Consider the following 55131-nt stretch of genomic DNA (forward strand, 5'->3'; position numbering starts at 1 on the left):
GCGCGCTGGCGGGCGATGCCTCATTTACTGAATAGGAGAGCAACATCATGCTGCATTTGAAAGCCGTGCTGGACGACACCGAACTGGCGCACGCGCGCGAAGCGCTGGCAGGCGCCGACTGGGAGGATGGCCGGGTGACGTCGGGCAGTCTGCCCGGCAGCATCAAGCGCAACGGGCAGCTGCCCCAGCAGGCACCGCTGGCGCAGCACTTGCAGCAGCTGGTGCTGCACGCCTTGCGCCGCAACCAGCTGTTCTTTTCCGCCGCCTTGCCGCGCCACATCGCGCCGCCCATGTTCAGCCGCTACGACGGCGAACGCCAGGATTACCTGGACGAGCACGTGGACGTAGCCCTGCGCTACCTGCCCGATGGCGGCCGGGTGCGCACCGACCTGTCCTGCACCTTGTTCCTCAGCCATCCCGACGAATACGAGGGCGGCGAGCTGGTGCTGGCCGACAGCTGGCGCGACGAGCACGTCAAGCTGGCGGCAGGCGACATGCTGCTGTATCCGGCCGACAAGATCCATCGCGTCAATCCCGTCACCAAAGGTTGCCGTTATGCCAGCTTCTTTTGGCTGGAAAGCATGGTGCGCGACGAAGCGCAGCGCCGCCTGCTGTTCCAGATGGACCGCGACCTGATGCTGCTGCGCAGCGGGGCGCAGGATGCCACGTCCGCTGCCGTGCTGGGCCTGACGGGCGCGTACCACAACCTGCTGCGCATGTGGGCGCAGGGCTGAGCGCATTTGCGCTACCATGCCTGCATCGTTGAAGGAGAACAGCATGAGCGAGGCTTGCCGGCATCTGCAGGACATCCATACCCGTGGCGCCAATGGCGACGGCTGCGAGGAATGCCTGAAAACGGGCGACAGCTGGGTACATTTGCGCGTCTGCATGGTGTGCGGCCATGTGGGCTGCTGCGACGACTCGAAGAACCAGCATGCGAGCCGGCACTTCCGCGCCACGGGCCACCCCATCATGCGCTCGAAGGAGCCGGGCGAAACGTGGGGCTGGTGCTATGTGGACCAGCTGTTCTACGACCCGATCTAGCCGGCCGTCCGATGGCTTGCCCCAGGCCAAGGTAAGATGACGGTATTTTTCAGAGTGTGAGGGGTCGGGGTGCGTGTGTTGCTGGTGGAAGACGATCCGATGATCGGGGAAAGCATCGTCGAAGGTTTGCGCGGCGAGTGCTATGCGGCGGACTGGGTGCGCGACGGCAAGGATGCGGAGCTGGCGCTGGGCGGTTTCGCCTACGACCTGATGCTGCTGGACCTGGGCTTGCCCGGCAAGGAGGGCATGGAGGTGCTGCGCGCCACGCGCGCGCGCGGCGGCGACCTGCCCGTGCTGATCATCACGGCGCGCGACGGCACGCGGGCCCGCGTGGAAGGCCTCGACAGCGGCGCCGACGATTACCTGGTGAAACCCTTCGACCTCGATGAGCTGCTGGCCCGCATACGCGCGCTGCTGCGGCGCCGGGTCAGCCGCTCGCGCTCCGTCATCGAGCATGGCGCGCTGACCCTGGACCTGGCCAGCCATGACGTCACGTTTGCGGGAGAACAGATCAAGCTGCCGCCGCGCGAGTTTTCCGTGCTGCGCGCCTTGCTCGACCATCCGGGCAAGGTGGTGTCGAAACGGCAATTGGGCGAAAAGCTGTACGGCTGGGACAGCGAAGTGGAAAGCAATACCGTCGACGTGTACGTGTATCAGCTGCGCAAGAAGTTCGGCGCGGACTGCATCCAGACCGTGCGCGGCGTGGGCTACAAGATGCGGCTGGCGCCATGATGACCATCCGCCGCCAGTTGCTGCTCGGCTTGCTGGCCGCCACCCTGCTGTGCGTGCTCGGGGCCGGTATCTCGCTGTTCCGTTCGCTGCTGGAAGAAACCAATGAACTGGCCGATCTGCAGCTGCGCCAGCTGGCCGTCGCCTTGCCCGACGAGTTCGAGCCGCAGACGGGCGTGGCCGCCGCGCAAGAGCCGGAAGAAGCGTTCGTGCTGCAGGCGTGGGACGAGGAGGGCCAGCCCCTGCCCGTGCTGGCGGGCCAGCCGCAGCTGCCGCGCTACGCGCTGGCCGGCTTTGCGGACGTCACGATCCAGGGCGAGGACTGGCGGCTGTACGGCGAGACGCGGCGCGGGCGCTACGTGCAGGTGGCGCAGGCGATGGACGTGCGCAACCAGCTGGCGGCGCAGATGACCATGCGCGCCGGCGCGCCCCTGCTGGTGTTCGCGCTGATCCTGGCGCTGCTGATCGTCGCCGTCGTGGGACGCGCGCTGGCGCCCCTGCGGCGCCTGGCGCAATCGGTGGCGGGCCGCTCGCCGGACGCCCTGACGCCGCTGGCGGCCGACGACATGCCGCCCGAGCTGCGTCCCGTGGCGCTGGCGCTGAATGGCTTGATGGGGCAGTTCGAGGCGGCGCTGACGGCGCAGCGCACCTTTGTCGCCGACGCCGCCCACGAGCTGCGCTCGCCGCTGACGGCGCTGAAGCTGCAGCTGCAGGTGGCGGAGCGGGCCGACAGCGAGGCGGCGCGCCGGCTCGCGCTGTCACGGCTGCATGAACGGCTGGACCGCAGCACGCACCTCGTGCGCCAGCTGCTCAGCCTGGCCCGCCACGAGACGGCGCTGACGGCGGCCCAGCTGCAAACAGTTGATCTGGGACAATTGCTGGAAGCGGCCGTGGCCGACCACAGCGCGCTGGCCGACAGCCGCGAGATCGACCTGGGCGTGCTCGAACCGGCAGCTGGGGCCGCGCCCGTGCTGGTGCAGGCCGATCCCGACGGCCTGCAGGTCTTGCTGAACAACCTGATCGACAACGCCCTGCGCTACACGCAGCAGGGCGGCAGGGTGGACCTGCAGTCGGCGCTCGAAGGCGGACGGCCCCTGCTGCGCGTGTCCGACAACGGCCCCGGCGTGCCCTTGCAGCACCACGGCCGCCTGTTCGACCGCTTCTTCCGCCCCGACGGCAACGACGCCTGGGGCTGCGGCCTGGGCCTGTCCATCGTGCGCCACATCGCCGAGCACCACCAGGCCGACATCGCGCTGGCCGCAGGGGCGGCGGGGCGGGGCCTGCAGGTGACGGTGCGCTTCCCGCAGGCGGCGTGAACGAAAAAAAAGCGGCTGCCGGCAAAGGCATCCGCTTTTCACTCACGGGCGAGGCGCTTACGCCAGCTCGGTGATGAACTGCTCGCGCGCGGGGCGCACTTTTTTCAGGTCCACCAGCCAGTCGCCTTCGTCGGCGCGGTAGCCCAGCGGCAGCATGACGACGGAGCGCAAGCCTTTTGCGCGCAGGCCCAGGATCTCATCGACCTTGGCCGGGTCAAAGCCTTCCATCGGCACGGAATCGACTTTTTCCTGCGCCGCGGCGATCAGGGCCGTGCCCACGCCGATGTAGGCCTGGCGCGCCGCGTGCTGGTAGTTGGTTTCCGCGTCGCGCTGCGGATATGTGGCCAGGATCTGCTGGCGGTAGGCTTCCCAGCCTTCGTTCTTGAAGCCGCGCACCTCGTTGACGAGGTCAAAGCGGGCGTTGATGCGTTCGGCCGTGTAATTGTCCCAGGCGGCAAACACCAGCAGATGCGAGGCATCCGTTACCTGGGCCTGGTTCCACGCATGCGGCTTGATCTGCTCGCGCAGGGCCGGATTCGTCACGACGAACACTTCGTAGGGATGCAGCCCGCTGGAGCTGGCCGTCAGGCGCACGGCTTCCAGGATGCGCTCGACTTTCTCTTGCGGCACCGTTTTCGTCGGGTCCATCTTCTTGGTGGCGTAGCGCCATTGCAGTGTTTCGAGCAGTGCGGACATGTAAATCCCTTTCATAATGAATAGTTCAGATTGGAAATGATAGCGGATTCCGCCATTTCAAGTGCAAAGGCCAAAAGAAGCCTGGCCTGTATAGCGCACCCATGCGTCATTGTCTACAGGCCAAGCATGGCAAGCTCATGCTGCGGGTAGCGCGCCCCCTGCACGGCGCCGGGCGCGATGGCGGCGCCGATGGCGGCCAGCTCGCTGCCGCTCAGGGTTATCCGCGCGGCGGCCACGTTCTCTTCCAGGTGCGCCAGGCTGCGGGCGCCGGGAATCGGCACGATGTCTGCGCCTTGCGCCAGCAGCCAGGCCAGGGCCAGCTGCGCCGCCGTGGCGCCGCGCGCGGCGGCCAGGCGCTGCAACTCGGCAACGAGATGCCCGTTGGCGGCCATGGCCTGCGGCTGGAAGCGGGGCAGGCCGTGACGGTAGTCATCGGCCGCCAGCGCGGTGCTGGAAGGCAACTGGCCCGTCAGGAAACCCCGGCCCAGCGGGCTGTAGGGCACGAAGCCGACGCCCAGTGCGCGGCAGGCGGGCAGCACTTCCGCTTCCACGTCGCGGCTCCACAGCGAGTATTCGGACTGCACGGCCGCGATCGGGTGCACGGCGTGGGCGCGGCGCAGGGTGGCGGCCGACACTTCCGACAGCCCCAGGTGGCGCACCTTGCCCGCCCGCACCAGGCCGGCCATGGCGCCCACCACGTCTTCGATGGGCACGGCGGGGTCCACCCGGTGCTGGTACAGCAGGTCGATGCAGTCGATGCCCAGCCGGGCCAGCGATGCTTCCACGGCTTGCACGATGTGCTCGGGGCGGCTGTCCACGCCCGCCATGCGCGCCACGCCCTGGCCGTGCGGCAAGATCCTGAAGCCGAACTTGGTGGCTATGCTGACCTTGCCGCGCAGCTGCTTCAGGGCGCGACCCACCAATTCCTCGTTGGCGTAGGGACCGTAGACCTCCGCCGTGTCGATCAGGGTCACGCCCAGTTCCACGGCGCGGTGCAGCACGCGCAGCGAGGCGGCTTCGTCCGCGCCGCCGTAGGCAAAGCTCATGCCCATGCAGCCCAGGCCGACGGGCGCGACGCGCAAGCCGGAGGTGCCCAATGTTCTGTATTCCATGTCGATTCCCCTCAAAAAAAAGATGCGATGAGTATGCGGGAAGGAACTGCATGCGATAAGATGGCTTATCCTGCATGCATTGCTGAATCTGGCTCATGAATTATCCAAGATGGCTGACCTGAATGAATTGACGGCCTTTGCCGCCGTCGCCCGCCTGCGCAGCTTCCGCAAGGCGGCCGTGGAGCGGGGCGTGTCCGCCTCCGCGCTCAGCCATGCGCTGCGCGCGCTGGAAGAGCGCCTGGGCGTGCGCCTGCTGAACCGCACCACGCGCAGCGTCACGCCGACGGAGGCGGGGCGGCAGCTGCTGGCGCGGCTGGAACCGGCCATGCGCGAAATCATGGATGCCTTGCTGGACCTGAGCACCCTGCAGCAGGAACCGGCCGGCAAGCTGCGCCTGAACGTGCCCCGTCCGGCCGCCCGGCTGCTGCTGGCGCCCATGCTGGCGCGTTTTGTCGCCCGCTATCCGCGCGTGCAGGTCGAACTGGTCACGGATGACGGCATGATCGATATCGTGCGCGACGGATTTGACGCGGGCATCCGCTTCGGCGAGCACGTGGCGGCCGACATGATCGCCGTGCCCGTGGGCGCGCCGCAGCCCTTCGTGGTGGTGGCGTCGCCCGCCTACCTGGCGGCCCGTGGCGTGCCGGCCACCCCGCGCGCGCTGCTCGAACACGCGTGCATCGGCCGGCGCTTCCCCAGCGGGCGCCAGTATGCGTGGGAATTCGGCCCGGCGGGCGAGGGTGTCAGCATCGCCGTCGACGGCCCGCTCGTGTTCGACGACGATGAACTGATGCTGCGCGCGGCCCGCGACGGCGCGGGGTACGCCTACGTGTACGAAGCCGATGCGCGCGCCGATATCGCGGCGGGGCGGCTGGTGTGCGTGCTGGAGCGCTGCCTGCCGCCAGCGCCCCGTTACTTTCTGTATTACCCGGGCCGGCGCCAGATGCCGCCCATGCTGCGCGCCTTTGTCGACATGGTGCGCGCCGATGCCGCCGCGCCGCCGCAGGCACCCGCCTGATCAGCCGGCGGCTGGCGGCGCGCCATGCTCCACCGGCCACTGCACCGTAAACAGGCTGCCGCCCGCCTTGCCGCGCGTGCAGGCCGCGCTGCCGCCGTGGGCGCGGGCGATGGCTTCCACCACGGCCAGTCCCAGGCCGCTGCCCGCGTTCAGGTCGACGCGCGCGCTGTCGCCGCGGCGGAAGGCCTCGAACACGTGCGGCGCCAGTTCGTCGGCAATGCCGGGGCCCGCATCCTCGACGCTGAGGAAATACTCGCCGGCCTGCACGCGCGTGCGCACGCGCAGCAGGCCCGGATGGGCGTAGCGGCGCGCGTTGTCGAGCAGGGCCAGGACGATCTGCCGGATGCGCGCCGCGTCGCAGCAGACGGGATGGTCGGACAGCTGCAGCTGCAGGGAAAAGCCGGCCGCTTCCATGTCCGGCGCCAGCAGGCGGCCCACTTCCTCGATTTCCAGGGTCAGGTCCGTCCACGCCATGCGCAGCTGCATGTAGCCGCTGTCGGCCAGGCTCAGGGTGCGCAAGTCCTCGATCAGGCGGCCCAGGTCTTCCACCTGCGACAGCAGGCTGGAAAACGGCACTTCCTCGGGCTTGAAGACGCCGTCGACGACGCCCTGCAGGGTGCCGCGCAGGATGGTCACGGGCGTGCGCAGCTCGTGCGCGATGGCCGCGTTCCACGTCTCGCTTTCCTTGGCCGCCCGCTGCAGGCGCTCGGCCATGCTGTTGAAGTCATCGACCAGCATGGCCGTCTCGCCCAGGGTGCGGTCGCCCGCGAAGGCCCGCGCGGACAGGTCGCCATGGGCCACGCGGCGCACGCTGTCCATCACGGAATTGATGGGTTTGAGGATGCGCGACGCGAGCTTGATGGCAAAAAACGCGGCCAGCAGCAGGCCGAAGATGGTAATCGAGAGTATCCACAGCCATTCCGCCGTCGTCGGCGACCAGTCGTCCGGCTCGGACAGCATGTTCGGGTCGATCTTGAAGGCGACGGCAAAGAAAATCCACGAGCCTATCCAGATGAGCAGGATGCTGCTGACCATCAGCACGGACATCGACAGCACGATCTGCCGGTTCAGGCCCGTGAAGCGCATCAGGCGTCGCTTTCCAGGCGATAGCCCACGCCGCGCAGGCTGGCCGGCATGTTCAGCACGCCCGCTTCCTCGAGCTTCTTGCGCAGCTTGCTCACGTGGCTGTCCACCGTGCGTTCCATCGAGTTGCTTTCTGGCATGCACGACTCCAGCAGTTCCAGGCGCGTGCAGACGCGGCGCGGCGTGCGCGCCAGGTGCGCCAGCAGGCGGAACTCCGTCAGGGTCAGGCTCAAGGGCACGGCGGCGCCGTTGCGCAGCACGCTGGCGACATAGGTTTCCTGGTCGATGTCGATGGGGCCGCAGCGCAGGCGCTGGCCGCCGACCGGATGGTGGCGCACGCGCGAACGGCGCAGCACGGCCGCCACGCGGGCCACCACTTCGGCCGGATTGAAGGGCTTGATGATGTAGTCGTCGGCGCCCACGCGCAGGGCCGCCAGCTTGTCCGCGTCCTGGTCGCGCGCCGTCAGCATGATGACGGGCGTCTCGCCGCGCCGCCGCACTTCCGCCAGCACGCCCCAGCCATCGACCCTGGGCATCTGCACGTCGAGCAGCAGCAGGTCCGGCGCCAGCGCCAGGTGCTGGTTCAGCGCCGCCTGGCCGTCGGGCGCGAAGGCCGTGCGGTAGCCGTCGCGCTCCAGGTAGCCGGCCAGGATGCGGGCGATCTGCGGTTCATCCTCGGCGATCAGGACGAGGGCGGCGGGCGGGGTGGTGGCAAGGAAGGAAGGCTGGCTGGAGCTGTGGAGATAGTTCATGCGAAATAGTCTAGCATTCTTCGCCATCTCCATCGAATCTCCACATTTCTTTGACGGAACATCCACGCAAGGCTTTTATGCTGCGCCTATCTGTCGACCGGACCGCCGGTTGGGATCTGCCATAGAAAAGACCATGCTTCCGAATTCCCTCTCCAAGAAAAACCTGCTGATCGCCGCGGCCCTGTGCGGCCTGGCCGCCTGTTCCAAACCCGCGCCGGAAGAAGGGGCCGCGCCGCCCGCCGCCGTCACGGTGCTCAAGCTGCAGGCGGCGCCCGTGGTGCTCAGCGACGAGCTGCCCGGCCGGGTGGCCGCCTTCCGCACGGCCGACATCCGCCCGCAGGTGGGCGGCATCGTGCTGCGGCGCCAGTTCGAGCAGGGCGCCGACGTGAAGGCGGGGCAGAAGCTGTTCCAGCTCAATCCGGCGCCATTCCAGGCGGAAGTCGATTCGGCCGCCGCCGCCCTGCAGCATGCGGTGGCCACGGCGAAGCGCGCCGGCAGCCAGGCCGACCGTTTGAAACCGCTGGTGGAGGCGGACGCCATCAGCCGCCAGGCCTATGACGACGCCGAGGCCCAGCGCGAGCAGGCCGCCGCCACCGTGGCGCAGGCGCGCGCCGCCCTGGCGCGGCGCCGCCTGGACCTGGCCTTTGCCAGCATCGAGGCGCCGATCGCCGGGCGCATCGGCTCCGAGCTGGTGACGGAAGGCGCGCTGGTGGGCCTGGCCGATGCGGCGCCCATGGCGCGCATCCAGCAGATCGACAAGGTGTATGTCGACGTGCGCCAGCCGGCGTCCGCGCTGGCGGCCCTGCAGGCGTCGGGGCCGGCCGGGGTGGACAGGCTGCCCGTCACCATCCTGGGTGCCGACGGCCGTCCGCATCCCCTCGCGGGACGCATCCTGTTTTCCGGCATCAGCGTCGACGCGGGCACGGGCGACGCCACCATTCGCGTGCTGGTCGATAACCCGCAGCGCCAGCTCCTGCCCGGCATGTTCGTGCGCGCCCGCATCGCCCGCGCCGTGCAGGCGGATGGCGTGCTGGTGCCGCAGCAGGCCGTGCTGCGCGCCGGCGATGGCCAGGCGCAGGCCTGGGTGCTCGATGGCGCGCACAAGGCGAGTCTAAAACCCATCAGCGTGGGCGACGTCGTCAACCACCAGTATGTCGTCAGCGGCGGCCTGAAGGCGGGCGACACGGTCGTCGTCGAAGGCCAGGAGCGCCTGCAGCCGGGCGCCACCGCCGCGCCGCAGCCGTGGAAGCCGGCCGTCGTGGCCACGGCGGCTGCCGCCAAGGCCCGTTGATGCACCACCTGAATTCCATGAAAGCCTAACGACATGCCTCAATTTTTCATCAACCGCCCCGTCTTCGCGTGGGTGGTGGCGGTCTTCATCGTCCTGTTCGGACTGATCGCCATACCGCAGCTGCCGATTGCGCGCTTCCCCTCGGTGGCGCCGCCCAGCGTCAGCATCAGCGCCAGCTATCCCGGCGCCACGCCGCAGACCATGAACGACTCCGTGGTGGCCCTGATCGAGCGCGAACTGTCCGGCGTCAAGCACCTGCTGTACTTCGAGTCGTCCACCGATACGTCCGGCTCGGCCTCGATCACCGTCACCTTCCAGCCCGGCACGAATCCGGAGCTGGCGCAGGTGGACGTGCAGAACCGCCTGAAGGCCATCGAGCCGCGCCTGCCGCAGGCCGTGCGGCAGAACGGCCTGACGGTGGAATCGGCGTCGTCCGGCTTCCTGATGATCGTCAGTTTGATCTCCGACAATGGCCAGCATGATGAAGTGGCGCTGGGCGACTACCTGGCGCGCAATGTGACGGAAGAGCTGCGCCGCATCCCCGGCGTGGGCAAGGTGCAGCTGTTCGGCTCCGAGCGGGCCATGCGCATCTGGGTCGATCCGGCCAGGCTGGTGTCGTACAACATCGCCATGGGCGATATCAGCGCCGCCGTGGCGCAGCAGAACGCGCAGATCGCGCCGGGACGCCTGGGCGATTCGCCCGTCGTGGAAGGCCAGCGCGTGACCATCCCGCTGACGGTGCAGGGCCAGCTGCAGACACCGGCCGAATTTGCCGCCATCGTCCTGCGGGCGAACGCGGACGGCTCGAAAGTGACGATCGGCGACGTGGCGCGCGTGTCGCTGGGCGCGCAGAGCTTCAGTTTCAGCATCCGCGAAAACGGGCAGGCCGCGTCCGGCGCCGCCATCATGCTGTCGCCCGGCGCCAATGCCGTGCAGACGGCCGCCGCCGTGCGCACGCGCATGGCCGAACTGGCGCACACCATGCCGGCCGGGATCAAGTACTCGGTGCCCTTCGATACGGCGCCGTTCGTGAAGATCTCCATCGAGAAGGTCATCGTCACCTTGCTCGAGGCCATGGTGCTGGTCTTCCTCGTCATGTACCTGTTCCTGCAAAAGATACGCTACACCCTGATTCCCGCCATCGTCGCGCCGATTGCCCTGATGGGGACGTTTACGGTGATGCTGCTGGCCGGCTATTCCGTCAACGTGCTGACCATGTTCGGCATGGTGCTGGCCATCGGCATCATCGTCGACGACGCCATCGTCGTGGTGGAAGCGGTGGAGCGCCTGATGGCGACCGAGGGCCTGTCGCCGAAGGAGGCGACCTCGAAGGCCATGCGCGAAATCACCGGTGCGGTGGTCGGCATCACCCTGGTGCTGACGGCCGTGTTCATCCCGATGGCCCTGGCCAGCGGCTCCGTGGGCGCCATCTACCGCCAGTTCACCCTGGCCATGGCCGTGTCGATCCTGTTCTCGGCGTTCCTGGCCCTGACCCTGACGCCGGCCCTGTGCGCCACCATGCTCAAACCCATCGGCCCGCACGACCACGACAAGAAGGGCTTCTTCCTGTGGTTCGACCGCTGTTTTGATCGCATGACGGCGCGCTACGAGCGGGGCGTGGCGGCGATGGTGAAACGCGCGGGCCGCTACATGGTGCTGTACGGCGCCATCGTCGCGGCGCTGGGCGTGGCCTTCATGCAGTTGCCGTCGGCCTTTTTGCCGGAAGAAGACCAGGGCTATTTCATCACCTCGATCCAGCTGCCGTCCGACGCCACCATGGAGCGCACGCTGGACGTCGTCAAGCTGTACGAGCAGCACGTGGCCACGCGGCCCGGCATCGAGGTGAACCAGTCCATCCTCGGCTTCAGCTTTTCCGGCGCGGGGCCGAACGCGGGCCTGGCCTTCACCATGCTGAAGGACTGGAAGGAGCGCCACGGCGCCACGGCGCAGGAAGAAGTGGCGCTGGCGCAGGCGGCCATGGCGCAGGCGAAGGAGGGCGTCATCATGAGCCTGATGCCGCCCGCCATCGATGAACTGGGCAACTCGTCCGGCTTTTCCCTGCGCCTGCAGGACCGCGCCAACCAGGGTGCCGGCGCCCTGCAGGCGGCGCAGAACCAGCTGCTGGGCCTGGCTGCGCGCAGCAGCAAGGTGGCGGGCGTGTATCCGGACGGCTTGCCGCCCGGCGCCAGCGTGCGCCTTGATATCGACCGCAGCAAGGCCGAGGCCCTGGGCGTGCCGTTTGCCGCCATCGCCGACATGCTGACGGCGGCCATGGGCTCGACCTATGTCAACGATTTCCCGAACGCGGGCCGCATGCAGCAGGTGATCATCCAGGCCGATGCGCCGTCGCGCATGCAGCTGAACGACGTGCTGGCCTTGCGCATCCGCAACAACGCGGGCGGCATGGTGGCCCTGGGCGAGCTGGTGCGCCCCGTGTGGAGCGAGTCGCCGCTGCAGCTGGTGCGCTACCAGGGCTATCCGGCCGCGCGCATCTCGGGCAGCGCCGCGCCGGGCGTGTCCAGCGGCGACGCCATGCTGGAAATGGAGCGCCTCGTGAAGCAATTGCCGCCCGGCTTCGCGCTGGCGTGGACGGGCCAGTCGCTGCAGGAGAAGGAATCGGCGTCGCAGGCGCCCATGCTGATGGCGCTGTCGATGCTGGTGGTCTTCCTCGTGCTGGCGGCCCTGTATGAAAGCTGGAGCATTCCCGTGTCCGTGATGCTGGTGGTGCCGCTGGGCCTGCTGGGCGCCGTGCTGGCCGTGATGCTGCGCGGCATGCCGAACGATGTGTTCTTCAAGGTGGGCATGATCACCATCATCGGCCTTTCCGCGAAGAATGCCATCCTGATCGTCGAGTATGCGCGCCAGCTGCAGGCGCAGGGGCGCGGGCTGGTGGACGCGGCGGTGGAGGCGGCCCGCCTGCGCCTGCGCCCGATCCTGATGACGTCGCTGGCCTTCGCCCTGGGCGTCGTGCCGCTGATGCTGGCCACGGGCGCCAGCGCCGAGACGCAGCATGCGATCGGCACGGGCGTGTTCGGCGGCATGATCAGCGCCACCGTGCTGGCCGTGTTTTTCGTGCCCGTGTTCTTTGTCGTGGTGCTGGGCGCCGCCGGCAAGATGGCAGATTATTTCTTTAAAGATAACAAACCCAATCGCACCGCGGGCAACGCGGTGGAAGGAGAGTCGTAATGCGCGCGATATTCATCATGCCCGTGGCTGCGCTGGCCTTGTCGGCCTGTGCCCTGGCGCCGCCGCTCGTCACGCCGGCCGCGCCGCTGCCGGACAGTTACGGCGCGATGCAGGCCGCCGCGCCGGGCAACGCGGCCGACCTGGGCTGGCGCCAGATGCTGCCCGATGCGAGCCTGCAGCGCCTCGTCGCGCTGGCGCTGGAAAACAACCGCGACCTGCGCGTGGCCTCTCTCAACGTGGAAGCCGTGCGGGCGCAGTACCAGATCCAGGATGCGGCGCGTGCTCCGGCCATCGGCGCGAATGGGGGCGGCGTGCGCCAGCGCGGCGCCGATGGCGCGCTGCAGAACCAGTTCACGGCCGGCATCGCCATGAGCGCGTTCGAGATCGACCTGTTCGGCCGCCTGCGTTCCCTGTCGGACGCGGCCTTTGCCCGCTACCTGGCCACGGAGCAGGGCCAGCGCGCCGCGCACATGGCCCTGATCGGGGCCGTGGCCGACGCCTACCTGGAGCAGCGCCTGGCCGAGGAACAGCTGGCGCTGGCGCGGCAGACCCTGCTCGACTGGCGCCAGGCGCTCGTGCTGACGCAGCGCCTGCACGGCGCGCAGCAGGGCAGCGGCCTGGATGTGGCGCAAGCGCAAGGGCAGGCGGCCACGGCGGAAGCGGACGTGCGGGCGCGCGAGCGGGCCAGCGCCGTGGCGCGCAACAGCCTGGAATTGCTGCTGGGCGCGCCGGTGCCCGCCGACTTGCCGGCCGGCCGCGCCCTCGACGGCCAGCCCGTGCTGACCCAGCTGCCGCCCGGCGTGCCGTCGGACTTGCTGGCCCGTCGCCCCGATATCCTGCAGGCGGAATATGCGCTGGTGGCGGCGAATGCGGAAATCGGCGCCGCGCGCGCCGCCTTCTTCCCCCGTCTGTCCCTGACGGCGCAGCTGGGCCTGGCCAGCCCGGAACTGGGCGACCTGTTCCGCGGCAGCGCGCGCAGCTGGTCGTTCGCGCCGCAGGTGACGCAGCCCCTGTTCCAGGGCGGCCAGCTGCGCGCGGAGCTGCGGCTGTCGCGCCTGCGCAAGGATGTGGCCGTGCTGCAATACGAGCAAGCCATCCAGGCGGCCTTCCGCGACGTGCGCGATGGCCTGGCCGGCAGCGCCACGTTTGCGCGGCAGATCGCCGCGCAGGAGCGCGTGGTGGCCGCGGCGCGGCAGCGCCAGCGCCTGTCGCAGCTGCGCTACGACGCGGGACAGGACAGCCGGCTGGAACTGCTCGACGCGCAGCGCCAGTCGTACGCGGCGCAGCAAACCCTGCTCGACGCGCGGCGCGACCAGTTCAAGTCGGCCGTGGCCCTGTACAAGGCGCTGGGGGGCGGGCTGGAAGAGTAGGCGCGGCGGGACTCAGCGCCGCCTCGCCTGCGGCGCCAGGGCCAGCGACCACGCTTCCCGCCCCGGGCGCAAGGCATAGGCGACCAGGGTGCCGTCGCCGCTGGAGTCGGCCAGCACGGCCGCCAGCCCATGGGCCGGATTGCCGGACAGGGCGCGTACGTCGAAGCTGGGCATGGACAGGCGGCTCCAACTTGGCTGGGCGCCCGTGCTCAGCATGCATAGCTGTCCCTCGCCATAGGCGAGGAAGCCATCCTCAAAATTCCCCGTCACCATGTCGATGGCGAGCGGCGGCGCCGGCAGCGCCGTCCAGGTGTCGCCGGTGCCGTCGTTTACCAGTTTCCCCGCCGCGCCGTCACCCAGCGCCAGCATGCCATGCTGCCAGTCGCCGGCGATCAGCGTGGCCTTGTCGCCGAAGGGCGGCGCGGCGCAAGGCTTCCATCCACTCCCTGCACTGCGGCCGTCGGTCATCCCGGCGAGCCGGTACAGGCTGCGCCCATCGGCGCCCAGCAGCAGGTAGCCTTCCTGGGGACCGCCGGCCAGGCCGGCGATGCCCGTGCCGGCGGGCGGCGAGGCGACGTCTTTCCAGCGCGCCTGCGGCTGGCCCAGGGAAGAGAGATAGCGGATGGCGGTGCCATGGGCCACCGTAGTATAGTGCGCGCCGCCGAGCAGGCAGGCAAACGCCGCCTCGCCGCGCACGAAGCCGGCCACCTGCGAGCACTCCAGCCAGACTGGCGTTGGCGCGACCTGGCCCAGGCTGCGCACCGCGCCGTCGTCGCTCAGCAGTACGATGCCGCGCGCGGGGCTGCCGGCGATGTGGATATGGTTGCTCATGCGGTTTTCCTCGTGGGGGTATCGGTCCGGTGCGCGCCTACCATGTCACATGCACGGGCTGCCGCATCCATGGGTGGCGCATGGTGGCAAAGCCCCATGGCACCTGATCCACCAGGACATCGAGCGTCCTGCGCTGCACGGTCAGCGTGCATTGCCCGTCGCGCCATTCCAGCCGGCCTTCGCGCTGCAGAAAGGTTTCGCGCAGGGCCGCGACCGAGGCATGGCCGATGGCGGGCCAGTTGCCGATGACGGCCTGCAGCAGTTGTTCGCAGACTGCCTGTTCGTCCTGGCCCAGTTCCACCGGCGGAGCGGGGAAGTCGGGAGGCAGGCCGCACAGCAGCTTGTTGAGCAGCAGCGCCGGCTCTGGCGCGTCACTCCAGCCATCGATGAGGTATTGCAGCAGCCGCACGGCGCGCGCGCCCTGTTCGATGCGCAACTGCGGCCTGCCATCGCCGCCAGTGGCGAGCAGATCCAGCCGCTGGAACAGCATAGGCAGGAACGGGTGGAGCAGCGCCAGGCCGGCATTGCTGACGTAAGCGGTGTCAGTGGGGTGGGCAGCGTCGTGCATGGGCTTATCCCGTAAAGGCCGAAATCGGCCGGTTGCGCGCCAGGCTCCAGCCCGTCGCCTGCCCGGTGCCGGGCTGGCCGTCGGCCTGTTGCACGCTGTGGCTCCAGAGGATTTCCGTGAAGCTCAGCTTGAATTGCTCGGTGGGCATGTCGTCGGGGTGGGTTTGCAGCTGGATTTCGCTGATCATGGCGTCGCGCAGGGCAATGGTGATGACGTTGGCCGTCTTGCCGTCCGCATGGCGGGCGATGTGCAGCCTGGTCGGCTGGTCCGCGCCCGAGCCCAGCGGCTTTGCCAGCAGGCACAGCTCGTACAGCTTGACCGACGTCGCATCGACATATTTGACGCAGGTAAATTCCGTGATGACGGGCCGGCCGGACGTGCGCGCCGCGTTGCTGACGTCGGTCGTCACCTGCTGCTTCATGCCTTGGTGTATTGACACGAGTTCGATGCACCGGCCCATGCCCCGCAGCGCGGCGGCGTCGCGCCAGGTGGCGTCGATGCCGCCGCCCTTGTCTGCGTCCGGCGCCTTGCCGAACACGAGTTCCCCGTTGCCGGGTTCCAGTAAAATCAGATCCATGGCGTACTCCTCTGCTCGATGGTCAGGTGCCGCCGCGCGACAGGCAGTCCTTGAAACGGTGTGGCCGCACCCAGCCTGCCTCGGCCGCGTGCTCGACAAAACAGATGGCCAGCTGCGCGAAGCCTGGCGAAGTGAAATACACGCGGGCCGTGGCGTCCTGCCGCTCGCGGGTGACGAACCACATGGCGTCGCCGTGCGCCAGGCCCCAGCTGCCCACGCGGTGCACGAGCAGGTCGGCGCGCTCGCGCGGCACCAGCGCCACCCGCACGTCCGCGTCACCCATGTTGGTGCTCTGATAAATGCGCGCCATTCTCCTTCCCCGCCTGTTCCCCGTGTTGTCCGTGCCTGCGACTATACACCGATTAAGTTGCTTAAATACAAGCATTGCGGGGCGGGCAAAACTTTTTTTGCGCCCCCATCCCTGGCTGGCCGCGGCAAACAGGGCCGTTCCTTTGCCTTCGTTCAATAATTCCAGTATTATGGAAATGTTTTGACTTTCACAGGCCGCGGCGCATGGTGCCCGCGCTGCCGCATTGCACGGGACCTTCGCCGCATGCTGACCGCTTTCCTGATCTTTCTCGCCACCTTAACCCTCGTCATCTGGCAGCCGCGCGGCCTGGGCATCGGCTGGAGCGCCGTCATCGGCGCCGCTGTCGCCTTGCTGGCGGGCGTGATCCACTGGGGCGACATCCCCGTCGTCTGGCACATCGTGTGGAACGCCACCGGCACCTTCATCGCCGTCATCATCATCAGCCTGCTGCTGGACGCGGCCGGCTTCTTCGAGTGGGCCGCGCTGCACGTGGCGCGCTGGGGCGGCGGCAGCGGGCGCCGGCTGTTCGTGCTGCTGGTGCTGCTGGGCGCGCTGGTGTCCGCCATCTTCGCCAACGACGGTGCCGCGCTGATCCTCACGCCCATCGTCATCGCCATGCTGCGGGCGCTGAAGTTTTCCGCCAAGGCCACCCTGGCCTACGTCATGGCGGCCGGCTTCATCGCCGACACGGCCAGCCTGCCGCTGGTGGTATCGAACCTGGTCAATATCGTCTCGGCCGATTTCTTCAAGATCGGCTTTGCCGAGTACGCGTCCGTGATGGTGCCCGTCAACGTCGTCGCCGTGGCCGCCACCCTGGGCGTCCTGCTGCTCTTTTTCCGCAAGGACATTCCGCGCGACTATGATGCCGCGCAGCTCAAGCGTCCCGGCGCCGCCATCCGCGACCTGGCCACCTTCCGCGCCGGCTGGCTGGTGCTGGCGCTGCTGCTGGTGGGATTTTTCTCGCAGGAAAGTCTGGGCGTGCCCATCAGCCTGATCGCCGCCGTGGGCGCCGCGCTGCTGCTGGGCGTGGCGGGCAAGGGCCACGTCATTTCCACGCGTCACGTGATCCGCCACGCGCCATGGCATATCGTCGTCTTTTCGCTGGGCATGTACCTCGTCGTCTACGGCTTGCGCAATGCGGGCCTGACGGCCTACCTGACGGGCGTACTCGACCACTGCGCCCAGTATGGCGTGTGGGGCGCGGCCATGGGCACGGGCGTGCTGACGGCCTTGCTGTCGTCCGTGATGAACAACCTGCCGACGGTGCTCGTGGGCGCGCTGGCCATCGACCCGACCACGGCCCAGGGCGCCGTGCGCGAGGCGATGATCTACGCCAATGTCATCGGCAGCGACCTGGGGCCGAAGATCACGCCCATCGGCAGCCTGGCCACCTTGCTGTGGCTGCATGTGCTCGACAGCAAGAATATCCACATCTCCTGGGGCTACTATTTCCGCATCGGCATCGTGCTGACCGTGCCCGTGCTGCTGGCCACCCTGGCGGCACTGGCGCTGCGCCTGTCCTGACTTCCGTGTATGGTGGGGGCCGACAGCCACTCTGATGGGACAATCATGAACTTACTCCTCGTGGGCGCCACGGGCCTGGTGGGCCGCCATGTGCTGGCCCTGGCGCTGGCCGATGCCCGCGTCGCCACCGTCGTCGCGCCCGTGCGCAAGGCCTTGCCCGCGCACCCGAAACTGCAGGCGCCCCTCGTCGACTTCGACCAGCTGCCGCCGGACGCGCCCTGGTGGCGGGCCGGCGCCGTCATCTGCACCCTGGGCACGACCATGAAGGCGGCCGGCACGCGGCAAGTGTTCCGCCGGGTCGACCACGACTACCCGCTGGCCGTCGCGCGCCTGGCCCTGGCGGCGGGTACGCCCGCCTACGTGCTCAATTCCGCCGCCGGCGCCAGCGCCGGCTCGCGCATCTTCTACAACCGCGTCAAGGGCGAGCTGGAACGCGACCTGGAAGGGCTGGGCTTTGCCTCGCTCACGCACGTGCGCCCCGGCCTGATCGGCGGCGAGCGCGATGAAGCGCGCATGGGCGAGGGGCTGGCGCTGGGCGTGCTGCGCGTGCTGGGTCCCGTGCTACCGCCGCGCTGGCGCATCAATCCCGCTTCCAGCATCGCCGCGGCGCTGCTGGAAGCGGCGATTGCCGGCACACCCGGCGTGCACGTGGTGACGTCGGAGCGGCTGCTGTAGTCACCGTCAGATGCAGTCGAGCGACAATCGCCTGATCTGCAGGCCGTTCGGCACTCCCGTGTCGATGCGCAGCGACAGCGAGGAGCCGCTGCCTGCGGGCCAGGCGGCATCGTTCAGGGTCCAGCTCCAGCGGTTCTCGCCGGCGACGATATTCTTGCTGGCGACCGTCACCACCGTGCCTGCCTTGCCATGCGGCGAGTTGCTGCTGCTGGACGTGTTGTTATCCACGCCGACGGTCAGGTTGCCCGTATCGCTGGCCAGGCCCGCGCTGGCCGCGTCAAGCACCAGGGTGCACGCCTTGCCGACGATGTCGAAGACGCCCGGCGGCGCGCCCGACGCCGTGGTGGCGCTATTCGCGGTGGCGCCGATCATCAGGATGGCGCTCTTGGCCAGCGTCAGCGTGCCCGCGCCGGCGGTGACCTTGTTGCTGCCGATCTGGTAGTACAGGGGCAGCGTGGCGTCGGTGGGCAGGGGATAGGCGGCCGCCGTCAGCAGGCTGGCCGTGGTGGCGGCGGAGAAATCGCTGGCCCAACTGGCGCTGAGGCCGCCGCCGGTGGCGGGCACGTCCGGCGTGGTGCCCGTGCCGCTGTCCGCGCCCGCGCCCGCGCTGCCGAGCACGGCAAAGGCGCCGATGCGGCCCGCGCCGCTGTGGATCTGCACCTGCGTGCTGGCCTCGGCGGCGTCGAGCGCGGCATAGGCATACGGCGGCGTCCAGCCGATGTCCGCGGCCGGCAGGGTGGACTTGGCGCAACCGGCGGCCGTCAGCGCGGCCGTCACGTCGAGGGGCCCCCCATAGGTGCCAGCCCAGGGCTTGCCATCGTCATCCTTGTCGCTGACGAGCTTGGCGCCCGTGATGCGGTAGGCGAGGGCATCCTTGCCCGACACCAGCTTGCCGCACACCTGGCCCGGTTTCAGGCCGCTAAACAGGTGAAAGTTATTTTCCGCGAACACCGAGGCTTGCCAGCGCACGTCCAGGCCGGAACCCTGGCTATGGCCATACGCCGCCGCGCTGCCCGTCCAGCCCTGCATCAGGTTGTTGAGCGTATGCAGCTGCGCGTAGCGCACCAGCGGCAGGCGGCTGCCGATGCCGCTCCACCACAGGCGGTGGAAGGTCACGTGCAGGCGGCCCGCGTCGCTCCAGGCGCGGCCGGAATCGCCGTTGCCCACCAGCGTATTCTTGGCGTGGTCGCCGAAAAAGGAATGCGACACGGTGACATAGTCCGAGCCGCGCACGATGTCCAGGTTGCCGTCGTGCCGCGTGGGGGAGGCCAGGCCGGCAGTCAACGTATCGGGCGTGTCGCCGTCCGTCATGCTCAGGTGGTCCAGCCACACATTCTGTGCGCGCGACACAGTCATGCCATCCGCATAGGCATTGCCCGCGTCTTCCGGGTTGACGTCCCACGGCGTATCGATCTTCAGGTTGCGCACGATGACATTGCGCGTCCAGGTGGGATACAGCTCGCCATCCTTGCCGGCCGCGATCCAGGCCTTGAAATCGTGCTCCGGGTCGCCGTTCGCGCCCGCCAGCTGCGCCGTGGTCAGCCCCAGTTCGCCGCCGATCAGCACCGCGGTGCCCGTGATGCGCGCCGGCCGGCCTTGCGCATCGTTGATGCCCACCAGGGTGGTATTCGACGGCACGCTGATCGAGCCGCCGAGCTTCTGGTCCGCGTAGCTCGTATATTCGCGAAACACGCTGTTATTGGCGCTCATGCGCAGGTCGATATGCCCGACCACGCGCACGATCTTCGGCGCCAGCCCGGCCGCCTTCAGCGCCGCGACCAGTTGCTGGCCGTTGTAGACCGTGTAGACATGGTCCGCCGTCGCGTTGCGCCCGCCCGTGACGGTGACTGCTTTATGGCTGATATTGGCCGACGTGCCGCTGTTGCGTGCATAAGCATGCCAGCCCAGCGTGGGCGCCGGGTCGCATTCGAGGGCGCCCAGCACGCCATTCGTCGGGTCTTGCGTGGCGAACTGCCAGGTGGGCAGCCTGGGCGCCGCCAGGTAGTTGGCCGGATCATGCGCGCCGTCGACCAGCACGGGCGCCGAATAGGTGCGCACGCCATAGTTGTTCATTTGCAGGGGCGTGGTGTCGCCCGTCAGCGTTTGCGCATCGGTGGCGGCAAGCGTGATGGCGGGACAGGCGGCTGGGGCGGCAGGCACCGCCTCGCCGCCCGTGGCGCCATCGGGTTGCGGCGGCGCTGCCGCCTCCGGCACGGTCACTGGCACGACCGGCGCCGGCGTGCTGCCGGCGACGGCCAGGGTGCCGCCTGTCTGGCTGCTGCCGCCGCAGGCGGACAAGGTGGCTGCTGCCAGCAGCGCCAACAGCTGCATGGGGCGCTGGACTTGGCTTACGTTTTTTAACATGGTGTCTCCTCTGTCTCAACAAGGGAATCCCTGTGCCGGCAGGATGTGCTCTGCCTGGACGGGCTTTTTTCTTTCAACAACGGCTGCGTGATGGCCTGGAAGCCGGTCGGCATCATTGTGATATATCAGAATAGCATGATTGATATATCAATAAAGAAAAAAGTTTCTTTGAGTTAATCCCTTGGGGCCGCAAAGGGGCGGCGTGGCTGGGCGGCACGGACGGCGCCCGTATAATCGCCGTTTATCGCCACTGCCGGCCGCCGCGCGCCATGCACCCTGCCAGCGGCGGCGAGACTATCAAGGAGATGCAATGCCCGTGCTGGACAATTCCCATATCGCCGCCGTGCCGCTGGAAAAAGCCTATCGCCTGCTCAACCACGGCCCGTCCATCCTCGTGTCGGCGCGCCATGGCGGCGTGGAGAACGTGATGGCCGCCGCCTGGGCCTGCGCCCTCGATTTCGCGCCGCCCAAGCTCACCGTGGTGCTGGACAAGGCGACGCGCACGCGCGCGCTGGTCGAGGGCAGCGGCACCTTCGTCATCCAGGTGCCGACGGCGGCGCAGCTGCAGCTGACGCACGCCGTCGGCACGCACAGCCTCGACGCGCAGCCGGACAAGCTGGCGCGCGCGGGCGTGCGGCTGTTTCAGATGGAAGGCGTCGAGGCGCCGTGCGTGGCCGGGTGTTCCGCCTGGCTGGCCTGCAGGCTGCTGCCCGAGCCGCACAACCAGGCTGCGTATGACCTGTTCATCGGCGAAGTGGTGGGCGCCTGGGCCGATACGCGCGTGTTCCGCGACGGGCACTGGCATTTCGAGGAGGCCGACCCGTCCTGGCGCAGCCTGCACTACATCGCGGGCGGGCGCTTCTATGCGATCGGCGAGGCGCTCGACGCGGAACAGTAATCAGTCGAGGGCGATGACCCGGTCGTCCGGGCCGGGCACGCAGCCGTCGGCGATGGGCTCCCAGCCCCGGTGCACCACCACCTGCTTGCCGTCGTGGCAGATTTCCACGCGTTGGCTGGCGGGCAGGCGCTGGCGCGCGAACGCTTCCAGGCTGGCCGGCAGGCTTACTTCCAGCTGCATCGAGCGTATCGCCTCGGGCGGGTGGTCGTCCATGTGCACGAGGGGCACGAAGAGGGAGCCGAGCATCAGCCAGCGGGCGCCCACGTCGACGGGGGCGGGGGCGTAGGGCGCCGTGCGCAGCCAGTCCTGGGCGCGCGCGCGCAGGTCGCTGCCCCCGGCCAGGTCGCCCCAGGCGGCGGCCAGCAATTCCACCACCCATTGATTGCAATTTTGATATTTCAGGCTGTAGGCGTAGGCGTTGGCGCTGTAGCGGCCGGCCAGCAGCTGCTGCACGCGCACGGGGTCGAGCAGGGCGCGGCGCAGGGGCGGCGTCGTTTCCGCCGGCAGCTTCACGAGCGCGATGTAGCCGAGCGCGGGATTGTCCGTGCCCATGGCGAAACCGGCCGTGCCCTGGTCGAAGATGCGCGGGCGGCCTTCGTCGCAGGCGTAGTACAGCTGGCGCGCCGACCAGCCGCTGTCGTCATCGTGGCGCCAGGCCAGGGCCGCGTGCGAATAGCGGATGCCGAAGCGGGCCAGGTCCAGGCCGGAGCGGCTGATCAGGGCCACGCTGCCTTCCGTGGCGGCCAGTTCTTCGCGCACGACGGCGGCAAAGCGCAGCAAGCGGTCCTGCTCCGTGGCCGTGAGTTCCTGCGCGCGGTCGCAAAAGCGCGCCGACGCCAGCGAAGTGCCCGCATGGGCGGCACCCGCCAGGGCCAGCGCGGCGCAGGCGGCCAGGCACCGCGCCAGGCGGCGCGGGGGCAATCGAGGGATCAAAGGCTGACCGGACGCGTGGCCAGTTCGCCGTACCAGTCGTCGGCCAGCACGAGGAAGAAGGCGGCGCGCGTGTCGTTGCGCGAGAATTCGATGCCGTAGGCGCGGTTTTGCGCATACACCATGTCGCCCTGCGCCAGCAGCTGCTTGTCCAGCGCCGCCTGCGGCAAGTCCAGCACCAGCGGTGTGGCCGTGGCGTCGGCCTGCATGGTCAGGCGCGTCATGCCGTCGCGGCCCGGCACGGCGGCCACGTCGATGATGCGGTAGGGGCCGTTGGCGACCTTGTTGTCGCGCGAGGAGCTGTTGCTCGATCCCTTGAGCGAATCGGAAATGCTGCCGCTCGACTGCGAGCCGGCGCTGGAGGCCGAGGAAACGAAGCTGTCGGCGTTGGCGTTGCACGCCACGGTCAGGGCTGCGGCCAGGCCGAGCATGCGTAAGGAGGTAGTCAAGGCAGTTTTCCAGTGAACTGATGTCGCAATAGCAATTGCATAATAGGGGCAAGCCGGGTCCATCCCGGCCAGCGCCATCATAGCAGATGGCCGCTCAGCTGAGCAGTACTGCGATCAGCTCCCTGGCTTCGGCCGACGGCTGCGCGCGCAGGGCCTGCAGCACGGGATCGTGGTCGAGATATGCCCGCAGCGGCGCGCCGACGGTGACGCTGGCCTGCGGCAGGGGCGAGGGCACGGGCGCGAGCGCCTTGGCCAGCAGCAGGGTGTCGCGCAGGCCCGCGGGCGGCAGCATGACGGTCGACCCGGGCAGGGCGTTGACGGCGTCGGCCACGGGCTGCGGCACGCCCAGCTGCTGCATCAGGGCGCGGCCGATGACTTCCAGCGCGGGCGCCATCTGCGTTTCCAGCTGCGCGTACAGGTCCGGCGTCCTGTCGGCCTGGGCCAGCAGGTAGAAGCCGGCCACTTCATGCACGATGCCGGCGAACAGGGCGGTATCGGCGTCCGTGTGCGTCACGGCGCGGGCGATTTCATGGGCCAGCGCCGCCACGTGCACGGTGTGCGCCCACAGCTGGGTGGCGCGGGCGCGCAGGGCGGGGTCCTTGATGCCCGCGTTCAGCTGGCGGATGACGGCCGCCGTGGCCAGCGCATACAGGTTGCGGTGGCCCAGGCGCTCGACGGCCGCGCGCACGCTGGTGACGGCGGGGGCGTGGCCGGGCGCGAACAGGGCCGAGTTGGCCAGCGCCACGGCGCGCGCCGACAGGGTCGGTTCGCACAGCAGCAGGCGGCTGATGTCGGCCGAATGGCAATCGGGGTTGGCCAGCTCCCTTTGCAGGAGCAGGGCCGTATTCACGCTGGTGGGAAAGGCCAGCGATTCCGTTTCGGCGCTGGCCAGGAGCTGCGCCAGGCTGCTGAGGGTATTGACGTGCATGGATGGGGGCCGTGAAATAGCGATGCGTCCTATATTATCAGGCTATGCGCCGCCGCAGGCGTTCGGCAGGGCCGGAGGCTGACCCCGGTCATGCACGCCGCGCATAAGCGTATGCGGCCTGGCCCCCTGACGACGGGCGGCGGCGGCGCGTAGCATGATCGCCATCACATCAACGAGGAGCGAGCAGATGCCTTCCCCCATGGATTTCCGCGGCAGTTACCGCTATCTGGGCCGCAGCGCCCTGCAAGTGTCGCCCCTCTGCCTGGGCGCCATGATGTTCGGCGGCGAGGCCGACGCCGCCACGGCGCAGCGCATCATCGCCAGCGCGCACGCGCAGGGCATCAACTTCCTCGACACGGCCGACGTCTACCACGCGGGCCGCTCCGAGGAAATCGTCGGCCGGGCCGTGGCCGGCCAGCGCGACGACTGGGTGCTGGCCAGCAAGTTCGGCTTTCCCGCAGCGGCAGGGGCGGGGCCGAACCGCCAGGGCCAGTCGCGCAAATGGATCACGCAGTCGCTCGAAGCCAGCTTGCGGCGCCTGGGCACGGATTACCTCGACATCCTGTATTTCCACCGGGCCTTGACGGACGTGACCCTGGAAGAAGGCTTGCGCGCCATCGACGATCTGATACGCCAGGGCAAGATGCGCTATTACGGCGTATCGAATTTCCACGGCTGGCGCATCGCCGACGTCGTGCGCATGGCCGACCAGCTGGGCATGCCGCGCCCCGTCGCCAGCGAACCGCTGTACAACATCGTCGACCGCAAGGCGGAAGTGGAGCAGCTGCCGGCCGCCTTCCACCTGGGCCTGGGCAGCGTGTCCTACAGTCCGCTGGCGCGTGGCGTGCTCAGCGGCAAGTATGCGCCGGACGCGCCGCCGCCGGCCGACAGCCGGGCAGGGCGGGGCGACAAGCGCATCGCGCTGACGGAGTGGCGCCCCGAATCGCTGCGCATCGCGCAAGCCGTCGCCGCCCATGCGGCCGCGCGCGGCACCACCCCGGTCGCCTTCGCGCTCGCGTGGGTGCTGCACAATCCCTATATCAGCGCCGCCATCGCCGGCCCGCGCACCGAGGCGCAGTGGGATGCCTACGTGGCCGCCCTGGCGCTGCGGCTGGGACCGGAGGACGACGCCTTCGTCGACGCGCTGGTGGCGCCGGGCCATGCATCCACGCATGGCTATACGGACCCCGGCTACCCCGTGGAAGGGCGGCCGGCGGCATAGGCCGGGGGCGTGGCGCCGGCCCCATTCATTAGCCCAGCTAATAAGAGCATGCCGTTTTGCCCCGCTAGTCGCCGCGCCGCACTCGCCTTACAGTAGCGCCACCGTGCCGCGGCAGGGCGCGCAAGTGGGCGGGTCCGGGATCTTGTGGCGCGAAAACAGGGCCATGCCGGGACGGCGGCAGCCGCTTGTGCTACCTTCCTGTCACGTCCTTCCTTATCCCCACCAGTGGAGTTCTCGTGCTGATAGACGCAGTCCGCGTCGCCTTGCGGCGGCCCTATACCTTCGTCGTCATGGCGCTGGCGATCCTGATCATCGGGCCGCTGGCGGCCCTGCGCACGCCCACCGACGTGTTTCCCGAGATCGGCATCCCCGTCATCGCCGTCGCCTGGCAATACACGGGCTTGCCGCCGGACCAGATGGCGGGGCGCATTTCCACCCTGTTCCAGCGCAGCCTGACGACCACCGTCAACGATATCGAGCATATCGAGGCCAATACCTATCCCGGCATCAGCATCGTCAAGATCTTCTTCCAGCCGGGTGCGAACATCGCCGTGGCCAATGCGCAGGTGACGGCCGTGTCGCAGGTGGCCTTGCGGCAAATGCCGGCCGGCACCACGCCGCCCCTGATCCTCAATTACAACGCGGCCACCGTGCCCATCCTGCAGCTGGCCCTGTCGGGCCAGGGCTTGAGCGAGCAGAACCTGTTCGACCTGGGCCTGAACACGGTGCGCACGCCGCTGGTGACGGTGGCGGGCGCGGCGATTCCCCTGCCGTACGGCGGCAAGCAGCGCCAGGTGCAGATCGACGTGAAACCCGACGCGCTGCAGGCGCGCGGCCTGTCGGCGCAGGACATCGCCGCCGCCCTGGCGGCGCAGAACGTGCTGGTGCCGGTGGGCACGCAAAAGATCGGCGCGCTGGAGTACACGGTGCAGGTCAACAGCGCGCCATCCGTCGTCGAGGAGCTGGGCCGCCTGCCCGTGAAAGTGGTGAACGGCAGCACCATCTACCTGCGCGACGTGGCCGACGTGCATGACGGCAATGCGCCGCAGACGAATATCGTGCACGTGGACGGCAGCCGCTCCGTGCTGATGTCGGTGCTGAAGAACGGTTCCGCCTCCACCCTGGCCATCGTCGACGGCGTGCGCGCCAAGCTGGCCGAACTGAAGCCGTCGTGGCCGGCCGCCCTGAACGTCGTGCCCATCAACGACCAGTCCGTGTTCGTGCGGGCCGCCATCAAGGGCGTAGCGCTGGAAGGGGCCATCGCGGCGGCGCTGACCAGCGTGATGATCCTGTTGTTCCTCGGCAGCTGGCGCTCCACCGTCATCATCGCCATCTCGATCCCGTTGTCCATCCTCGGCTCCATCATCGCCCTGGCCGCGTTCGGCGAAACCCTGAACCTGATGACCCTGGGCGGGCTGGCGCTGGCCGTCGGCATCCTCGTCGACGACGCCACCGTGACGATCGAAAACATCAACTGGCACCTGGAGCAGGGCAAGCCGGTGGAAACGGCCATCCTCGACGGCGCGCAGCAGATCGTCACGCCGGCCCTCGTCTCCCTGCTGTGCATCTGCATCGTCTTCGTGCCCATGTTCTTCCTGGAGGGCGTGTCGCGCTTCCTCTTCGTGCCCATGGCCGAAGCCGTGATGTTCGCCATGATCTGCTCCTTCATCCTGTCGCGCACCCTCGTGCCCACCATGGCCAACTACCTGCTGCGCCAGCACGCCCATGCCGACGCGCCCGTGGCCGCCACGCGCAACCCGCTGGTGCGCTTCCAGCGCGGCTTCGAGGCCCGCTTCGAGCGCCTGCGCGCCGGCTATCAGGAGGTGCTGGAAGCGGCGATGGCGGCGCGCAAGCCCTTCATCGCCGGTTTTCTCGCCGTCGTGGCGCTGTCGTTCCTGCTGTTGCCCTTTATCGGCAGCAATTTCTTCCCGTCCGTGGACTCGGGCCAGCTGCTGATGCATGCGCGCGTGCCCGTCGGTTCGCGCGTGGAGGAGACGGCGGCCCGCTTCGCCCGCATCGAGCAAGCCATCCGCCGCGTGATCCCCGCCGCCGAGATCACCACCATGGTGGACAATATCGGCTTGCCGCCCAGCAGCATCAACTTGACCTACAACAATACCGGCGTGATGGGCCCGCACGACGGCGACTTCCAGATCGCCCTGCGCGAAGGCCACCGGCCCACGGCCGACTACGTGCGCCGGCTGCGTGAGGTCTTGCCGCGTGAATTTCCCGACACCACGTTTTCATTCCCGCCCGCCGACATCGTCAGCCAGATCCTGAACTTCGGCGCGCCCGCACCCATCGACGTGCAGGTGCGCGGGCGCGACACGGAGGCCAACTATGCCCACGCGCAGCGCCTGCTCAAGCGCCTGCGCACCATTCCCGGCGTGGCCGACGCCCGCATCCAGCAGTCGAACCGGGCGCCCGTGCTGAACGTGGACGTGGACCGCACGCAGGCGCAGCTGCTGGGCCTGACCACGCGCGACGTCACCAGCAGCCTGGTGGTGAACCTGGCCGGCAGCAGCCAGGTGGCGCCCACGTACTGGTTGAATCCCGCCAATGGCGTCAGCTATCCCATCGTCATGCAGACGCCGCAGTACCAACTCGATACGCTGGCCGCGCTGAACAACTTGCCAATCGGCAATGGCAGCAATGCGAATGCCGCCACCCTGGGCGCGCTGGCCACCGTCGAGCGCGGCGCCGGCAGCGCCCTCGTCAGCCAGTACGACGTGCAGGGCATGGTGCAGATCCACGCCACCACGCAGGACCGCGACCTGGGCGCCGTGGCCGCCGATATCCGCCGGGTGCTGGCCGAGACGGCGGCCCAGGTGCCCAAGGGCGCCACGGTGCAGCTGCTGGGCCAGGCGCGTACCATGGACCGGGCCTTTTCCGGCCTGCTGTTCGGCCTGCTGGGCGCCGTGGGCCTGATTTACCTGTTGATCGTCGTCAATTTCCAGTCCTGGCTGGACCCTGCCGTCATCGTCTCGGCCCTGCCGGCCGCGCTGGCGGGCATCCTGTGGATGTTGTTCGCCACGAATACCACCCTGTCCGTGCCGGCCCTGACGGGCGCCATCATGTGCATGGGCGTGGCGACGGCCAACAGCGTGCTGGTGATCAGCTTTGCCCGCGAGCGCCTGGACGTGCTGCAGGATGCGACGCTGGCCGCGCTGGAGGCAGGCCACGTGCGCTTCCGTCCCGTGCTGATGACGGCCCTGGCCATGATCATCGGCATGCTGCCCATGGCGCTGGGCCTGGGCGAGGGCGGCGAGCAGAATGCGCCGCTGGGGCGCGCCGTTATCGGCGGCCTCGTCTTCGCCACCGTCGCCACCCTCGTCTTCGTGCCCGTCGTCTTCAGCCTCGTGCACGCCCAGCCTTCCCGCCGCGCCAAGCCGGCGCCGCCGCCACCCCACACCGATACCGGAGCCACGTCCTATGTCCCGCCGCATGCCAGCTGATTTCTTTCGTTCCCGCAACAAGCTGCTGGGCCTGGGCCTGGCCGTCATCGCGCTCGCCGTCGTCGTCGCGGGCGTGCTGGGGCGGCGCTCGCACGCGGCCGCCATCGCCGAACGGGCCGCGCAGTCGCAGGTGCTGACCGTGAAGCTGGTGTCGGCCGGCACCCTGGCCCCGGCGCCGCTGGCCTTGCCGGCGCGCATCGAGGCCTGGTCGCGCGCCCCCATCTATGCGCGCGTCAGCGGCTACCTGAAGCGCTGGACCGTCGATATCGGCGCGCCCGTCAAGGCGGGCCAGCTGCTGGCCGAACTCGACACGCCGGACCTGGACCAGCAGCTGCTGCAGGCGCGCGCCGAGCTGGCCAGCGCCCGCAGCGGCCTGGCCCTGGCGGCGAGCACGGCACGGCGCTGGCAGGAATTGCGCGCCATCGATGGCGTGTCGCAGCAGGAAACGGATGAAAAGACGGGCGACCTGGCGGCGCGGCAGTCCTCCGTCGCCGCCCTGCAGGCGAATGTCGAGCGCATGCAGACCTTGCGGGGCTATGCGCGCCTGGTGGCGCCTTTTGACGGCATCGTGACGGCCAGAAACACGGACGTGGGCGCGCTGATCGGCGTGGGCGGCGCGCCCGGCAGCGAGCTGTTCGTCGTCTCGGACGTGCGCCGCCTGCGCGTGTATGCCAGCGTGCCGCAGCGCCAGGTGGCGCAGGTGGCGCCGGGCGCGAAGGCGCAGCTGGCCGTGCCCGAGCGCCCCGGCAAGACCTACGGCGCCACGGTGCTGTCCTCGGCGCAGGCCATCAACCCCGGCTCGGGCGCCATGCTGGTGCAGCTGTCGGTCGACAATGCCGCAGGGGAATTGCTGCCGGGCGGCTTTGCCACCGTCAGCTTTGCCGACGCGGCAGCCCAGCGGGGCGTCACCGTGCCGCCAGGCGCCTTGATCTTTGGCAAGGATGGCGTGCAGGTGGCCACCGTCACGCCCCAGGGCCGGGTGCGGCTGCAGAAGGTGGCCATCGCCCGCGACTTCGGCAACGTGGTGGAACTGGCCGGCGGCAGGGAAGGGCTGGAGCGCATCATCGACAGTCCGCCCGACGGCGTGCTGGACGGCGACGTGGTGCGCGTGGCCCAATGAGCCCGGATCAGGGCAATAGCAGGGAATGCTGGCTGGCCGTATGGAAATCGCGCCAGACCCGGTTGATGCTGCTGTCTTCCCGGGCCGCATACAGGCCGCAGTAGGGGTAGACAGTATCGACGGCGGCGCGGCAGGCGGCCACCAGGTCCAGCGACGCCGCTTGCACGGCCTGCATGGCGGCGGCATCGAGCGCCGCGCCGCCTTCCACCTGCGCCCAGCTGTCGTCCAGCACGGCATAAAAGCGGGCGCGGGCGCCGGCCAGCGCATCCTGCCTGCCTTGCAGCACGGCGGCCACTTCCGGCACCTCCAGCAGGGGCAGGCCGGCGCGCGCATGGCGGCGGTGGCGCATGCATTCCCCGGCCAGCTGCAGGAAGTGCCCGGCCATGCCGGCCACGTTGGCGGCCAGCGTCACGTAGGCGAGCGAATAGAAGGGGTAGCGGTACAGGGGGCCGGGCGCCGTCGCGGCGTCGGGGCGGATGGCGAAGCCGTACTCCTTGCCCAGCCACTGGCCGTCGATGCGGTAGCTGTGCGAGGCGCTGGCGCGCATGCCCAGGCTGTTCCACGAGGGCACCAGCTGCACCAGCGCGGCGGGCACGAGGAAGGCGCGGATGCGCGGCGTGCCGGCCTCGTCGAGCAGGGGCTGGCCATCGCGCTGCAGGCGCGCGTTCAGGGTGAAGTGGGTGGCCATGGGCGCGCCGCTGGCGTAATCCCAGCTGCCCGTGATGCGGTAGCCGTCGCCTTCTTCCTCCGCGCAGCCCGTGGCCGCGCCGCTGCCGCCCAGGCAGGCGCGCGGCGTGCCGATGATGCGCTGCGCCAGCTCCGGCGCCAGAAAGCCCGCAAACCAGCCCGCACCCGCGCACAGGGTCAGCACCCAGCCCATGCTGCCATCGACGGCAGCGACGGCTTCTTCCAGGCGCACCACCTGCGGCAGCGGCAGCTCGGCGCCGCCCGCGCTGCGCGGCGCCAGCATCGTCAGCCAGCCGCGCCGGTGCAGCAGGGCTTGCTGGGCGGGGTGCAGGAAGCGGGCGGCGTCGGCCGCCGGGGCATGGCGCGCGATGCGGCGCGCATCGGAAGCGCTCAGGATGTCAACGGCAGTGTGGAGCATGGGCAAGATCCGGCAAGGGCGAAGGCGGGCATTTTCGCATATGGCGGGACGCGATGGGAGATGTTGCGCGGCAAGACTGGCGCGACGGCCTGCGGGGCGGGGCGGATATAAAATTTCCGAAATGAAACATTGCAGGTAAAATATCTATTTTTCTTATGGATATTGCATGGACGCGCCCGATTACAGCCATTACACGGCCACGCAGCTGAAACAGGTCTTGCTGCGCATCGACGCCACGCGCTTTCCCGAGCGGGTGCGGCAAGTGGAGGCGCGCCTGGCCGCGCTGGCCGCCGCGCCCGCCGAGGCAACGCCTGCGCCGGCGGACGGGGCCGCCGTCATCGCCCCCGTGTGGCGCCGGGCAGTCGCCTTCCTCATCGACGTGCTGATCCTGGGCCTGATCGGCGTGGCCGCCGGCGCGCTGCTGTTCGCGGCATTCTCCGCCATGGGAGCGTGGGGCCGCCTGCTGGGCTTTGTCATCGCCGTGCTCTACCTGGGCTGCACGCAAAGCGCGATGGGCGGCGGCCGGTCGCCGGGCATGCGCGTGCTCGGCTTGCGCGTCGTCACGCGCGGCGGCGAGCTGCTGTCCTTGCCCGCTGCTTTCTTGCGTACCGGCATTTTTTGCCTGCCGTATTTCCTCTATGGCGCCGCCGACCCGGCACCCGGACCGGCCTGGCTGGCGACCGGCGTGTCCCTGCTGTGCGGTGCCTTGTTGTTTGGCATCCTTTACCTGTTGCTGTTCAACCGGCCGGCGCGGCAATCGCTGCACGACCTGGCCGTCGGCGCCGTGGTGGTGAAGGGCGGTCCGGGCAAGGCGGACTTGCCGGCCGGCCCCCTGTGGCGCGGCCACGCCGTTGTCGCTGCCGTGGCGCTGCTGGTCCTGTGCGTGGCCGCCGTGCTGCCGTCGCAACGCATGGAAGAGGACGCCAGGGTGGCGCCGCTGCGGGCGCTGCAGCAGACCCTCGTGGCCATGCCGGGCGTGAAAGGGGCCGGCGTGTTTCTCGGCTCCTACTCGCCAACGGGCAGCCCGGCGCCCACGCGGCGCCTGGACATCAACATTTTCCTGGCCGCCGAGCCGGCCGACCCGGATCCCCTGGCGCGCCGCATCGCGCAAACCGCGCTGCAGAACTTTCCGCAGGCGGCCAGCCAGGACGCCATCGTCGTCACCTTCATCGTCGGCTATGACATCGGCATCGCCAGGGCCGCGCGCACGCGGCATTTCGCCTACACGCCCGCCCAGTGGCGCGCCATACTGGCGAACGGGGCAACTGCCGCCTGAAGCGCGGGCGGGGCGTGCCGCCGCCTTATTTGCCGATCTGCTTGCTGACCACGTTTTCCTGCTGGTTCAGGGCGCGCTGGTCGGCCCGCGTGATGTGGCCGTGATCGAGCCTGGCCATGCTGCGTTCCTCGCGGCGGATGCTGCGGTCTTCGCGGTGCAGGGCGGCCGCCTGGCCCTTGCTGATCTCGCCTTCCTTGACTTCCTTGTGGATGCGCGCATCCTGATGCGCCAGGCGGTGGTTCACCTGTTCGCGGCGCGGGTGGTTTTTCTGCCACGTGGTGTCCGCGGCAAAGCTGCTGGCGGCGGCCGAGGCAAGGGTGATCAGGAGGATGCTGGACAGGATGGCGGTTTTCATGGAAGTCTCCGGTTGGGCTGTGATCAAAGGTGTCACACCGCTGAAACGCGCTGCCGGGGCCGTTCGTGCACGCGATATTTGTCTCAAGTGTAAGCAAATGTGGCCGGCGCGCCGGTTTTGGCCCATCATGGAGCGCGAGTGCCACCTACCGGGGAGGTCGCCATGCCCGCAGCGCCAGTGTCATCCATGTCTTCCACCAGCCGTTGGCAGGATGCCAGCGCCGGGCTGTCGATCGCCGGCCTGCTGCTGCCCGAAGCGGTGGCGTATGCCGGCATCGGCAACCTGGCGCCGCAGGCCGGCATCCTGGCCCTGTTCGCCGGCCTGCTGTGCTACGGCCTGCTGGGCACGAGCCGCTTTGCCATCGTCTCGGCCACCTCGTCCTCGGCCGCCGTGCTGGCCGCCGCCATGGCGTCCATGCCGGGCGGCACGCCGGGCCACCGCCTGATGCTGACGGCGGGACTGGTGCTGCTGACGGGCGCGTTTTTCCTGCTGGCCTGGCTGGCCAGGCTGGGCAGCATCACGGAATTCATCGCCAAGCCCGTGCTGCGGGGCTTTTCCTTCGGCCTGGCCATCGTGATCATCGTAAAGCAACTGCCCGGCGTGCTGGGCGTGCAGGCGCCCGGCGACGTGCCGCACCTGCTGCCCGCGCTGGCTGCGGCGGCGGGGCGGTGGAACTGGAGCGGCGCGGCCCTGTGCGCGGCGGCGCTGTTGCTGCTGTTCCTGCTGCGGCGGCAGCAGCGCTGGCCTGCCGGCCTGATCGTCATCGCCCTGGGCATCGCCGCCGGGCAATGGCTGGATTTGCCGCGCCACGGCGTGGCCCTGGTGGGCGCCATCGACCTTGCCCTCGCCATGCCCGCCTTGCCGCGCCTGACGCAGGCGGAATGGACGCGCCTGGCCGAACTGGCCTTCGCCCTGGCCCTGATCCTGTACGCGGAATCGTATGGCGCCATCCGCAGTTTTGCCTTGAAGCATGGCGATGCCGTGGCGCCCGAGCGCGACCTGCTGGCGCTGGGCGTGGCCAACGTGGTGGCCGGCCTGATCCAGGCCATGCCGGTGGGGGCCGGTTATTCCGCCACCTCCGCCAACGAGGCGGCCGGCGCCACGTCGCGCCTGGCGGGACTGGTGGCGGCCGCCGTCGTGGGCGCCATCGTGCTGACCATGCTGCCGCTGGTGGCCCTGATCCCCGTGCCCGTGCTGGCCGCCATCGTCATCCATGCCGTCAGCCACACCCTCAATCCCGTGGCCCTGCGGCCGTATTTCGCGTGGCGCCGCGACCGCCTGCTGGTGCTGGCGGCCATTGCCGGCGTGCTGCTGTTCGGCGTGCTCGACGGCCTGCTGGTGGCCATCGCCATCAGCCTGCTGCTGATGCTGCGCCGTCTGTCGCGGCCCAGCCTGTCCATCCTCGGGCGCCTGGGCGACAGCCACGATTACGTGAAGCTGGCCCTGTATCCGGCGGCCCGCGCGCAGCCCGGCATGCTGATCCTGCGCCTCGATGAACCCTTGTTCTTCGTCAATGCCGAGCGCAGCCTGCACCTGGCGCGCGCCATGCTGGAAGCGCATGGCGCCCAGGTGGGCAAGCTCGTCCTCAGCCTGGAAGAGTCGCCCGACCTCGACGGCAGCAGCGTGGAGGCGCTGCGCGACTTTGCCGGTTTTGCGCGCCGGCAAGGCGTGCGCCTGGCCTTGGCGCGGCTGAAGGAGCCCGCCTGCGATGTCCTGCGCCTGGCCCTGCGCGACCTGCTGCTGCGGCAGGATGGCGCGCCTGGCCTCGTCTTGAGCGAGCTGAGCGTGGCCGAGGCCGTGCGCCAGCTGGACGGCGAAGGGCAGGAAAAGTGAGCGCGCCTGTGGTACGCTGGCAGCAGGCATGGACGAAAGAGGAGAGGGCATGACGCGCGCAAGACCGCAACTGGTGAAGGCCAGGCTGAACAAATTGCTGCCCACGCAGATCACGGTGGGCATGGCCGAGGTGGCGCTCAAGCGCGCCCACTGGGCCAGCTTGGGCAGGAAGGCGCGCGCGGCGGCGCTGGCCGACCACTGGTTTCCCAGCATCATAGGCCCCGAAGGGCGCCACTACATCGTCGACCACCACCATTTCGGCCTGGCGCTGCACCAGGAAGGCGTGAAAAGCGTCAGCCTGATGATCCTCAAGGACCTGTCCTGGCTGGAACCCGTGCACTTCTGGCATGTGATGGACCACCACCAGTGGGTGCATCCCTACGACAGCGAAGGCTTGCGCCGCGATTTTTCCGCCATCCCCCGCCACCTGGCGGGCTTGCAGGACGATCCCTACCGCAGCCTGGCGGGCGAACTGCGCAGCGCGGGCGGCTATGCCAAGGACGTGACGCCGTTCAGCGAATTCCTGTGGGCCGATTTCTTCCGCAGCCGCATCGCGCCCGCCAGCCTGCAGAAAAATTTCCCCAAGGCACTGGCACAGGCGATGAAGCTGGCGCGCAGCCAGCAAGCCCGCTATTTGCCGGGCTGGACGGGCATCGTGCCGCCCGCTTGACGGCCCCTACAGCAGGAAGGCGCTGCCGGCCGCCACGATGCCGGCCGCCGCCGCGCCCACGGAACCCCACAGCAGCCAGCGGCGCCGCGTCAGCACGGTGATGGCGGCCAGCGCCACGGCGATCTGGATGAAGGTCAGGGCCATGGCCAGCCGCTCGTGCGGCCGCAGCTTCGCTTCCGACGCCTCGCCCAGCTTGCGCGACTGCTCTTCCAGCTGGCGCGCCTGCGCCTGCACCAGCGGCTTTTCCCGTTCCTGCCGCGCCTGTTCCGCCAGGTAGCGGGCCCGCACTTCGGGCACGCCGGCCAGCGCCGCCGTCGCCTCGGCGATATGGCCCTTCGTCGACTTGGCCTGGTACAAGGCCCACTGGTCGCTGGCCTGCGCCTGCTTCAGGATGCTCTCGTTCTTCAGGAACATGGCTTCGTTCTGCGCATTGCCGCTCTGGTAGCTGATCAGCGCGCCGATGGTGGCGAGGATGGCCGTCATCAGGGCGATCTTCTGCGTCAGGCCGTCGTGTTCCTTTTCCGTTGCCTCCTCCATGGCGTGTTCATGGGGGCTGGGCACTTCATATTCTTCTTCCATGGCAGACCTTTCGCGGGCGCAGGGGGAGGGCGGGCGCCGATATGGCGATACTACCGCAATTGCCGGGCGGGCAGGCAAGCACCGCCCATGGCGGGAACGGGCGCAAGGGGGTACAGTAGGGCGTTGCCACCTCGAAAGCCTCGCCCATGAGCAATTCCCGCCTTCCCGACCCGCAGGCCGCCGCACGCGTGCGCGCCAGCTTCGACCTGCAAAACGCCATGACCCTGATCCGGGCCAGCCTGCCCGTGGTGGCGCATGGCGGCACGGAAATCCACGTGCCCCACTGGAGCGGCATCGAGCAGCAGCACGGTTTCGTGCATGGCGGCGTGGTGGGCATGATCGCCGACTCGGCCGCCGGCTACGCGGCCATGACGGTGGTGCCGGACGGCGCGTCCGTGCTGACGGTGGAATACAAGATGAATCTGCTGGCGCCCGCCGATGGCGAGAAACTGATTGCGCGCGGCAAGGTGGTGCGCCCGGGGCGCACCCTGATCGTCACGCAGGCGGAAGTGTTTGCCGTGCGCGATGGCGGGGAAACCCTGTGCGCGCTGATGCAGCAAACCATCATGGTGATGCACGGCAAGCCGGAAAAGAGCTGAGCCGTGCACCGCGGCGCGGCTGTCAGGCGTCCTTGCCCAGTCCTTCCGCCGCCAGCGCCGCCTTGACGCTGTCGCGCTGGGCCACCCTGGCCAGGAAGGCTTGCACGTTGGCCAGCGCGGACAGGTCCACGCCCACGCGCGGCGCCCAGCCCGTGACGGCGAACAGATAGGCGTCCGCCACGGTGAAGGTATCGCCCGTCAGGTAGGCCTGGCCTTCCAGGCGGCTGTTGACCCACGCGTATTTCTTGCCCAGCTGCTGCACGAACAAGGCCTTGGTGGCGGCGTCGAAGCGGGGATCGAACAGGGGGCTGTACGCCTTGTGCAGCTCGGAAGTGATGTAGTTCTGCCATTCCAGCACCCTGTAGCGGGCCAGGCTGCCCACGGGCGGCAGCAGCGCCGGCTGGCCCGCCTGTTCGGCCACGTACTGGGCGATGACGGGGCCTTCGCTCAGGGTCGTGCCGTCGTCGAGCGCCAGCAGCGGCACCTGGCCCTTCGGGTTGAGTTCATAGTAATTGCTGCCTTCGGGCGTGCGGTGCTGGCCCAGGTCGACCTTGACCAGCGTGAACGGCGTGCCCGTTTCGCGCAGGATGATGTGCGGGGCGAGCGAGCAGGCGCCCGGCGAATAGAAGAGTTTCATGGCGTTCCTTGAACAGGTGGGAAAGAGGCCACTATAGTCCCGCGCCGCCACGCGGTAAATGCGTGTTCGTGCAATTCACTGTGCATGCCCGGTAAAAGATGGCGTTCGTGCAAGCCCCCGGCGGCGGCGAGGGCCGGACGGCCAGGGGTGCGCGGCGGCGGCCAGGCAGCATGGTAAGGTGTGCCAGGACAGAAAAACTTAATTTTTGGAAACTTCAGGCCGCGCAGCCAGCGCGCAGGCCCGGACCACACAGGGGGACATCCGCATGCCATCGCGCCGACATTTCCTGGCCGCCAGCACCAGCACCCTGATGACGCTGGGCGTGCCCGCGCTGGGGCAGGACGGGACGGCGCGCATGCGCCAGGTCACGGCCATCACGCAAGTCTTCGGCGACGGCATCCGCCTGACGGCCGCCGCCGTGGAATACACTGCGGACATCGACGGCACGGCATTGCAGGGCGCGGCATTCGAGGTGGCGGGCCGCCGCATCACGCAGGCCTATGCCAGCACGGCGGCCGATCCGGCGCAGCGGGCGCGGGCGGGGCGCTTCGTCATCCTGGCCCTGTCGCCCGACGACGCGGATGCCATCCTGGCCGAGCACGTCCAGCCGCAGCGCGGCGCGGACCCGCAGGCGGCCGGCGCCGGCGGTCCCGGGCCGCTGGGCGGGCCGCCCGTGGGCGGTTCGGACACGCTGTACCGCAGCGCCAGCGTGCAGGTGGCCCAGGTGGCTCCCATCCTCGCCAGCGATGGCAGCACCATCTTGCCCGATGGAAAAACCCTGACCAGCAGCGCCGTCGTGAACCTCGTCGTGGACGACTTCAGGCAGCTTGAATTCCACGACCCCGCCACCGGCGACACGCTGCGCTACAACCTCTTCATCCCGCGCGACTACGAAGCGGGCAAGGCGTGCCCGCTGGTGCTGTTCATGCATGACGCGGGCGCCACCAGCGAGATCACGCGCACCACCTTGCTGCAGGGGCGCGGCGCCGTCGTCTGGGCTAGCCCGGAAGAGCAGGCAAAGCGCCCGTGCTTCGTGCTGGCGCCCCAGTATGCGGCCCTGGTCGCGAACGACAATTCCGAGACCACCAGCATGCTCGACACCACCGTGCACCTGGTCCAGGCGCTGGCCCGGCAATACGGGCTCGACACGCGGCGCCTGTATGCGACGGGGCAGTCGGGCGGCTGCATGCTGGCCATCGCCATGAATATCCGCTATCCGGAGCTGTTTGCCGCCTCCTACCTCGTCGCCGGGCAGTGGGACCCGGCGCTGGTCAAGCCGCTGGCGCGCAAGAAACTGTGGATACTCGTGGCGCAGGACGACGCCAAGGCGTATCCGGGACAGAACGCCATCACGGCCGTGCTGGAGCAGGCAGGGGCGCGGGTCGGCCGCGCCGTCTGGGATGGCACGTGGACGCAGGCCCAGTTCCGCGCCGCCTACGAGCGCCTGCACGCGGACGCGAACCAGATCAATTACGTGGCGCTGCGCAAGGGCACGGTGATACCCGCGGGCCAGTCGGCGGCCGGTGCCAGCGGGCACCGCAATACCTGGCGCATCGCCTACGACATCGCGCCCATCCGCGAATGGCTGTTCAAGCAGCGGGCCTGACGGGGCCCGGCGGCCGGTAGCGCAAGGCGTCGAGCAGCACGGTAAACGCAGGCGACGGGTGGCGCCGGCTGGGGTAGTACAGCTGGTAGCCCGCATAGGCGGGGCACCAGTCGTCCAGTACGCGCACGAGGCGGCCATCGGCCAGGCAGGGCAGCACCACGTCTTCCGGCATGCACGCCAGGCCCAGGCCGTCGAGGGCCGAGTGCAGGCGCAGGGCCATGTTGTTGACGATCAATTGCCCCTCGACCCGCACCTTCAGCGCGTGCCCGTCCTTGGCAAATTCCCACGCGAACAAGCCGCCCAGCGTGGGCAGGCGCATGTTGATGCAGTTGTGCGACGTCAAGTCCTGCGGCGTGGCGGGCGGCGCGTGGCGGGCAAAATACGCGGGCGAGGCGACGATGGCCATGCGGAAGTCCGGGCCGATGGGCATGGCGATCATGTCCTTGGCTACCTGCTCGCCCAGGCGCACGCCCGCGTCGCAGCGGGCCGCCACGATGTCCGTCATGCCATTGTCGACGACGACTTCGACGTGGATGTCCGGGTAGTCGGGCAGCAGGCGGGCGATGGCCGGCTGCAGCACGGTAAGCGCGGAATGCTCACCCGCGCTGATGCGGATGTTGCCGGCCGGCTTGTCGCGCCGTTCGCTGAGCAGGGCCAGTGCCGTCTCGATCTCGTCGAAACGGGGCGCCACCGTGCGCAGCAGCTGTTCGCCCGCCTCCGTGGGCGAGACGCTGCGCGTGGTGCGCACCAGCAGGCGCAGGTCCAGCCGCTCTTCCAGCGCGCGCACGGTCTGGCTCAGGGCCGACTGCGACACGCCCAGCTTGGCTGCCGCCCGGGTAAAGCTGCCTTCGCGGGCCACGGCCACGAAGGCGAGGATGTCATTGAAGTTGGTCTGTGCCATGCGCACCGGCCTTTCTGATTCATTAGTGGTACTAATAAGTTCATGCGGACTTTAGCATCTATTCACCGTAATGCATACGCCTTACAGTGGCGGCATGAAAAATCTTCCTGCTACCGGGGCCGCGCCGCACAAGGCGGCCATCCTCGCCATCATCCTCGCCAGCTACGTGATGATCGTGCTCGATACATCCATCGTGCTGACGGGCTTGCCCAGGATCCAGTCCGAGCTGGGCTTTTCGGACACGGGCCTGGCCTGGGTGCAAAGCGCCTACACCCTGACCTTCGGCGGCTTGCTGCTGCTGGCCGCGCGCGCGGGCGACACCTTCGGACGGCGCCGCCTGCTGCAGTGGGGTCTGGCGCTGTTCACCCTGGCCTCGCTGGCCATCGGCGTGGCTCGCTCGCCCGCCATGCTGATCGCCGCGCGCGCCATCCAGGGCGCCGGTGCGGCCATCCTGGCGCCATCGACCCTGGCCTTGCTGCAAACCACATTCACGGACGCGCGCGAACGCACGCGCGCCATCGCCCTGTACAGCGCCACGGCCGGCATCGCCGCCAGCGTGGGGATGGTGCTGGGCGGCGTGCTGGCCGAATGGCTGTCGTGGCGCGTGGGCTTCTTCATCAACCTGCCCATCGGCGTAGCCATGCTGGTGGCCGCGCGCCGTTTCATTGCGGAAAGTGATCGCAGCCAGGGCCGCTTCGACGTGGCGGGCGCGGCCGCGTCCACCCTTGGCATGTCGGCCCTCGTGTATGGCCTGATCCGCTCGGCCGGCGCCGGCTGGGGCGATGCCCTCACGCAAGGCGCGCTGGCGGCGGGCGTGCTGCTGCTGGCCGCTTTCCTCGTCATCGAACGCCGTGCCGCCCAGCCCATCATGCCGCTGCGCCTGTTTGCCGATGCGCAGCGCAATGCCGCGTACGGGGCCAGGCTGCTGTTCCTCGGCGCCATGATCGGCTTTTTCTTTTTCACCACGCAATTCCTGCAACGGGTGCTGCACTATCCGCCATCGCTGACGGGACTGGCCTTCCTGCCCATGACCTTGCTCAACTTCGGCGTGGCCCTGTGCGTGCCGCGCCTGACCCGCCGTTGGGGCAATGCGCGCCTGCTGGCCTGCGGCCTGCTCACCACCTTGCTGGGCATGGCATGGCTCAGCCGGGTTGACGTGGGCACGGCCTACTGGCTGGGCGTGGCCTTGCCCATGCTGCTGATCGGGGCGGGGCAGGGCATGACCCTCAGTCCGCTGACGGCGGCCGGCGTGGCGGGCGTGCCCGCGCAGGATGCGGGTGCCGCCTCGGGCATCGTCAACGTGGCGCATCAGCTGGGCAATTCGCTGGGACTGGCCAGCCTGGTGGCCATTTCCGCCTTCGGCGCGCGCCACCTGGCGGGCGCGGCCCTGCTGGCGCACCGGGTCACGGTCGCCCTGGGCGGTGCGGCCGCCATGCTGGCGCTGGCCCTGCTGCTGGTGCTGTGCGCCAGGACGGAAGGCAAGGTGGCTTGAGGCCAGGCGGCCTTCGCCATCGACTGCGACTATCTGGCCTGTCATATGACTGGCTGGCTCCGATAGCCGGAAAGCAACTGTGACGGCAATTTCATCGGGCTGTCCAAGGCACCGCATCGGTAAGGTGGCAAAGTCCGGCGGGTGTGGCAAGCGGCCGGCTTGCCAACGCGCCCGGATACAGGGAAATACAGGGCGATACAGGGGCAGAGGAGGCTATAATCTGGGCACGTTGACAAGTGTTGCTCAACGTCATTACGAGGCCGTCCATGCATAAACTGATTTCCGAACTCACCCGCCTGTACCTGTTCGAGGAACAGCAGCAATACGTCGATGGGGACGGCGGCGCACAGGCGCTGACGCCGGCCGTGCTGGCGCGCCACCTGGCGGGCGAGCAGACGGTAGCGGTGCAACTCGTGACCGGGAGCGGCCTGGCGCGCGCGCTGGTGCTGGAATTCGGCGGCAAGGGCGGCGGCGAGGCGCACTGGAGCGCGCTGTGCACGATCGCCAATGCCGTGCAGCACGAGCTGGACTTGCCCGCGCCCGCCGTCAGCATCTCGGGCACGGCGTTCCAGCTGTGGCTGTCGCTGGCCACGCCCGTGCCCGCCGCCCAGGCGCGCCAGTTCGTGCAGCTGCTGCGCGCCACCTTCTTGCCCGCCTCGACCGACATCCTCGCCGTGGCGCCGCCCGCCTACGTGGAGCAGGTGGCGCTGCCGCCGTGCCTGCAGCCGTCGGGCAAGTGGGCCGCCTTCATCCACCCCAGCATGGGCGCCGCCTTCGTCGACGAACCGGGCCTGGACATGCCGCCCCCGCCGGCAGCCCAGCTGGGCTTCCTGGAAAGCTTGCGCAGCATCAACCCGGCCCAGTTCGCGCAGGCGCTGGCGAAGCTGCAGGGACATGCGGGGCTGGCCGGCGCCGCGCCGGAGCCGATCTCCGCCGCCCCCGTTGCCGTGCCAGCCCTATTGCCGGCGTCGGCATCCAGCGCCGCGCCTGGCCTGCTGCTGCAGGATGCCACCCTGGAAGACATCGTACGCTGGCTGCATGCGCGCAACATCGAACCGACGTTCCGGCACCGGCTGCCGTAGCCACGGCATGGCTGGCCTGATATGAATAAACAATAAAGCGGCGTAAAAAATAACAAGGCTGGATGCCGTGATATTGGCGGACATTCTTTCGGGAGCGCTTGCAATGGGCCAGTAGCAGATATTCAGCAGAACCAAGCTTCAGCCACTATAAGATAAAGCAGAATGCGATTGGCAGCACATTACTATGTAGAATTCGAGACTTTAGGGGGAAATCCTACTCAATTGGAGTTCAGGTCCCTTAGCGAGGATGATGTTTTGACGTTCTCGATTGTCAATCTGAAGCCTGAATCGAACCTTTTTGTCGCGTGCCTCGGCGATGGCATCGACTATGGCAATCTTATAATTGACGTAGATGCACAGGGTCGAGCTACGGTAATCGCACACGAGCATCGAGGGTTCTTTGTGGATGGATTGACCGTCGAGACCGCAATAAATACACTGAAGTACTGGTTGCCGCTGCAGGTGAGAACACCTGACATCCAGTGGATGGACCAATGATTCATCACTAAATTTAGGTGGCATTCGGCCCAGAGCGGACGATGGGGTGACTTGTCAATGGCGGAAAAACTGAGAATTGATGTAGTGAAAGAGCAGAACGCTACGTATCAGTGGATTGCAGTCCGAGACTGTCAAGCGTTTCTTTGGGCGATGTACGTGGCCTATAAAGGCTTAGCGTTCGCTTCTTTTGAAGGGAAGCTTTTGTCTTTGCGTCTGCATGAAATTCCAGGAGCAAGTAATTGCGCGATGGCCCCGCTTACGCGGGAAACAGATGCTCCCACCTTCGATTATTGGCTTGTTCCCATCAACGAGGAAACGATCAACGCGCTGAAGGCAAGGCTTTCGCATTCCGGGACACTAGGGAAAGACGGTGTGATCGTGCACACTCAGTTGGCCACAGAAGAACAACTAATTTTCAGCGCTTGCGATAACTTCGATAAAGATTGCATTCGTGTCTCGACAAGTATCCCGCAGTCACTGTTGGATGAGTTACTGCATACAGGCGTGTTGAAGCGCATCTAGGCGAAGGTGCCTTCGCTTAAACGATTGTGCGCTTAAGGGCGAATCCAACCTACCGATGCAGCCGCAAGATTTTAACCTTGGCAACCTGCTATGCTGGGCCGAACGGCCGGGTTCGGCCAGGAGCAGACCTCAATACGATCAACTATAAAAAGGAGCGAGTGCTCGTGGGAAATGCAGTTTTAAGCCGGTTGGCCATCTTGGGTGTTTTCTTGTGCCTTTCGCTGCCCGCCTTGACCAATGCTTTCGAACAACAAAGCGATATGGCATCGATCAAGCAGGATTATTGCTAATAAGGCAATAATCTTGAGAGTACTATCTGCATGAGCCGAGAGCTAAAAGAATCCGACACGCGTTTAAACGTCGTCTACAAGATATTGATGTCTGCGCTTACCAAGCCACAAGGGTTGCATCGCGCTCAACGTGCATGGATTGTTTTCCGCGACGCGGAGTGCAAGTTCCAGAACGCGGCGATGCATGGCGGAGGTAGTTACAACTATTCGATGGACCTGTGTTTGATGCAACTGACTGAACAGCGTATATCGGTGTTAGAAACCATTAGGCCCTGTAATGGATGCGTAGAATTCAAGGATGAGTTTTATGGAAAGGGGAAAGGATTCAGCTTACCAGATCGTAAACGCACCCCTGCTTCCGGCAAGCTGTGACAAGGAGCGAGGTTTGGTGGCTTCTTAACGTGCTTCGATTGCTACGTCTGCTTTGGGGTGTAACCTGCCAACGACGGCAACCGGCCAGAAGCAGACGTTGAGAAAAAACTAAAATTAACCTAAACCTATGCTTCCAAAGCGCACAAAATCTAAACTAGCAGCCGAACTGGGTCGCTTCGTCCACCAGTATGCCCGCAAGGCCCACAAAAATTGGGATCCTAATGACCGAAGCTATGACAGAAAGCTGGAAGAGAAAATGAAGAGGCTATCGCCAGAAGATTTGTCAGAACTGCTTTCTGGTGACGATATCGAACCAACGGCACGTTCCCCGTTACCGAAAGAGGATTAGGCCGTTTTCGGCCAGAGGCGGCCATTGCGATAGCCCGAGATTAGCACACCCAAGAAAGGATTCAGATGGCTGCCGACGTAGCTTTCGCTGAAGGACCACTCAAGTTCCAGCTTTGGTTTGTAGAAGTAGACCCGATAGATCTTGGCGTCCAGGTCCGGCTTGAAGTTGAGTATTCGAGTGGAAGCCAGAGTTTCAACTGGACTGCCGAGCACCTGTGGTTTGAGTATGACGCCCTCGTTCAATTCGAAAGTGAACTCCGTGACGGCAGCGACGCGGGACTGCATGACATGTGCGAGTACCCAATACTTCACTTCGAGCGGCATTCATCTCAGGAGTATCTAACGATCAATCCTCGTTCGAAAAGGCAGTCACAAGATGGCGACAGCATCGCAATTCGTCTGAAGATCAATGCCGGGTCAATGCTTGCGCTGCATTCAGCGCTCAACAAGTTCGGCAAATGGTGGTGACGCGATTACGTCCGCAATGGGGCGGAAGCGGACGGTCACATAGGCTCCAAGTCTGCTAGCAGGCCGATTTTTGTTCATCTACACTCGATTCTTGAAACAGGGAAATTCCAAGGATGAAGAATATCCTGCTTGCCCTTGCGCTCTGCCTGTCCGCAGGCATGCCTTCAGCGGCGCTTGCGGCCGATGCCGCGCCCGTCGTCACCATCGAGAACGCCTTTTCGCCTGATGGCGGGGCAGAGATGCTGGTGCTCAAGGTCATCGACGGTGCGGCGTCGAGCATCCGCCTGGCCGCCTATTCCTTCAGTTCACCCCAGGTGGTCGCGGCCTTGCTGCGGGCGCGGCAGCGTGGCGTGGATGTCCGGGTGCTGGCCGATACGCGGCGCAATGCGCGCAAGAACAGCCGGGCAGCGCTGGACCGGCTGGTCGCCGCGGGCATCCCCACGCGCCTGATTGCCCGCTATGCATTGCATCACGACAAGTACATCGTGGCCGATGGGGTGACGGTGCAGAACGGCAGCTTCAATTACACGGCCGATGCGGCCACGGCCAACAGCGAAAACGTGCTCGTCGTGTGGAACAGCGCGGTCCTGGCCCAATCGTACCTGGCGCATTGGGAAAACCGCTGGGCCAGCGGCGTCGACTATGTGCGCACGCCGCCGTGATCACGCCTGTTGCGCCGCCCCCTGCGCGCGCAGCCAGTCAAATACCTGCCTGACGATGGCCGAGCGGGGTTGCCCGGCCACGCCCGACAGCCACCACGTGGCGCCGGGCACGCGCGGATAGCCGGGCAGCAGGTGCAGCCGGCCGCTGGCCAGGCTGGCGTCCACGAGCAGGCGCGGCAGGCAGGCGATGCCGCGCCCGTCCAGCGCCGCGTCGAGCACGAGGCGGGCATCGTCATAGATGGCCCGCTTGCGGAAGGACGCCAGCGGACCAAGGAACAGCGGCGCCGTGGCGTCGCCCGTCAAACTTTCTTCCAGACACACCAGCTCCGCGTGCAGGTGCTGCTGCGCCTGCGGCACGCCGTCCAGCCGCGCCGCCAGTTCGCCGTTGGCGACCATCACCCATTCATCGTGCAGCAGGGGAATTTCCTGCAAGTCCGCCTGCAGGATGGGGCGCTCGCCGATGGCGATATCGACGTCGATCTCGTCGACGAAGCGGGCGCTCTCGTCCACGGACAGCAGCAGGCACAGCTCGGGCAGCTGCGCTTCCAGCGCGCGCAGGCGCGGCTGCAGCCAGCCGTGCAGCAGGGGGGCGGGACACACGAGCACCACGAGGCCCGGGTCGAGGTAGGTGGCGATGCGCCCCAGGCCGCTGCGCAGTACCGTCATCGAGCGCTGCACGCTGCGCAGCAGCACCTCACCCGCCACCGTCAGCTCCACGCCCCGTCCTGCGCGGCGGAACAGCGGCTGCTTGACCTGCTCTTCCAGCAGCTGCACCTGGTGGCTGATGGCCGACTGCGTCACGTGCAGCTCGTCGGCCGCGCGCGAGAAATTGCCGTGGCGGGCGGCCGCTTCGAAACCCATCAATAATTTCAGCGAAGGAAGGCGATGTTCTGACATATGAGAAAATTTAATGAATTAAGGTAAATCATATCATTTGTTTTCATATCTTGATCCCGCCACAATGCCGTCCATGCCAGCGCATCGGGCAACGGTGCGGGGGTACTCTGACTAACTCATCAAGGATGGATATGAATACGCGTCGATATTTCTTGCGTCATTGCATGGCGGGCGGCAGCGCGCTGGCCCTGGGCGGCTTGCTGGCCGGCTGCGGCGGCGGGGCCGAAGCGGGCGCCATCGCGCCGCCGCCCGTCAACAGCGGCGGCGGTGTCAACCCTGCCGACGGCTGGCGCATGCCCGACGAGGCCGAAGCCCACAAGGCGACGTGGATGGCGTTTGGCGCCTCGAGCGCCGTGTGGACGCGGGCGCAAGTGCCGCAGGTGCAGCTGGCGCTGGTGCGCATCGCCAACGCGATAGCCGCCTACGAACCCGTCAACATGCTGGTGCGGCCGGCGGAACTGGCCGGCGCGCGGCAATTGCTCGACGCGCGCGTGAACCTGATTCCCGCCGAGATGGATGATGTCTGGATGCGCGACACGGGCCCCGTCTTCGTGCGCAAGCCGGCTGGCGAGCGGGCCGGCGTGAAGTTCAATTTCAATGGCTGGGGCAACAAGCAGCAGTTTGGCCTTGACGGCCAGGTGGCCGACACGGTCGCCGCCCAGGCCCGCGTGCCGCTGCTGGCCACGCGCCTGGTGCTGGAAGGCGGGGCCCTGGAAGTCGATGGCAGGGGCACGGCCATCATCACGGAAAGTTGTGTGCTGAACAATAACCGCAATCCGGGCTGGAGCAAGGCCGACTGCGAAGCGGAATTGGGCCGGCTGCTGGGCATCCGCAAGGTGATCTGGTTGCCAGGCATTAAGAACAAGGACATCACGGATGCCCATACGGACTTCTATGCCCGCTTCGTGCGCCCCGGCGTGGTGGCGGCGCACCGCGAGATGGACACGGCATCGTACGATTACGCGCTGACGCGGCGCCACCTGGAGATCCTGCGCGGCGCCACCGATGCGGATGGACAGCCGCTGCAGGTGGTCGTCATCGACGGCCCCGAGAAAATTCGGCCTGGAAACAACCCGAACACCTTCGCCGCCGGCTATATCAATTACTATGCCACCAGCGGTGCCATTTTCCTGCCGGAATTCGGCGATGCGCAGGCCGACGCCAGCGCCAGGGCGCAGTATATGCAACTGTATCCGGGGCGCGCCGTGATCCAGATCAATATCGATCCCATCGCGGCCGGTGGCGGCGGCATCCATTGCACCACGCAGCAGGAAATCGCCTGAGACAGGAGGAGACCATGTTACGACGACATTTTCTTGCGGGCGGCCTGGGCCTGGCGGCCGGCGCCTCGCTGGGCCTGCCCAGCCTGCCCGCGCAGGCGGCGGGCGCGGGCTGGCGCATGCCCGACGAAGGCGAGCGCCATGCGGCCACGTGGATGGCCTTCGGCGCCAGCGACGAGGTATGGGGCAAGCGCCTGAAGGCGGGCGCGCAGGCGAATCTGGCGCGCATCGCGCAGGCGATCGCCAGCGTCGAACCCGTGCACATGCTCGTCAACGAGGAAGACTACGACGTGGCGGCGCGCCTGTGCGGCAGCAAGGTCAAGCTGGTGGTGCAGTCCGTCGACGACCTGTGGATGCGCGACACGGGCCCCGTCTTCGTCCGGCAGGCGGGCGGCGCGCTGGCTGGCGTGGACTTCAATTTCAATGGCTGGGGCGAAAAGCAGGAGCATGAGGACGATGCGCTGGTGGCCGGTTTTGTTGCCGGGCGGGCCGGCGTGGCCGTGCTGGAAAGCAGCCTGGTGCTCGAAGGGGGCGGCATCGAGGTCGATGGCCAGGGCACGGCCATCATCACGGAAAGCTGCGTGCTCAATGCCAACCGCAATCCCGGCGTCGGCAAGGCGCAATGCGAACGGGAATTGCGCCGGCTGCTGGGCATCGAGAAAGTCATCTGGCTGCCCGGCATCGCGGGCCAGGACATCACGGATGGCCACACGGACTTCTATGCCCGCTTCTGCGCGCCCGGCGTCGTCGTGGCCGGCCTGGACAGCGACCCGTCCTCGCCCGAACACGCCGTCACGCGGCGCCACCTGGACATCCTGCGCAAGGCCACGGACGCGCGCGGCCAGCCGCTGCAGGTGGTGGTCCTGCCCGGCCCCGGTTACGTCCGCCCGCGCCATGAAAACAAGGATTTCGCCGCCGGCTACATCAATTTCTATGTCTGCAACGGCGCCGTGCTGTGCCCGGAATTCGGCGACGCGGCCGCCGACCGCAACACCAAGGCCATCCTGCGCGAACACTTCCCGGGGCGCGACATCGTGCAGCTCGATATCGACGCCATCGCGGCCGGCGGCGGGGGCATCCACTGCACCACGCAGCAGCAGCCGGCGTGAGCGGGGCGGGCGCGGCCGACAGGGTTCACAGGCCGACGGTGCCCATGGCCCACGCCGCGCCGGGAAAAACCGCTTCCCGCACGCCGGCCCGCACCAGTGCGGCCAGCTGGCCGTCCGGCGCGGCGGGAAAGGGGGCGGCGGCGTTCATCTGTATGTCGAGCGCGCCTGCTGCGTGCCGCTGCCTGCCGCTGTCACGCCCAGCCAGCGCGCCACCGACTGCGCCACCCATGCCCCCTCGTCGAGCGGCAGGTCGTGGCCCGCTTCGCCGTGGATCAGGCAGTCCGCCTGCCAGGCGCGGGCCAGTTGCTGCGAGCAGCGGTGGTCCACCAGCTGGTCCTGCGCGCCGGCCATGACGAGCACGGGCATGGCGGGGCGGCTGGCGGGGGCGCGGTAGCGGGCGGCCGACAGCAGCTGGCGCAGGATGTTGCGGCGGCTGACGGGATATTGCTGCTGGAAGGCCAGCCAGCTGTCCACCAACGCCGCATTGCCCGAGCCGTGGCGGCGGCTGGTCAGGCGCAGGATCAGGGCTTCCTGGCTGCGCGCGTCGCCCAGGCACAGCTGGCGCAGCAGCGCCGCATAGTTTTGCCAGCGCAGGCGCCGGTAAAACGGGCTGTAGGGACGCATGCTGGTGTTGATCAGCACGCAGCGGGCGATTTCCTGCGGGTAGCGGTGCGCCCATTCCACGGCCACCATGCCGCCCAGCGACAGGGCCAGCAAGTGGTAGGGCGCGGCGACGCCCTGCGCCGACAGCTGCTGGCGGCACGCTTCCACCATGTCGGCCACGCGCGTGGCGCTGTCCTGCCCATGGCGCGTGCCGTTGCCGGGCAGGTCGGGCGTGAGGATGGCGGCGCCGGGCAGGGCGCGCGCCAGGGTGGCGGGGAAGGCGCCCCAGTGGCGCTGCTCGCGCATCAGGCCGCGCAGCAGGACCCAGTGTTCGCACGTATTGATCTGCGTCATGATTCATACCATAGCGCGAGGGCGCGCCGGCGCTGGGCTTTGCGCGCCAGGCCTTCCGGCACCCAGCGCCCATGGCTGCTGGCGGCGCGCATGAGGAAGTCGAACCACACCAGGTGGCGCCGCAGCACGCGCTGCAGCCGGTGCGTGGCCGTGGGATTGAAGATGCTGACCCGGTTGAACAGCTGGCGCGGGTTTTTCTTGACCCACAGCCAGGAACCCATTTCCAGGGTCAGGGGCAGGAAGACGCGCCCGCTGTAGCTGGTGCCGTTCAGGTAGAGATAGTCCCACAGGTCGCCGTGCGTGCGGTATTGCCGGCTTTGCGGCTCGAACACATAGTTGTGGTTGGGATAACTTTCGCTGAACAGCTCTTCCAGCGCGCCGATCTCGGCCAGGTGGGCGATGGGCACCTTGGTATGCGCGTGGGGAAACCACAGGCGGTCGCGCAGGCCGAAGCCGGAGTGGCAGTCGAGGGCCATGCTGAACTGGCGCGACAGCAGCTCGCGCTCGACGAGGTCGCACACGGCGGCGCTTTCCGGCTCCATCGGCGCGTCAAACGCGCCCCGGTACCAGGGCAGGCGGGGGCTGTAGCGCTGTCCGCCCAGCATGAACGGCACTTTTTCGCGCGCGCTCAGCGGCGCGTTGCGCATCAGGTCCACGCCGCGCGGATTGCTGCGCGTGGCTTGCCACATGCCGCCCGGATTGACCAGCGGCATGAAGACGAGGCGCATCGACTCGAGCTGCTGGTGCAGGGTGGCATCCCAGCGCAGGCGGGCAATGATGCTTTCCAGAAAGGACAGGAGCACTTGCGTGCCGATGCGTTCCAGCCCGTGGATGCCGCCAAAGAAGCCCAGGGCGGGCACGTCGGGGCTGGGATTGCCCAAGGTAATGGCGTACACGGGGAACTGGCGCCCATCCATGGCGATGGTGCAGGGCGTGGCCACTTCCAGATGGCTGCCGCCCTCGTCGATGAGGCGCTTCAGCATGACCAGTTCGGGCAGATTCTTTTCGATCATCAGGCGTCTGAAAGGAAGAGTAGCGGCCAGTGTAGCCGAAATCCGGGCCATGCCCGGCGTCCCGCATGACGAAATTTTGGCCGGAGGCAATGTCACGAAGCCGTTATGCTGGCCGTGTATCGTCTTACCCCCGGCCTTCTTTCTTCCCGGCGGCGCGATGTGCGGGGGAACGTACGTTCGCGTACAGACGGGGGCCTATCCCGCCGCCAGACTGGCATTTCGGGCCTGCATGCGCCCGCCCAGCCAACCGCCAGGAGGAAGCGCAAGATGAACGAATTGAATCAGGTCAATACAGGCCGGCGCGGCTTGCTGATCGCCGGCGCGCTGTCGGCCACGGCCGTGGCAGTGCCCCGTGTGGCGGGGGCGGCGCAGGCCGTTACGTCGGCCGCCGAGGCGGGCCAGGCGCCGCCCGTGTTGATGAACGTCAACCTGGACATCAACGGCCAGCGCCGCAGCCTGGAACTCGATACGCGCACCACCTTGCTCGACGCCCTGCGCGAACACCTGCACCTGACGGGCACCAAAAAAGGCTGCGACCACGGCCAGTGCGGCGCCTGCACCGTCCTGCTGGACGGCCAGCGCATCAATGCCTGCCTGACCCTGGCCGTGATGCATGACGGCGCCAAAGTCACCACCATCGAGGGCCTGGGCACGCCGGACCAGCTGCATCCCCTGCAGGCGGCTTTCATCGCGCATGACGGCTACCAGTGCGGCTATTGCACCCCGGGGCAGATCTGTTCGGCCGTCGGCGCGCTGGGCGAGATCCGCCAGGGCATCCCCAGCCATGTCAGCGCGGACCTGGGCGCGCCGCCGCAGGCGACGCCGGACGAGTTGCGCGAACGCATGAGCGGCAATCTGTGCCGCTGCGGCGCCTATTCCAACATCATCGACGCCATCACCGAGGTGGCGGGGAGGCCGGCATGAGGGTATTCAGCTACCAGAAGGCGGCCACGCCCGCCGCCGCCGCGGCTGCCGCCTTGCACACGCCGGGCGCCAAATTCATCGCCGGCGGCACGAATCTGCTTGACCTGATGAAGCTGGAAATCGAGACGCCCGCCCATCTGATCGATGTCAATGGCCTGGCGCTCGATACCGTGGAAGCGACAAAGGACGGCGGCTTGCGCATCGGCGCCCTCGTGCGCAACACGACGCTGGCGGCCCATCCCGCCGTGCGGCGCGATTATGCCGTGCTGTCGCGCGCCCTGCTGGCGGGTGCCTCGGCGCAATTGCGCAACAAGGCGACGACGGCCGGCAACCTGCTGCAGCGCACGCGCTGCCCGTATTTCTATGACACGAACCAGGCCTGCAACAAGCGCGTGCCGGGCAGCGGCTGCTCCGCCATCGCCGGTTTCAGCCGGCCGCTGGCCATCCTCGGCGGCAGCGACGCCTGCATCGCCACGCACCCCAGCGACATGGCCGTGGCCATGCGCGTGCTCGACGCGGGCATCGACACGGTGCGGGCCGACGGCGGCACGCGGCGCATCCCCATCGCCGATTTCTACCGCTTGCCGGGCAACACGCCCCACGTGGAAACCGTGCTGCAGCCCGGTGAACTGATCACCAGCGTCACCTTGCCCCGCCCCGTGGCCGGCATGCACGTCTACCGCAAGGTGCGCGACCGCGCTTCGTACGCGTTCGCGCTCGTCTCCGTGGCGGCGATTATCTTGCCTGACGGCACGGGACGGCTGGCCTTGGGCGGCGTCGCGCCGCAGCCGTGGAGAGTTGTCGCGGCCGAGCAATCGATGCCCGCCGGCGCCGCCGCCGTGAGCGCCCGCCTGCTGGCCGGCGCCCATCCCACGGCGGACAACGCCTTCAAAGCCATCCTCGCGCAGCGCACGATCGCCGCCGTGATGGCTGACGCCGCTGCGCAGAAAGGCTAGGGCCATGAAATTTTCCACACCCGCCACCACCAATCCCATCGACCAGCTGAAAGTCGTGGGCCGGCCCACGGACCGCATCGACGGCCCCCTGAAAACTACGGGCACGGCCCCCTACGCCTATGAGCAGCACGCGGCCGCACCGCATGCCGCCTACGGCTATGTCGTCGGCGCGGCCATTGCCAAGGGGCGCATCGCCGCCCTCGACACCAGCGCGGCGCGGCGCGCGCCGGGCGTGCTGGCCGTCGTCACGGCCGAATCGGCCGGCAAGCTGGGCAAGGGCAAGATGAACACTGCGCATCTGCTGGCGGGACCGGACATCGAACATTACCACCAGGCCATCGCCCTGGTGGTGGCGGACACCTTCGAACAAGCCCGCTCCGCCGCGCAGCTGCTCGACGTGAGCTATGTGGAGCAGCCGGGTGCGTTCGACCTGGCCAAGGCGAAAGGCGGCGCCGTCAAGCCCAAGGACGACCAGTCCGACAGCAAGACGGGCGACTTTGCCGGCGCCTATGCCAACGCGCCCGTGCGCCTCGATGCCAGCTATACGACGCCAGACCAGTCGCATGCCATGATGGAGCCGCACGCCTCGATCGCGGCCTGGGACGGCGACAAGGTGACGGTGTGGACGGCGAACCAGATGGTGGACTGGGGCCGGGGCGACCTGGCGCGCACCCTTGGCGTGCCGAAAGACAAGGTGCGCATCGTCTCGCCCTACATCGGCGGCGGCTTCGGCGGCAAGCTGTTCGTGCGCGCGGAAGCCTTGCTGGCCGCCCTGGGCGCGCGCGCGGCGCAGCGCCCCGTCAAGGTGGCCCTGACGCGGCCCTTGATGTTCAACAATACGACGCACCGGCCCGCCACCATCCAGCGCCTGCGCATCGGCGCCACGCGCGACGGCAAGATCACGGCCATCGGCCATGAATCGTGGTCCGGCGACTTGAAAGGCGGCAAGCCGGAAACGGCCGTGATGCAGACGCGCCTGCTGTACGCGGGCGCCAACCGCATGACGGCCATGCGCCTGGCCGTGCTGGACTTGCCGGAAGGCAATGCCATGCGCGCGCCGGGCGAGGCGCCGGGCCTGATGGCGCTGGAAATCGCCATGGACGAGATGGCGGACAAGCTGAAGATGGACCCCGTCGTCTTCCGCATCCTCAACGACACGAAGGTGGACCCGGAAAAACCGGGCAGGCCGTTTTCCCAGCGCCGCCTGATCGACTGCCTGCGCACGGGCGCCGTGGCCTTCGGCTGGAAGGCGCGCCAGTCGCAGCCGGGCATGCGGCGCGACGGCCGCTGGCTCGTGGGCATGGGCGTGGCGGCCGCCTTCCGCAACAACCTGGTGATGAAATCCGCCGCCCGCGTGCGCCTGGACGGCAATGGCATCGTCACCGTGGAGACGGACATGACGGACATCGGCACGGGCAGCTACACCATCATTGCCCAGACGGCGGCAGAAATGCTGGGTTTGCCCTTGAGCAAGGTGGTCGTGCGCCTGGGCGATTCGGACTTTCCCGTCTCGGCCGGTTCGGGCGGGCAGTGGGGCGGCAACAGCGCCACGGCGGGCGTGTACGCGGCCTGCGTGCGCCTGCGCCAGGCCATCGCCGCCAAGCTCGACTTCGACGAGAAAGAGGTGCGCTTTGCCGACGGGCAGGTCAGCCAGGGCGAACGCAGCGTGCCGCTGGCGGCGGCTGCCTTCCATGGCGATATCGTCGCGCAAGACCACATGGAATACGGCGACCTCGACAAGAAATTCCAGCAATCCACGTTTGGCGCGCATTTCGTGGAAGTGGGCGTGGACAGCGACACGGGCGAAGTGCGCGTGCGCCGCATGCTGGCCGTGTGCGCGGCGGGCCGCATCCTCAACCCGAAAGCGGCCCGCAGCCAGGTCATCGGCGCCATGACCATGGGCGTGGGCGCGGCCCTGATGGAAGAACTGGTGGTCGACCAGCGCCGCGGCTTTTTCGTCAACCACGACCTGGCCGGCTACGAAGTGCCCGTGCATGCGGATATCCCGCACCAGGACGTCATCTTCCTCGACGAGACGGACCCCATGTCCTCGCCCATGAAGGCCAAGGGCGTGGGCGAGCTGGGCATCTGCGGCGTGGCGGCCGCCATCGCGAATGCCGTCTACAACGCGACGGGGGTGCGGGTGCGCGAGTATCCGCTGACCCTGGACAAGCTGCTGGCGGACTTGCCGCCATCGCCGGGCGCCGTCCCCGCATAGCGCGGTGGCCAGGTTCTTGGGGTTTTGTGTCACGACTGCTATATTGTCGAAACTTTAATCGACTCTGTGGGAGTGGCATGAAACGCAAACTGTTGCTGGTGGCGGGATTTTTCACTGTGCAGCTGGCCGCCCAGGCCTCGTCCCTGCCTGACTATCCCTTCATTTTCCAGACGGGGACGGCCCAGGTGGAAGTGTCGCCGGACACGGCCGTCATGGACATCACCGTTGCCAGCCGGGGCGCCGATGCGGCAAAAACCTTGGGCGTGGTCAATGCCGGCGTCGCCGAAGTGTTCCAGTTGCTGGGCAAGGCGAAAATTGCGCAGGCCGATACCCAGGCGTCGGAAATCATGCGCACGCTCGATTATTCCAACAGGGAAAAACGCGATGCGCCACCCACCTATGTCATCAACCGCAACCTGCGCGTGTGGGTGCGGGATCTGGCGGCATGGTCGCCGCTGGTGTCGGAACTGGCCGCCATGAAGAACATTACCCGGCTCGATACGGATTTCAGGACCAGCGCCTACGACACGCTCGTTGCCGACCTGGAATTGAAGGCCGCCAGGGATGCGGAGACGAAGGCGGCGCGCATCGCCAAGTCGTTCAACCGGAAGATCGCGTCCGTCATGGCCATTTCGGAAGTGCCGTTCCAGTCGCTGGAGCGCGCGATGATACGTTCCAGCAATGAAGGTTTCGCGCCGCCGCCCTTTATTCCGCCCACCGAGCCTGCCTCGGCCGTCCGCGCGCCGGCCAGCATCGCGCTGGAAAAGAGTGTGAATGTCTTGTTCAAGCTGGAATAAGTGCAGCTGGCGGCGCGGCATGTCATTGCGCGCCTGGGGCCGCTAAACAAGCGCTTTCCAGGCGAGAACTTCCGCGTCCGTGAGGGCCGGCCCCCAGCCTGCGCGCAGTGACGCATCGTGTTGTCGATATTGCTCCAGCTCCGGCACGGCCACGCCATGTTGCCCGCAGATGCGCAAGACCGCTTCCAGCTGGCGCCTGCTTGCCGGCAAAGCATCGCCATACCAGGTCGATGCGCT

At 67.9% G+C, this 55131-nt stretch carries 53 protein-coding genes (1 of these 53 only partly in view); 31 read left to right on the forward strand and 22 right to left on the reverse strand.

The features are described 5' to 3' along the window. The first annotated feature begins 44 nt into the window (after positions 1-44). The 4 genes from EBS11_RS18960 to EBS11_RS18975 all read left to right on the forward strand — a co-directional run bounded on the left by EBS11_RS18960 (position 45) and on the right by EBS11_RS18975 (position 3089). Complete coding sequence (locus tag EBS11_RS18960) at positions 45-734, forward strand: Fe2+-dependent dioxygenase (protein ID WP_290605402.1); 690 nt, start codon at positions 45-47, stop codon at positions 732-734. 43 nt (positions 735-777) lie between these two features. After that, positions 778-1044, forward strand: a complete 267-nt coding sequence (locus tag EBS11_RS18965; protein ID WP_290605307.1) for a UBP-type zinc finger domain-containing protein — start codon at positions 778-780, stop codon at positions 1042-1044. A 69-nt stretch (positions 1045-1113) separates the two neighbouring features. Further along, positions 1114-1776, forward strand: coding sequence for a response regulator transcription factor (locus EBS11_RS18970; protein WP_290605309.1), 663 nt, complete (start codon positions 1114-1116; stop codon positions 1774-1776). Then, on the forward strand, positions 1773-3089 hold the full coding sequence (locus tag EBS11_RS18975; protein WP_290605311.1) for an ATP-binding protein: 1317 nt from the start codon (positions 1773-1775) through the stop codon (positions 3087-3089). The genes EBS11_RS18970 and EBS11_RS18975 overlap by 4 nt, the downstream gene beginning before the upstream one ends. Positions 3090-3146: 57 nt before the next feature. Here EBS11_RS18975 and EBS11_RS18980 read toward each other — a convergent pair whose 3' ends face one another. Together EBS11_RS18980 and EBS11_RS18985 are read right to left on the reverse strand one after the other, a co-directional pair. Then, the gene (locus EBS11_RS18980; protein ID WP_290605312.1) at positions 3147-3785 is read right to left on the reverse strand and encodes an NAD(P)H-dependent oxidoreductase; all 639 of its coding nucleotides are present in this window, start codon (positions 3783-3785) and stop codon (positions 3147-3149) included. A gap of 113 nt (positions 3786-3898) precedes the next feature. Beyond that, positions 3899-4897, reverse strand: coding sequence for an aldo/keto reductase (locus EBS11_RS18985; protein WP_290605314.1), 999 nt, complete (start codon positions 4895-4897; stop codon positions 3899-3901). A 109-nt stretch (positions 4898-5006) separates the two neighbouring features. Between EBS11_RS18985 and EBS11_RS18990 the strand changes: the two genes are divergently transcribed. Then, positions 5007-5915, forward strand: coding sequence for a LysR family transcriptional regulator (locus EBS11_RS18990; RefSeq protein ID WP_290605316.1), 909 nt, complete (start codon positions 5007-5009; stop codon positions 5913-5915). Here EBS11_RS18990 and EBS11_RS18995 read toward each other — a convergent pair whose 3' ends face one another. Further along, positions 5916-7001 (reverse strand): ATP-binding protein, encoded by a 1086-nt coding sequence (locus EBS11_RS18995; RefSeq protein WP_290605318.1) that lies wholly within the window; start codon positions 6999-7001, stop codon positions 5916-5918. Beyond that, a complete protein-coding gene (locus EBS11_RS19000; protein ID WP_290605320.1) occupies positions 7001-7750 on the reverse strand; it encodes a response regulator in 750 nt (249 codons plus the stop codon). The genes EBS11_RS18995 and EBS11_RS19000 overlap by 1 nt, the downstream gene beginning before the upstream one ends. Before the next feature lie 133 nt (positions 7751-7883). Between EBS11_RS19000 and EBS11_RS19005 the strand changes: the two genes are divergently transcribed. The 3 genes from EBS11_RS19005 to EBS11_RS19015 are packed head-to-tail and all read left to right on the forward strand — an operon-like array spanning position 7884 to position 13597. After that, positions 7884-9041 carry an efflux RND transporter periplasmic adaptor subunit gene (locus EBS11_RS19005; protein WP_290605322.1) on the forward strand — a complete coding sequence of 386 codons (1158 nt, stop codon included), beginning with the start codon at positions 7884-7886 and terminating at the stop codon, positions 9039-9041. A gap of 33 nt (positions 9042-9074) precedes the next feature. After that, entirely contained in the window at positions 9075-12227 is a 3153-nt protein-coding gene (locus EBS11_RS19010) for an efflux RND transporter permease subunit (protein WP_290605324.1), read from the forward strand. Continuing rightward, entirely contained in the window at positions 12227-13597 is a 1371-nt protein-coding gene (locus EBS11_RS19015) for an efflux transporter outer membrane subunit (RefSeq protein ID WP_290605326.1), read from the forward strand. Before EBS11_RS19010 ends, EBS11_RS19015 begins: the two co-directional genes overlap by 1 nt. Before the next feature lie 12 nt (positions 13598-13609). Here EBS11_RS19015 and EBS11_RS19020 read toward each other — a convergent pair whose 3' ends face one another. From EBS11_RS19020 to EBS11_RS19035, 4 genes are read right to left on the reverse strand one after another with little or no spacing between them, the layout of a single operon-like run. After that, positions 13610-14428, reverse strand: coding sequence for a hypothetical protein (locus tag EBS11_RS19020; protein WP_290605328.1), 819 nt, complete (start codon positions 14426-14428; stop codon positions 13610-13612). Between the two features lie 37 nt (positions 14429-14465). Then, positions 14466-14996 carry a contractile injection system tape measure protein gene (locus EBS11_RS19025; protein ID WP_290605330.1) on the reverse strand — a complete coding sequence of 177 codons (531 nt, stop codon included), beginning with the start codon at positions 14994-14996 and terminating at the stop codon, positions 14466-14468. 4 nt (positions 14997-15000) lie between these two features. After that, positions 15001-15573 carry a type VI secretion system tube protein Hcp gene (locus EBS11_RS19030; protein WP_290605332.1) on the reverse strand — a complete coding sequence of 191 codons (573 nt, stop codon included), beginning with the start codon at positions 15571-15573 and terminating at the stop codon, positions 15001-15003. Positions 15574-15595: 22 nt separating this feature from the next. Further along, entirely contained in the window at positions 15596-15883 is a 288-nt protein-coding gene (locus tag EBS11_RS19035; RefSeq protein WP_290605334.1) for a DUF6150 family protein, read from the reverse strand. A 243-nt stretch (positions 15884-16126) separates the two neighbouring features. On the opposite strand from EBS11_RS19035, the gene EBS11_RS19040 reads away from it, so the two are divergent. Further along, positions 16127-17407, forward strand: a complete 1281-nt coding sequence (locus EBS11_RS19040) for an arsenic transporter (protein WP_290605336.1) — start codon at positions 16127-16129, stop codon at positions 17405-17407. A gap of 45 nt (positions 17408-17452) precedes the next feature. Further along, positions 17453-18082: an NAD-dependent dehydratase gene (locus EBS11_RS19045; protein ID WP_290605337.1), complete on the forward strand. Its 630-nt coding sequence runs from the start codon at positions 17453-17455 to the stop codon at positions 18080-18082. A gap of 6 nt (positions 18083-18088) precedes the next feature. Here EBS11_RS19045 and EBS11_RS19050 read toward each other — a convergent pair whose 3' ends face one another. Further along, a complete protein-coding gene (locus EBS11_RS19050; protein WP_290605338.1) occupies positions 18089-20446 on the reverse strand; it encodes a hypothetical protein in 2358 nt (785 codons plus the stop codon). Positions 20447-20756: 310 nt separating this feature from the next. Between EBS11_RS19050 and EBS11_RS19055 the strand changes: the two genes are divergently transcribed. Continuing rightward, positions 20757-21344: a flavin reductase family protein gene (locus tag EBS11_RS19055; RefSeq protein WP_290605339.1), complete on the forward strand. Its 588-nt coding sequence runs from the start codon at positions 20757-20759 to the stop codon at positions 21342-21344. Here the strand turns inward: EBS11_RS19055 and EBS11_RS19060 are convergent, their stop codons facing one another. The 3 genes from EBS11_RS19060 to EBS11_RS19070 all read right to left on the reverse strand — a co-directional run bounded on the left by EBS11_RS19060 (position 21345) and on the right by EBS11_RS19070 (position 23651). Further along, positions 21345-22265: a DUF2145 domain-containing protein gene (locus EBS11_RS19060; protein WP_290605341.1), complete on the reverse strand. Its 921-nt coding sequence runs from the start codon at positions 22263-22265 to the stop codon at positions 21345-21347. Between the two features lie 8 nt (positions 22266-22273). Continuing rightward, positions 22274-22705 (reverse strand): hypothetical protein, encoded by a 432-nt coding sequence (locus EBS11_RS19065; RefSeq protein ID WP_290605404.1) that lies wholly within the window; start codon positions 22703-22705, stop codon positions 22274-22276. Positions 22706-22817: 112 nt separating this feature from the next. Further along, positions 22818-23651, reverse strand: coding sequence for an HDOD domain-containing protein (locus EBS11_RS19070; RefSeq protein WP_290605343.1), 834 nt, complete (start codon positions 23649-23651; stop codon positions 22818-22820). 187 nt (positions 23652-23838) lie between these two features. On the opposite strand from EBS11_RS19070, the gene EBS11_RS19075 reads away from it, so the two are divergent. The 3 genes from EBS11_RS19075 to EBS11_RS19085 all read left to right on the forward strand — a co-directional run bounded on the left by EBS11_RS19075 (position 23839) and on the right by EBS11_RS19085 (position 29448). Then, positions 23839-24873, forward strand: coding sequence for an aldo/keto reductase (locus EBS11_RS19075; protein ID WP_290605345.1), 1035 nt, complete (start codon positions 23839-23841; stop codon positions 24871-24873). Between the two features lie 239 nt (positions 24874-25112). Then, complete coding sequence (locus tag EBS11_RS19080; protein ID WP_290605406.1) at positions 25113-28328, forward strand: efflux RND transporter permease subunit; 3216 nt, start codon at positions 25113-25115, stop codon at positions 28326-28328. Beyond that, entirely contained in the window at positions 28306-29448 is a 1143-nt protein-coding gene (locus tag EBS11_RS19085) for an efflux RND transporter periplasmic adaptor subunit (RefSeq protein WP_290605347.1), read from the forward strand. Before EBS11_RS19080 ends, EBS11_RS19085 begins: the two co-directional genes overlap by 23 nt. Before the next feature lie 7 nt (positions 29449-29455). Here EBS11_RS19085 and EBS11_RS19090 read toward each other — a convergent pair whose 3' ends face one another. Then, positions 29456-30553 (reverse strand): acyl-CoA dehydrogenase, encoded by a 1098-nt coding sequence (locus EBS11_RS19090; protein WP_290605349.1) that lies wholly within the window; start codon positions 30551-30553, stop codon positions 29456-29458. A 166-nt stretch (positions 30554-30719) separates the two neighbouring features. Between EBS11_RS19090 and EBS11_RS19095 the strand changes: the two genes are divergently transcribed. Further along, a complete protein-coding gene (locus EBS11_RS19095; protein WP_290605351.1) occupies positions 30720-31829 on the forward strand; it encodes an RDD family protein in 1110 nt (369 codons plus the stop codon). A gap of 25 nt (positions 31830-31854) precedes the next feature. On the opposite strand, the gene EBS11_RS19100 is transcribed toward EBS11_RS19095, so the two are convergent. Next, complete coding sequence (locus tag EBS11_RS19100; RefSeq protein ID WP_290605353.1) at positions 31855-32184, reverse strand: hypothetical protein; 330 nt, start codon at positions 32182-32184, stop codon at positions 31855-31857. A 186-nt stretch (positions 32185-32370) separates the two neighbouring features. On the opposite strand from EBS11_RS19100, the gene EBS11_RS19105 reads away from it, so the two are divergent. Further along, positions 32371-34017: a SulP family inorganic anion transporter gene (locus tag EBS11_RS19105; protein WP_290605355.1), complete on the forward strand. Its 1647-nt coding sequence runs from the start codon at positions 32371-32373 to the stop codon at positions 34015-34017. 49 nt (positions 34018-34066) lie between these two features. Further along, positions 34067-34687 carry a ParB-like protein gene (locus tag EBS11_RS19110; RefSeq protein ID WP_290605357.1) on the forward strand — a complete coding sequence of 207 codons (621 nt, stop codon included), beginning with the start codon at positions 34067-34069 and terminating at the stop codon, positions 34685-34687. A gap of 6 nt (positions 34688-34693) precedes the next feature. Here EBS11_RS19110 and EBS11_RS19115 read toward each other — a convergent pair whose 3' ends face one another. Continuing rightward, complete coding sequence (locus EBS11_RS19115; RefSeq protein ID WP_290605359.1) at positions 34694-35266, reverse strand: DUF4337 domain-containing protein; 573 nt, start codon at positions 35264-35266, stop codon at positions 34694-34696. Between the two features lie 146 nt (positions 35267-35412). On the opposite strand from EBS11_RS19115, the gene EBS11_RS19120 reads away from it, so the two are divergent. Further along, the gene (locus EBS11_RS19120; RefSeq protein ID WP_290605361.1) at positions 35413-35865 is read left to right on the forward strand and encodes a PaaI family thioesterase; all 453 of its coding nucleotides are present in this window, start codon (positions 35413-35415) and stop codon (positions 35863-35865) included. Positions 35866-35887: 22 nt separating this feature from the next. Here the strand turns inward: EBS11_RS19120 and gstA are convergent, their stop codons facing one another. Next, a complete protein-coding gene (gene gstA / locus EBS11_RS19125; protein WP_290605363.1) occupies positions 35888-36502 on the reverse strand; it encodes a glutathione transferase GstA in 615 nt (204 codons plus the stop codon). A gap of 265 nt (positions 36503-36767) precedes the next feature. Between gstA and EBS11_RS19130 the strand changes: the two genes are divergently transcribed. After that, a complete protein-coding gene (locus EBS11_RS19130) occupies positions 36768-38108 on the forward strand; it encodes a PHB depolymerase family esterase (protein WP_290605364.1) in 1341 nt (446 codons plus the stop codon). On the opposite strand, the gene EBS11_RS19135 is transcribed toward EBS11_RS19130, so the two are convergent. After that, positions 38092-39009, reverse strand: coding sequence for a LysR family transcriptional regulator (locus EBS11_RS19135; protein ID WP_290605366.1), 918 nt, complete (start codon positions 39007-39009; stop codon positions 38092-38094). The genes EBS11_RS19130 and EBS11_RS19135 overlap by 17 nt on opposite strands. 94 nt (positions 39010-39103) lie before the next feature. On the opposite strand from EBS11_RS19135, the gene EBS11_RS19140 reads away from it, so the two are divergent. The 6 genes from EBS11_RS19140 to EBS11_RS19165 all read left to right on the forward strand — a co-directional run bounded on the left by EBS11_RS19140 (position 39104) and on the right by EBS11_RS19165 (position 44743). Continuing rightward, the gene (locus EBS11_RS19140; protein ID WP_290605368.1) at positions 39104-40501 is read left to right on the forward strand and encodes an MFS transporter; all 1398 of its coding nucleotides are present in this window, start codon (positions 39104-39106) and stop codon (positions 40499-40501) included. 266 nt (positions 40502-40767) lie between these two features. After that, positions 40768-41583: a hypothetical protein gene (locus tag EBS11_RS19145; protein ID WP_290605370.1), complete on the forward strand. Its 816-nt coding sequence runs from the start codon at positions 40768-40770 to the stop codon at positions 41581-41583. Between the two features lie 555 nt (positions 41584-42138). Further along, positions 42139-42603, forward strand: a complete 465-nt coding sequence (locus EBS11_RS19150) for a hypothetical protein (protein WP_290605372.1) — start codon at positions 42139-42141, stop codon at positions 42601-42603. Between the two features lie 314 nt (positions 42604-42917). Continuing rightward, positions 42918-43265, forward strand: a complete 348-nt coding sequence (locus EBS11_RS19155; RefSeq protein ID WP_365955754.1) for a lysozyme inhibitor LprI family protein — start codon at positions 42918-42920, stop codon at positions 43263-43265. Between the two features lie 414 nt (positions 43266-43679). Next, a complete protein-coding gene (locus EBS11_RS19160; RefSeq protein WP_290605376.1) occupies positions 43680-44081 on the forward strand; it encodes a hypothetical protein in 402 nt (133 codons plus the stop codon). A 113-nt stretch (positions 44082-44194) separates the two neighbouring features. After that, on the forward strand, positions 44195-44743 hold the full coding sequence (locus EBS11_RS19165; RefSeq protein WP_290605377.1) for a phospholipase D family protein: 549 nt from the start codon (positions 44195-44197) through the stop codon (positions 44741-44743). Here EBS11_RS19165 and EBS11_RS19170 read toward each other — a convergent pair whose 3' ends face one another. Continuing rightward, complete coding sequence (locus tag EBS11_RS19170) at positions 44744-45604, reverse strand: LysR substrate-binding domain-containing protein (RefSeq protein WP_290605378.1); 861 nt, start codon at positions 45602-45604, stop codon at positions 44744-44746. A 167-nt stretch (positions 45605-45771) separates the two neighbouring features. On the opposite strand from EBS11_RS19170, the gene EBS11_RS19175 reads away from it, so the two are divergent. Both EBS11_RS19175 and EBS11_RS19180 read left to right on the forward strand, forming a co-directional pair. Then, on the forward strand, positions 45772-46923 hold the full coding sequence (locus tag EBS11_RS19175) for an agmatine deiminase family protein (protein WP_290605380.1): 1152 nt from the start codon (positions 45772-45774) through the stop codon (positions 46921-46923). Positions 46924-46937: 14 nt separating this feature from the next. Beyond that, complete coding sequence (locus tag EBS11_RS19180; protein ID WP_290605382.1) at positions 46938-48029, forward strand: agmatine deiminase family protein; 1092 nt, start codon at positions 46938-46940, stop codon at positions 48027-48029. Positions 48030-48054: 25 nt separating this feature from the next. On the opposite strand, the gene EBS11_RS19185 is transcribed toward EBS11_RS19180, so the two are convergent. From EBS11_RS19185 to EBS11_RS19195, 3 genes are read right to left on the reverse strand one after another with little or no spacing between them, the layout of a single operon-like run. Continuing rightward, entirely contained in the window at positions 48055-48177 is a 123-nt protein-coding gene (locus EBS11_RS19185; RefSeq protein WP_290605384.1) for a hypothetical protein, read from the reverse strand. Beyond that, a complete protein-coding gene (locus EBS11_RS19190) occupies positions 48174-48986 on the reverse strand; it encodes an alpha/beta hydrolase (protein WP_290605386.1) in 813 nt (270 codons plus the stop codon). Before EBS11_RS19190 ends, EBS11_RS19185 begins: the two co-directional genes overlap by 4 nt. Continuing rightward, positions 48983-49999: a M14 family zinc carboxypeptidase gene (locus EBS11_RS19195; protein ID WP_290605388.1), complete on the reverse strand. Its 1017-nt coding sequence runs from the start codon at positions 49997-49999 to the stop codon at positions 48983-48985. Before EBS11_RS19195 ends, EBS11_RS19190 begins: the two co-directional genes overlap by 4 nt. Before the next feature lie 267 nt (positions 50000-50266). Here EBS11_RS19195 and paoA point away from each other — a divergent pair, with 267 nt between their 5' ends. The 4 genes from paoA to EBS11_RS19215 all read left to right on the forward strand — a co-directional run bounded on the left by paoA (position 50267) and on the right by EBS11_RS19215 (position 54894). Beyond that, positions 50267-50923, forward strand: coding sequence for an aldehyde dehydrogenase iron-sulfur subunit PaoA (gene paoA / locus EBS11_RS19200; RefSeq protein WP_290605390.1), 657 nt, complete (start codon positions 50267-50269; stop codon positions 50921-50923). Further along, positions 50920-51879, forward strand: coding sequence for a xanthine dehydrogenase family protein subunit M (locus tag EBS11_RS19205; RefSeq protein WP_290605392.1), 960 nt, complete (start codon positions 50920-50922; stop codon positions 51877-51879). The genes paoA and EBS11_RS19205 overlap by 4 nt, the downstream gene beginning before the upstream one ends. Positions 51880-51883: 4 nt before the next feature. Further along, the gene (paoC, locus tag EBS11_RS19210; protein ID WP_290605394.1) at positions 51884-54097 is read left to right on the forward strand and encodes an aldehyde oxidoreductase molybdenum-binding subunit PaoC; all 2214 of its coding nucleotides are present in this window, start codon (positions 51884-51886) and stop codon (positions 54095-54097) included. 77 nt (positions 54098-54174) lie between these two features. Beyond that, entirely contained in the window at positions 54175-54894 is a 720-nt protein-coding gene (locus EBS11_RS19215) for an SIMPL domain-containing protein (RefSeq protein WP_290605395.1), read from the forward strand. Positions 54895-54936: 42 nt separating this feature from the next. Here the strand turns inward: EBS11_RS19215 and EBS11_RS19220 are convergent, their stop codons facing one another. After that, on the reverse strand, positions 54937-55131 hold the final stretch of the coding sequence (locus EBS11_RS19220; protein ID WP_290605396.1) for a hypothetical protein. Its footprint extends 297 nt past the window's final position; the window shows 195 of its 492 coding nt (coding positions 298-492); its start codon lies off the right edge, out of view — the gene reads right to left on this strand; the stop codon is at positions 54937-54939.

Source organism: Janthinobacterium sp., from assembly GCF_009923995.1.
In the GTDB taxonomy this organism is placed as follows: Bacteria; Pseudomonadota; Gammaproteobacteria; order Burkholderiales; family Burkholderiaceae_D; genus Janthinobacterium.

Excerpts from the sequence above, each read along its gene's own strand:
- EBS11_RS18965 (WP_290605307.1), top strand. The coding sequence starts at position 778 with ATGAGCGAGGCTTGCCGGCATCTGCAGGACATCCATACCCGTGGCGCC.
- EBS11_RS18975 (WP_290605311.1), top strand. The coding sequence starts at position 1,773 with ATGATGACCATCCGCCGCCAGTTGCTGCTCGGCTTGCTGGCCGCCACC.
- EBS11_RS18980 (WP_290605312.1), bottom strand. The coding sequence starts at position 3,785 with ATGTCCGCACTGCTCGAAACACTGCAATGGCGCTACGCCACCAAGAAG.
- EBS11_RS18985 (WP_290605314.1), bottom strand. The coding sequence starts at position 4,897 with ATGGAATACAGAACATTGGGCACCTCCGGCTTGCGCGTCGCGCCCGTC.
- EBS11_RS18990 (WP_290605316.1), top strand. The coding sequence starts at position 5,007 with ATGGCTGACCTGAATGAATTGACGGCCTTTGCCGCCGTCGCCCGCCTG.
- EBS11_RS18995 (WP_290605318.1), bottom strand. The coding sequence starts at position 7,001 with ATGCGCTTCACGGGCCTGAACCGGCAGATCGTGCTGTCGATGTCCGTG.
- EBS11_RS19000 (WP_290605320.1), bottom strand. The coding sequence starts at position 7,750 with ATGAACTATCTCCACAGCTCCAGCCAGCCTTCCTTCCTTGCCACCACC.
- EBS11_RS19005 (WP_290605322.1), top strand. The coding sequence starts at position 7,884 with ATGCTTCCGAATTCCCTCTCCAAGAAAAACCTGCTGATCGCCGCGGCC.
- EBS11_RS19010 (WP_290605324.1), top strand. The coding sequence starts at position 9,075 with ATGCCTCAATTTTTCATCAACCGCCCCGTCTTCGCGTGGGTGGTGGCG.
- EBS11_RS19015 (WP_290605326.1), top strand. The coding sequence starts at position 12,227 with ATGCGCGCGATATTCATCATGCCCGTGGCTGCGCTGGCCTTGTCGGCC.
- EBS11_RS19020 (WP_290605328.1), bottom strand. The coding sequence starts at position 14,428 with ATGAGCAACCATATCCACATCGCCGGCAGCCCCGCGCGCGGCATCGTA.
- EBS11_RS19025 (WP_290605330.1), bottom strand. The coding sequence starts at position 14,996 with ATGCACGACGCTGCCCACCCCACTGACACCGCTTACGTCAGCAATGCC.
- EBS11_RS19030 (WP_290605332.1), bottom strand. The coding sequence starts at position 15,573 with ATGGATCTGATTTTACTGGAACCCGGCAACGGGGAACTCGTGTTCGGC.
- EBS11_RS19035 (WP_290605334.1), bottom strand. The coding sequence starts at position 15,883 with ATGGCGCGCATTTATCAGAGCACCAACATGGGTGACGCGGACGTGCGG.
- EBS11_RS19040 (WP_290605336.1), top strand. The coding sequence starts at position 16,127 with ATGCTGACCGCTTTCCTGATCTTTCTCGCCACCTTAACCCTCGTCATC.
- EBS11_RS19045 (WP_290605337.1), top strand. The coding sequence starts at position 17,453 with ATGAACTTACTCCTCGTGGGCGCCACGGGCCTGGTGGGCCGCCATGTG.
- EBS11_RS19050 (WP_290605338.1), bottom strand. The coding sequence starts at position 20,446 with ATGTTAAAAAACGTAAGCCAAGTCCAGCGCCCCATGCAGCTGTTGGCG.
- EBS11_RS19055 (WP_290605339.1), top strand. The coding sequence starts at position 20,757 with ATGCCCGTGCTGGACAATTCCCATATCGCCGCCGTGCCGCTGGAAAAA.
- EBS11_RS19065 (WP_290605404.1), bottom strand. The coding sequence starts at position 22,705 with ATGCTCGGCCTGGCCGCAGCCCTGACCGTGGCGTGCAACGCCAACGCC.
- EBS11_RS19070 (WP_290605343.1), bottom strand. The coding sequence starts at position 23,651 with ATGCACGTCAATACCCTCAGCAGCCTGGCGCAGCTCCTGGCCAGCGCC.
- EBS11_RS19075 (WP_290605345.1), top strand. The coding sequence starts at position 23,839 with ATGCCTTCCCCCATGGATTTCCGCGGCAGTTACCGCTATCTGGGCCGC.
- EBS11_RS19085 (WP_290605347.1), top strand. The coding sequence starts at position 28,306 with ATGTCCCGCCGCATGCCAGCTGATTTCTTTCGTTCCCGCAACAAGCTG.
- EBS11_RS19090 (WP_290605349.1), bottom strand. The coding sequence starts at position 30,553 with ATGCTCCACACTGCCGTTGACATCCTGAGCGCTTCCGATGCGCGCCGC.
- EBS11_RS19095 (WP_290605351.1), top strand. The coding sequence starts at position 30,720 with ATGGACGCGCCCGATTACAGCCATTACACGGCCACGCAGCTGAAACAG.
- EBS11_RS19100 (WP_290605353.1), bottom strand. The coding sequence starts at position 32,184 with ATGAAAACCGCCATCCTGTCCAGCATCCTCCTGATCACCCTTGCCTCG.
- EBS11_RS19105 (WP_290605355.1), top strand. The coding sequence starts at position 32,371 with ATGTCTTCCACCAGCCGTTGGCAGGATGCCAGCGCCGGGCTGTCGATC.
- EBS11_RS19110 (WP_290605357.1), top strand. The coding sequence starts at position 34,067 with ATGACGCGCGCAAGACCGCAACTGGTGAAGGCCAGGCTGAACAAATTG.
- EBS11_RS19115 (WP_290605359.1), bottom strand. The coding sequence starts at position 35,266 with ATGGAAGAAGAATATGAAGTGCCCAGCCCCCATGAACACGCCATGGAG.
- EBS11_RS19120 (WP_290605361.1), top strand. The coding sequence starts at position 35,413 with ATGAGCAATTCCCGCCTTCCCGACCCGCAGGCCGCCGCACGCGTGCGC.
- gstA (WP_290605363.1), bottom strand. The coding sequence starts at position 36,502 with ATGAAACTCTTCTATTCGCCGGGCGCCTGCTCGCTCGCCCCGCACATC.
- EBS11_RS19130 (WP_290605364.1), top strand. The coding sequence starts at position 36,768 with ATGCCATCGCGCCGACATTTCCTGGCCGCCAGCACCAGCACCCTGATG.
- EBS11_RS19135 (WP_290605366.1), bottom strand. The coding sequence starts at position 39,009 with ATGGCACAGACCAACTTCAATGACATCCTCGCCTTCGTGGCCGTGGCC.
- EBS11_RS19140 (WP_290605368.1), top strand. The coding sequence starts at position 39,104 with ATGAAAAATCTTCCTGCTACCGGGGCCGCGCCGCACAAGGCGGCCATC.
- EBS11_RS19145 (WP_290605370.1), top strand. The coding sequence starts at position 40,768 with ATGCATAAACTGATTTCCGAACTCACCCGCCTGTACCTGTTCGAGGAA.
- EBS11_RS19150 (WP_290605372.1), top strand. The coding sequence starts at position 42,139 with ATGGCGGAAAAACTGAGAATTGATGTAGTGAAAGAGCAGAACGCTACG.
- EBS11_RS19160 (WP_290605376.1), top strand. The coding sequence starts at position 43,680 with ATGGCTGCCGACGTAGCTTTCGCTGAAGGACCACTCAAGTTCCAGCTT.
- EBS11_RS19165 (WP_290605377.1), top strand. The coding sequence starts at position 44,195 with ATGAAGAATATCCTGCTTGCCCTTGCGCTCTGCCTGTCCGCAGGCATG.
- EBS11_RS19170 (WP_290605378.1), bottom strand. The coding sequence starts at position 45,604 with ATGGGTTTCGAAGCGGCCGCCCGCCACGGCAATTTCTCGCGCGCGGCC.
- EBS11_RS19175 (WP_290605380.1), top strand. The coding sequence starts at position 45,772 with ATGAATACGCGTCGATATTTCTTGCGTCATTGCATGGCGGGCGGCAGC.
- EBS11_RS19180 (WP_290605382.1), top strand. The coding sequence starts at position 46,938 with ATGTTACGACGACATTTTCTTGCGGGCGGCCTGGGCCTGGCGGCCGGC.
- EBS11_RS19185 (WP_290605384.1), bottom strand. The coding sequence starts at position 48,177 with ATGAACGCCGCCGCCCCCTTTCCCGCCGCGCCGGACGGCCAGCTGGCC.
- EBS11_RS19190 (WP_290605386.1), bottom strand. The coding sequence starts at position 48,986 with ATGACGCAGATCAATACGTGCGAACACTGGGTCCTGCTGCGCGGCCTG.
- EBS11_RS19195 (WP_290605388.1), bottom strand. The coding sequence starts at position 49,999 with ATGATCGAAAAGAATCTGCCCGAACTGGTCATGCTGAAGCGCCTCATC.
- paoA (WP_290605390.1), top strand. The coding sequence starts at position 50,267 with ATGAACGAATTGAATCAGGTCAATACAGGCCGGCGCGGCTTGCTGATC.
- EBS11_RS19205 (WP_290605392.1), top strand. The coding sequence starts at position 50,920 with ATGAGGGTATTCAGCTACCAGAAGGCGGCCACGCCCGCCGCCGCCGCG.
- paoC (WP_290605394.1), top strand. The coding sequence starts at position 51,884 with ATGAAATTTTCCACACCCGCCACCACCAATCCCATCGACCAGCTGAAA.
- EBS11_RS19215 (WP_290605395.1), top strand. The coding sequence starts at position 54,175 with ATGAAACGCAAACTGTTGCTGGTGGCGGGATTTTTCACTGTGCAGCTG.